We start from the raw sequence: 57,671 nt of genomic DNA, 5'->3' as shown, positions 1-57,671 counted from the left end.
GCCGTCGGGATTGATGTTTCCGGAGGCTGCGAGCCCGATGCCGCCGCCGATCGCGCCGGCGACGTCAGTGAGGATGTCTCCGAACAGGTTATCAGTGACGATCACGTCGAAGCGCGCCGGATCCTGCACCATGTGGATCGTCGCGGCGTCGACGTGCATGTAGTCGACCGCGATCTCCGGGTACTCGGCCGCGACCGTCTGCACGATGCGCTGCCACATCGAGCCGGCGAAGACGAGCACGTTGGTCTTGTGCACCCAGGTGAGCTTCTTGCGGGGGCGGGCCTGCGCCGCCTCGAACGCGTAGCGCACCACGCGCTCCACGCCGAAGGCCGAGTTGACCGACACCTCGGTCGCGACCTCGTTCGGGGTGCCGGGGCGCAGCGTGCCGCCGTTGCCGGCGTACGGGCCCTCGGTGCCCTCGCGCACCATGAGGAAGTCCACGGCACCCGGATCGCGCAGTGCCGATTCGACGCCGGGGAACAGCGTGCACGGGCGTACGTTCGCGTAGTGCTCAAAGTCAAAGCGGAGCTTGAGCAGCAGGCCGCGCTCGATGTTCGCGTGCTTGAGGCGCGGGTCGCCCGGCACCCCGCCGACCGCGCCGAACAGGATCGCGTCGTGCTCGGCAATCTGCTGCTGCTCGTCCTCGGGCAGGGTGTCCCCCGTCGCGAGGAACCGCTCGGCGCCGAGCGCAAACTCGGTGCGCTCGAGCGCCACGTCGCCGCCCGCGAGCACCGCGTCAAGCACGAGGTTCGCCTGCTCAATCACCTCCGGGCCGATGCCGTCGCCGGGAATGACTGCGAGCTTGATGGTGCGGGTCACTGAGCGCTCCTCTTCGTGCCTGGACAGAACTGCCTCAAGCATACTTCGGCGGGGCCCCCGGCCGCGCGTCCGCGCGAACTCCCCCGGTCTCGCGCACGCTCCCCCGTTCCCACCTGTTCCCGCGCACGCTCCCGAGTTCCCGCCCGTTCCCGCGCACGCTCCCCCGAGCTCATGCAGGAGATTCGAACTCAGGCGGACGAAACCCGGGAAATCCACACGCGCGAGCTCGGATCTCCTGCGCGAGTTCGGATCTCCTGCGCGAGCTCGGATCTCCTGCGCGAGTTCGGATCTCCTGCGCGAACTCGGGCTCGCGGGGCGGGGCCAGCGCGGGGCGGGGCCAGCGCGGGGCGCGGCTCGCTGCGCGGTGCCAGCGCGGCGTACACACGCGCGGCCCGCAGAAACGAAGAAAGCCTCACCCGAAGGTGAGGCTTTCTATCCGGTGACCCCAGCGGGATTCGAACCCGCGTTACCGCCGTGAGAGGGCAGCGTACTAGGCCGCTATACGATGGGGCCGGATGTGATGCTGGCCTCGGGGCTTCCCCCGCTGCCGTGGCAACTCATATATTCTGACATGCGGGCAGCCCCGCGGCAAATTCGGCCGAGAATCCCGGGTGTGTCACGCGGAATCCCGCGGTTTTTGGCGGGCGGCTCACGCGTCGGCCAGACTCGGCTTGAGCCGGCTCCGCGCCCACCCGGCGAGCGCGATGAGGGTCACGACGGTCACGACGACCGGGATCAGCGCGCCGCCCGCTGCCGCACCCCAGCCCCAGCTCGCGCCGAGCACGGCCCCCACGAGCACGGACACGACCGGGCCGTCGATGGTCCAGAGGAACACGTTGACGCTCGCGAGGTCGCCGGCCGGGGTGGGCACGGGCGCGAGCAAGCGCAGCGGGATCGACCCCTTGAGCGCCGCGGCGATCCGGAGCAGCACGACCGAGGCCGCGAGGACCGGCCCGGTGGCGAGCGCGAGCAGCGGCATGCCCGCGCCGGCTCCCGCACCGGCGAGCAGCACGCCGAGGCACACCGCGAGCCCCGCAGCGAGCGCCGGGACCGCGCTGTGGCGCAGGATCAGCCCTCCGGGTCCGAGCGGCAGCAGGGGCGGCGAGCCGGCGCCGGAAGCCGCCGTGACGATCCCGCGGCACCAGGGCTGCAGCGAGAGCGACGCGAGCGCCGTGGCCGCTGCCCCGAGCAGCGCGGCGCCGACGAAGCCCTGCCCCGGGGCGAGCGCGGCGGCCCAGCACGCACCCGCGGCGGCCACCCCCACGAGCGCGGCGAGGCTGCGCCCCGGCGCCCGCGCGAGGCCGAGCAGGTCGCGGCGCACGAGCGTACCGAACACGGTCTCGGCCGGCCGCAGGCGCAGCCGCCTCCCGCTCCGCACGGGCGTACCGAGCCGCGCGAGCGCCGCGTTCGGGTCCCCCGTCACCGCGAGGGTGCTCGCGGCGTCCCAGTTGACCGCCTGCGCGCGCAGCAGCTCGCGCGGCAGCCGGGCCGCAAACGGGAGCGCCCCGGCGAGAGCGACGACCGCGGCCGCGAGTGGGATCGCCATCGTGGCCCAGACACCCGGCACGAACACGGCGACCACTTCGAACCCCCCGGGTCCGCCAGCGAGAGACACCGCGGCACCGGTTTCGAGGAGCCGGGCCGCCGCAGACCACGGGTCCCAGAGCGCTCCGAGGCTGAGCTGCGCCGCCGCGAGGCCCGCGAGCACCGCCGCGACGACCGCGCGGGTGCGTGGTCCCCGCTGCCCGAGCAGCAGCGCCCCCACCACGAGCACGCCGAGGCCAGCCCCCGCGGCGACGGTGGCCACCGCGAGCTCCCACGGCAGCGGCCCGACGAGCGCGAACACGGTGGCCACCATGCCGCCGAGGAGCGCCCCACCTGCCGCGCCGCCGCCGAACCAGCGGAGCACCGGAGGCGCGAGGAGTCGCCATCGCGGGATCGCGGTGGGAAACAGCAGGTCAAGCTGCGGCAGGCCCGCGCGCGCCGGGCCGCCGCGCCCGCCGAGCAGCACCACGCCGGCGACCAGAAGCGTGAGCACCGCGGCGAACTGCGCCGGGAACGACAGCGCGGAGTCCGGCAGCACCGGGACGGCGGCCAGGATCGCCGTGCGCACGAACGGGGCGACCACGATGATGAGCAGCATCACGGCGACGTAGATCCGGTACGACACTTCACCGGCGGAGAGCCGGTCACCGCGCGCGCGACGCACCGCACGCACGGCGCGGAGCGCCGCCGCTCCCCCGCGGCTCCGGGTCTTGCCGCCCCCGCGGGCCACGCCGCCGCTGCGGGTCATGCTGCCCCCGCGGGACCCACCACGAGCTCGGCGTCGGCGACGCGCGCCACGAGGGCCGCATCGTGCGAGGCGAACGCCACGGCGACGCCCGCCGCGCGCGCGGCCAGCAGCGCCTCCGCGACGATGCCGCGCCGATCAGGGTCGAGGCGCTGCTCGGGCTCGTCGAGCAGCAGCACCGAGCACGGCCGCGCAAGCGTCATCGCGAGCGAGACGAGCTGCCGCTGGCCACTCGACAGCTCGTGCGGGAATCGCTCCGCGAGCGCGGCAATACCGAAGCGCTCAAGCGCGCCGTCGCCGAGGCCAGCCCACACGGGCAGGTCGTCCGCGCCCGTCGCACCGCCCCCCGGGTCCACGCGCCGCTCCCCCGACCACGCGGCGGTGATCAGGGTCTCGTGGTCGCGCAGTGTGAGGTCCGGGTACAGCGTCGGCGGCTCAATCACTGCCGCGACGTGGCGCCGCACCGCGTCGTCGCGCTCGTCGAGCGGCCGCCCGAAGAGGGTCGCCGCGCCCGCGGTTGGCCGGAGCCGACCCGCGAGCACTCGCAGCAGCGTGGTTTTGCCCGCGCCGTTGGGTCCGCGCACGGCGACGCACGCGCCCGGCGTCAGCGCGATCGAGGTCTCTGGCAGCAGCTCGGCACCGTCGATCTCCACGGCAACGGCCACGGCCGCGAGCACCGCCGCGGGAACCTCCGGCGCCGGGTCCTGGCCGCGCGCGATCACTTCGCTGACCGGACCAGCTTCGCCGCCGCGCGGCGCTTCAGCCACTTGTCGATGATGAGGGCCATGATGATCCAGCCGCCGAGCGCGGTGATCACCCAGAGAATGATGGGCGCGAGCACCCACGAGTCGACGCCGCTGATCTCGATGCCGTCGGGAAACAGCGTGGCGACCCACAGTGCGAGCAGGGTGGCCACGAGCCCCACGCCGCCCGCGAGCGGCGCCGCGTAGCGCTGCGCCATGTTCATCACGAACGGGCCGAGGATTGCCTGCGCCAGCACAAACACGCCGAGCGCGATGAAGAAGCCCGCGAGGTGCAGGGTGACTCCCGGCAGCGTGAAATGAATCACGAGCAGGCCGATCGCGCTGAGCACCAACTGCGACAACAGCTGAAACAGAAACCGCATGGAACTCCTTAGTCCGGGTGCGGCCCGTGCCGCGCGCACTCAGCGTATCGCAGCGGCACGGCGACCCGCTATTGCGTCGGAGGGCGCTCCCGGAACCACTTCGCGGGGAGGTCCGGGCCGTCCCAGACCTTGATGATGCCCCAGGCGACCGCCGCGATCGGCACCGCGAGCACCGCGCCGAGCACGCCGCTCAGCACCGTGCCGACGGTCAACGCGAGCAGGATCACGAGCGAGTGGAGCTTCAGCGCGCGGCCCATGAGCACCGGCTGCAGGAAGTTCCCCTCAAGCTGGTTCACGAGCACCACGACACCGACGACCAGCACGGCGCTGAGCGGCCCGTTTGCCACGAGCGCGACGAGCGCGGCGAGAATGCCGGCGACGGTGGCGCCGACGAGCGGAATGAACGCGAGCACGAAGACGAGCACCGAGAGCGGGAGCGCGAGCGGCACCTGCAGGATCATGAGGCCGATCCAGATCCCGATCGCGTCTACCGCAGCCACGGCCGCGGTGCCGCGCACGTACGAGCCGAGCGTCGCGACGGTCTTGTCGCCCGCGCGTTCGGCGCGCGCGAGGCCACGCCCCTCAAACGGGCGCAGCAGGAAGCGCCAGATCTGCGGCCCGTCCTTGAGGAAGAAGAACAGCACGACGATCATGAGCACGAGGCCCGTCACGAAGCCGGTAACCGCACCGACGCCCGCGAGTGCGCCGGACCCAAACTGCGAGCTCGTGAGGAAGTCGACCACGGCGTCCTGCCACTCCGAGATCTGCTCCGAGCTCGGCGCGAACGGCAGCGACTGCACCCACTCGAGCACCTGGCTAAACCCGTCTTGAGCCTGGCTTGCGAGTTCGTCCCACTCGTCGCGCACGGCCCACACGATGAGCCAGCCGACCCCGGTGAGCAGCAGCGCGATCGCGAGCAGCACGAGCACCGTGGCGAGCGCGGGAGGCACGTTGCGCGCCCGCAGCCAGCGCATCACCGGCGAGAACGTGCTCGCCAGGATGAGCGCGAGCAGGATCGGGATCACGACCGTGCTGAGCGAGCGCAGCCCGAGCACCACGAGCGCGGTGAGGGCGAGCACGATGATGACCTGCAGCGAGCGGGTCGCGAGCAGGCCGAAGCCGTCGCGCCAGAGCCCTGAGCGCGCGCGGCGCGGCGATGCCCCCGCGGTCTCGGCGTCGCCCGCCGCGTCTCCGGCGGCAGGGGCGTCACCCCCGGTGCTGCGTTCGAGCAGCGCGACGCGAATCGCGAGCTCCTGTCTGGCGCGTCGTCCGAACACGTGTGCCTCCCCGATCCTCGCCCTGCTTGTCCGGAGTCTACGCGCGCACTGCGCGCTCCGCGATGAACTCGCGCAACCGCGCCGCATCGTTGCCCATCTCGGTGACGTGCTGCGGCAGGTCGAGCAGGCCGGCGAGGTGCTCGGGCATGCCGGGCCGCTCCCCGGTCGCCTCGAACACGATGTCCGGGAACTTCTCGGGCTTCGCCGTCTCGAGCACCAGCATGGGAATGCCCGGCTCGGTGTGCTCGCGCGCCACCTTCACGCCGTCGGCGGTGTGCGGGTCAATAACGATCCCGCTCGTCGCGTGCACGTCCCGAATCGTTGCCACGCGATCGGCGTGCGTGCTCGTGCCGCTCTGGAACCCGAACTCAGTCTCGAGCCGGTGCAGCTCGGCCGTGAGGTCGATCGTGCCGGTCTCCGCGAGCTCGGCCCACGCCGCGGCGAGGCGCGCCGGATCGCGGTCGAGCAGGTCGAAGATGAAGCGCTCGATGTTCGACGCCTTCGAGATGTCCATGGACGGGCTCGACGTCGCGTAGGTGTCGGCCGCGGCGCGCGGCGTGTAGACGCCGGTGCGGAAGAAGTCGTCGAGCACGTTGTTCTCGTTCGCGGCGAGCACGAGGCGGCGGATCGGGAGGCCCATGGTGCGCGCGAGGTGGCCGGAGAGGATGTTGCCGAAGTTGCCCGACGGCACCGTGAACGACACCTCGAAGGCGGCGCGATCCGCGGCTGCGACCCCGTCTGTGGCGCGGAGCCACGCCCAGAAGTAGTAGACCATCTGCGCGCTGATCCGCCCCAGGTTGATCGAGTTCACCGTGCCGAGCGTGTGCGCCCGCTTGAAATCGAGGTCGCCGGAGAGCTCCTTGACGAGATTCTGGCAGTCGTCGAAGACCCCCTCGACGGCGATGTTGTGAATGTTCTCGTCGGTGAGCGAGTACATCTGCGCGCGCTGGAAGTCGCTCATGCGGCCCTGCGGCGACAGCATAAAGACGGCGATCCCGTCCTTGCCGCGCAGCGCGTACTCGGCGGCCGAACCGGTGTCGCCCGAGGTGGCACCGATGATGTTCAGCGTGCGGTCGGCGCGGGCGAGCACGTATTCGAGCGCCTGGCCGAGGAACTGCATCGCCATGTCCTTGAACGCGAGCGTGGGCCCCTCGGAGAGGCCGACGAGCGTGATCGCGTCGTCAAGGCGCGTGAGCGGCACGATCTCGGCCGCCACGAACTTGTCGGCGGCGTAGGCCGCGCGGCACATCTCCGCGAGGTCGTCGCGCGGGATATCGGTCGCGTACAGGCTGAGGATCTCCGTCGCGAGCTCCGGGTAGCTGAGACCGCGCAGGGCCTCGATGCGCTCTGCGCTCAGCTGCGGCACGGTCTCCGGCACCACGAGGCCGCCGTCAGTGGCGAGCCCCTCCAGCAGAATCGCGCTGTACGGTGCCGGCGCCATGCCGCCGCGGGTCGAAATGTACTTCAACTTTGCTCCTCGTCGTTGGTGCCGCCACCATTCTATTCAGCTGCGTATGCCGACACCGCCCGGCACCGCCCGGCACCGCCACGAAACCGGCCGTGCCCGCCGCCCTGCACCCATCGGACGGCGACCCCATCCGGGGGGCCGGGTGCGGACACAGCGCGCTAGCTACCAGCTGACCGGGAGCGCCTTGCCCTCCTCATAGCCGGCCGCCGACTGGAGCCCCACGCGAGCCCGCGTGTGGAACTCCGCAAGGTCGGTGGCGCCGGCGTAGGTGAACGACGAGCGCACGCCCGAGGTGATCATGTCGACGAGGTCTTCCACGCTGGGGCGCTGCGGGTCGAGCAGAATCTTCGACGACGAGATCCCCTCGGCGAACAGCTCCTTGCGCGCGAGCTCGTATGGGTCGAGGCCGCCAAAGCGCCCGTGCACGGCCTTCGCCGAGGCCATGCCCCACGATTCCTTGTACTGCTGCCCGTCGGCGTCGGTGAGGAGCTCGCCCGGCGACTCGGCGGTTCCTGCGAACCAGGATCCGATCATCACGGAGGCGGCGCCCGCAGCGAGGGCGAGGGCGACATCTCGGGGATAGCGCACCCCGCCGTCGGCCCAGACGTGCGCACCGAGGTCGCGCGCGGCCGCCGCGGCCTCGAGCACCGCCGAGAACTGCGGCCGCCCCACGGCGGTCATCATGCGGGTCGTGCACATCGCGCCGGGCCCCACACCCACCTTGAGGATGGTCGCACCGGCGTCAACCAGGTCGTGCACCCCGTCCGCGGTCACAATGTTGCCCGCGACGATCGGCCGCCCGAGACCGAGCGCCCCGATCGTGCGGAGCGCGCGCAGCATTCCCTCCTGGTGCCCGTGCGCCGTGTCGACCACGAGCACGTCGGCACCGGCGGCAACGAGCGCGCGCGCTTTCGCCGCCACGTCCCCGTTGATCCCCACGGCGGCGGCGACCGCGAGCCGGCCGTCACCGTCCACGGCCGGACTGTAGATGGTGCGCCGGAGCGCCGAGCGCCGCGTGAGCGTGCCGACCAGCGCGTCGCCGTCGATCACGCCCACGGCCTCGGCCGCCTCGGCATCGCTCGCGGCGGCCCCCGCGGTCGCGGCCACCACGGCGTCGAACGCGAGCCGCGGGTCTGCGAGCTCGCCGAGCGCGAGCAGGGCGGTCGTCCCGTGCACGAGGTCGCCAACTCTTGCATCTGCGGGCACCGCGGCCAGGCGCTCGGCCGACAGGATGCCGCGCAGGCTCGCGGCCGGGACCCGGCCGGCGGCCACATCGGCGGCGCTGCGATCGGCGATCACGACGATCTGGCCGGGCGCGCGCGGGATGAGGCGCAGCGCCGCGGCTGCGGTCGCCTCGGAGCCGAGCACGAGCGGCGAGTCCACGGCGACCGGCTGCGCCTTGACCCAGCGAATTGCCTCCTCGGTCTCGGCGAGGCTGAGGTCCTGCGGCAGCACCGCGAGCCCACCGCGGCGGGCGAGCACGGCCGCGAGGCGCGGGCCCGTCACCGAGTTCATGTTGGCGGCGACCAGCGGCAGCGTGGCCGGAGTGCCGTCCCCCGGGCGCAGCTGCACGTCGAGGCGGCTCGTCACGGCTGAACGCCGTGGGACGAGGAACACGTCGGCGTAGGTGAGGTCGACGGTGGGCTGACTCCCGAGAAACTCCATGCCCCCAACGCTAGGCCATGAAATCTCGCGATGCACTGAACGGTCTGGGTACACTGGAGGCGGTGTCACACCACTGTGGTGCCCGCTGTGATTTTTCTGCGCCGCACCCGGCCGAGAACTCCGCCGCCCCGATCCCCCTTTCAAGGAGCGTGTCTCGTCATGTCTGACCCCACCCAGCCCACCCCGGATCCCTCGCAGCCGAACGCGGCGCCCGAGGCTGAGCAGCCGACCACCGCGCTCCCCGCCTCCGAGCAGGCGCCCGCGCAGCCCGCCCCGGCGTTCCCCGAGGCACCCGCCGCCCCGCAGGCGGCCCCCGCATACCCGCTGGCTCCCGCCTACGCCGCGGCGCCCCCGGCCCCGCCGCTCGACGGCCAGCCGGCCGGCGCACCGTACCAGGGCGCCCCCTACCAGGGCGCGCCGCAGCAGGCCCCGCTGAACACGCTCTCAGTGATCGCCCTCGTCGGCGGCATCCTGTTCAACATCGTCGGCATCATCTGCGGCCACATCGCGCTGTCGCAGATCAAGCGCACCGGCGAACGCGGCCGCGGCCTGGCCCTCGCCGGCACGATCATCGGCTACGTGAGCCTCGCAATCTCCGTGATCGCCACGATCAGCCTGATCGTCTTCGCGGGCGCGGCGGCCTCGATCGCGAGCGATTCGATCTCGCAGTCGCAGAGCTCGCTCGAGGAGCTCGAGTCGAGCCTGCCCGACACGAGCGACCTCGATTCAGACGACAGCGGACTGCTCCCCGAGAGCGAGACCGCCGATCTGCCCCGCTCGGCAGAGTTCTGCGCGGCGCTCGAGGATCTCACCGCGCTCGCTGAAGAGTCGACCAGCGCGGAGTCGATGGACGCGATGCTCGCCGCCTACACGAAGCTCGGCTCGATCGACAGCCCCAACCGCGCCGTTTACGAAGAGTTCGCGAAGCTCGCGGCCGATCCCACGTCCGTGACCCCGGACGAGGAGCTGATGAGCGGCTTCACCACGGCAATGTTCGAGGACGCGATGGCCTGCATGTAGTCTCCGCAGCACCGCACACAGAGCCCCGCGCGAGTTTTTCGCGCGGGGCTCTGTGTGTCTGTGCACGGCTCCCGCTAACGTAGATGCCAGAGACTTCAGTGAAGGGGAGACGAATGTTCAAGGGGTTCAAGGAGTTCCTGCTCCGCGGGAACGTAGTAGATCTGGCCGTGGCGGTCGTCATTGGCGCCGCGTTCAACGCGGTGGTGCAGAAGGTCGTCGACTCGCTGATCAACCCGATCATCGGCATGGTGTTTAAGGCCGACTCGCTCGACGACGCCCTCGTGGTTGGGCTGCCGGGCGGCGGCGCGATCGCGTTTGGCGCACTCATCGGCGCGGTGCTCAACTTCCTGATCGTCGCCGCGGTCGTGTACTTCGTGTTCGTGCTGCCGATGAACAAGCTGCGCGACGCGACGCTCAAGGTCGCCGGCGAGCCCGAGAGCGAGCCCACGGCGGAGACCGAGCAGGAGCTGCTCGCCGAGATCCGTGATCTGCTGCGCGCGCAGGCGGCTCCCCCGGAGGCGGCTGCCGCTGCCCCGGCAGCGACGCCCGCGGCCGACCCCGGCACGGACACCCCGGGCGCACACCGCCACTAGCGCGACCCAGAACCGGCCGAGGCCCCGGACGCAGTGCGTCCGGGGCCTCAGGTGTTTCATCCGGTGCGCCGCACCGGGGCGTGGGCAGAGGCTCCGGGCGTCCCGCGGGAGACGCCCGGAGTCTGACGCCTAGACCTCGCGGTCGTTCAGGCGCGCGAGGAACAGCGCTTCGGTGAGCACCGACTTCTTGAACGAGGCGATGTGCAGCGACTCGTTGGGGCTGTGCGCGCGGCCGTCCGGATCCTCGACGCCCGTGACGAGAATCTGCGCCGCGGGGAACTCCTCAACGAGCTCGGCGATGAAGGGGATGGAGCCCCCCACGCCGATGTCTACGGGTTCGCGCTCCCACGCATCGGCCATTGCCCCGCGCACCTCGGCGACGGCCCAGCCGCTCGTGTCCACGAGGAACGCCTGACCGAAGTCGGGGTCCTCGAAACTGAGCTGCGCGCCGAACGGCGCGTGGTCGCGCAGGTGCTGCTGAATCGCGGCGTACGCGGCGGCCGGATCCTGCCCCGGCGCGATCCGGGCGCTCACGCGCACGCGGACGCTGGGGATCAGCGTGTTCGATGCGTTCGCAACGTCGGGTGCGTCGATGCCGGTGATGGTGATTGCCGGCTGCGCCCACTGCCGCGAGAGGATCTCGCCGCGGCCGATCGAGGTCACGCCGTCGAGCAGGCCCGCCTCCTCGCGGAGCCGCTCCTCCCCGTACTCGGGGAGGTCGAGGTCCGCGGTCACGAGGCCCGGCACCGCGACGGCGCCGTCTGCGTCCCACAGCGCGTCGAGCGTGCGCACGGCCGCGAGCATCCCGTCTGGCACGGCCCCGCCGAACATCCCGGAGTGCGACGCGTGGTCGAGAGTCGCGATGCGCAGGTTGAACGCGACCGCGCCGCGCAGCGCCACCGTGAGCGCCGGTGTCTCGGAGTCCCAGTTGCTCGAGTCGGCAACGATGATCGCATCGGCGGCGAGCAGATCGCGGTTCTCGCGCAGGAAGTTGCCGAACGACTGCGAGGCCCACTCCTCCTCGCCCTCGATGAACAGAGCGATGCCGAGGTCGAGCTCGCGCCCCTCGGCTTCGGCCGCCGCCGCGAACGCGCGGATTGCCGCGAGGTGCGACATCACGCCGGCCTTGTCATCCGCGGCGCCGCGCCCGTACAGGCGACCGTTGCGCTCGGTCGGCTCGAAGGGCGGGGTATCCCAGTCTTCATCCTTGCCGGGCGGCTGCACGTCGTGGTGCGCGTAGAGCAGCACCGTCGGCTTGCCCGGCTTCGGCTCGCGCCGCGCCACCACCGCTGGCTGACCGAGCTCAGTGCCGCCTGCAATTGGCGCGCGGCGAATATCGACAACGTCGAAGACGCCCGTCTCGCGCAGCAGCGCGGCGATCGCCTCGGCGCTGTGCGCAACGTGGGCCGCGTCGAACGCCGGCCACGACACCGAGGGGATGCGGACAAGATCCGCGAGGTCCCCCATGGTGCGCTCAAACTGCGCGGCGACCGTCGCGCGGATCCCGGACTCGATGGCGCTCTGATCCTGACTCATGTGCGTGATCCTTCCCCGGGGACGGCGCGCGCCGCTCCCCCTCGTACTGTGGTCTCAGACTATCGCCGGTGGCGCGGCGATGACCGTGGCCGTCGCCGCGAGCGGGTCCGACGCAGCGAGCACCGTCGCGACAAGGGCGTCGTCACCGGGCCGCTGCGGGTCGAGCCAGGCGTCGTGGCTTTCGCGGGCGAGGATCAGCGGCATGCGCCCGTGCACGGTGGCCGCCTCGGCCAGCGCGTCGCGCGTCACCATCGCGTAGCTCAGCAGCGTCTCGCCACCCGGTTGCGCCACGGGGGTGACGATCGCCGCCACCCCGAACAGCTCGTCGCCGGGGAGCGCGAAGGTGTGCCCCTTCTCCACGTACCAGTTCGCCGGGATGATCGCGCGGCGCTGCAGCGGGTCGCGCCACTTGCGCGTGAGCGTGTCTGCGCGGGCATTGAACGCCGAGAACTTCGCGGGCGCGCCACCCACGTGCAGCCACCACCACGCGAGGTCCACGCGGGGCGCGCCGAAGCCCGCGTGGATGAGCGGGTTGAGGTTGCGCGCGTTGCGGCCGGTGATGCGGGCCGTGCTGTGCTGCTCGCGCGCCCACTCGGCGAGCACCGCCCGGCTCTCGGGCTCGTGCATTGCGGGCAGATCAAAGGTGAGTTCGAGGTCGTGAGGGCCACCCCCGAGGCCGTAGCTGGCGCACATAGGCTCACTCTAGGGCGTGGCGGGGCCGAGCGGGAGTACGATTACCGCATGACCCTCAGCATCGAAACCGAGCTTGCCCCGCAGGGGCCCGCAACGGCGATCGAGCTGAGCGACGCGCAGGTCACGGCCCTGGGCGGCGGCGGCCGCGCAGCGGTGCGCGTCACCATCGGCTCACGCACGGCACGACTGCGACTCGCGCGCATGGGCGGGCGCAACCTCATCGGGCTCTCGAAGGCCGCGCGCGCCGAGCTCGGCGTGGACATCGGCGATACGGTCACCGCACAGATTGAGCTGGACGCCGCCGAGCGCACGGTCGATGTGCCGCAGGAGCTTGCCGACGCCCTCGTCGCGCATCCCGGGCTGCGCGACGCGTTCGACGCGCTCTCGTTTACGCGGCGGAAGGAGCTCGCCCGCGGAATCGCCGAGGCGAAGCGACCAGAAACCCGCGAGCGCCGGATCGCGGCGGCGATCGCGGAGCTGCGGCCCGAGCCTCGCGCGTAGAATCGCTGAGCCGGGTCGCGCTCGAAACGCTCCCGCGCCCCGAGGTTCCCGCAGCTCCCCGAGTTTCCCGAGCCTCCTGAGACCACGAGCCACGTGAGCCCCTTGAGGGACTCGGGCCAAGTTTGGACTACGTCCACATATCTCGATAGTATCGGTGCATGCACGTTTTTACCCGGCCCCGCCGCGCACGGCGCGGGGCACCCAGTCGATCCCTCAGTCTCGGATTCATCGCGATCGGCGCCGTAGCGATGGCCGCCGCTGCGTTCGCGCCGGCGCCGGCAGCGCACGCGGCCCCGCAGCCGGTCACCGCGCCGGCCGACACCGCCGAGGTCTGGCTCGACCTTGAGGGCGACGCCGCGGCCGCTGCGGCCGTAACGCTCTCGGTGCAGCAGGGCGCCGGCTGGCTCGACGCCGCAGCAGCGCGCACCCCGGCCGGAATCGGAGCCAGCTTCCCCGCGAGCGCTGGCGCGCTCGACGCGCGGTTCACGACCGACCGCGCGGTCACGGCCGACCTCGCGATCACGTTCGCGGCAGCGGACGGCACCATCATCGAGGACGCCGTGCACCGCGCCGTGCGCCTCGACCCGGCGGACGCCGGCATGGACGGGTGGATCACGCTCGAGACGGTGCTCGGGGGCGGGAGCGACGGCGGTACCGACGGCTCCAGCGAGGGCGGATCTGACGGGGCGAGCGATGGCGGATCCGGCACGGATTCCGACACGGATTCCGGCACGGCAGCCCCAGCGGCGACCAACGGGGGCACCCTGTCGCAGACCGGCGGGGCAGCGCCCGTGGCACTCATCGTCGGCGCACTCGCGCTGTTCGGCGCCGGCGCCGCGCTCGCCATCAGCGCGCGCCGCCGCACCAGCGGCGGCCAGAACTCGGGGGTTGACGCATGATCCGGAATCGGACCAGCGGCCCGGCGCGCCGCGCCACGTCGCTGATCGCCGGCGTCACCACCGCGGCGCTCGCACTGCTCATCGCACCGTCCCCCGCGTTCGCCATGCCGGCCGACGCGCTCGAGAACGCCTCGACGATCACGGCGGCGAGCACCCCGGGTTTCGCGCCCACCCCGCGCAGCGTCCCCGCCGTCGAGTCGACGCTCGGCCGCGGCGACGCCCTGAGCACGGATCCGGCCACCCGAGTTGCCGTCGCCGGGCTCGGCTCAGAGCAGCGCGCCGCCCTGGTGCGCGTCACGGTCACTCAGCCAGACGCCGCCGTCACGGTCTTCACGGGGGCGGCCGACACGGCTGGCACGCCGGTGCTCGCCGCGGCCGCCGGCACGACCGCCTCGGCCACAACGCTGCTCCCGGCAAGCGCCGGCAACGTCTCGCTCTGGGCAGACCAGGCAGTCCCCGTGCGCGTCGAGCTGCTCGCCGCGTTCAGCGGTAGCGTCGACGCGCCCGGCTCGACCATCGCGCTCGAGTCCCCGGCGACTCGCGCCGACACCGGGGCGGGCCTCGGCGGCTCCGCGCTCACCGCGGACCCGCTGTGGTTCGGACTTACCGGCGAGGGCGGCGTCCCGGCGACGCAGGTGCGCAGCGTCTACGTCTCGCTCGACGTGACCCTCGACGCTGCCGCCGAGCTTGAGTTCGGCCCCGAGCAGCGCTTCCCGCTGCCGGCTGGGCGCTCGGTGGTCACCACCGTCGTTGAGCCGGACGCCCGCGGCGGCGTGCTCGCGAGCCTCGCCGGGGGCGCCAGCGGCGCGCTCCGCGCCGACGTGCTCGGCTGGGTGCCCGAGGCGCCCAGCGATCTCTCGCGCTCGAACAGCACTGGCAGCTACGTGGCAAGCACCGAGGTGGGAGAGGCCACCGCCCAGCTCCGCGCGGGGGCCAAGGCGACCCGGCTGCAGCTGAGCGACCAGGAGGACATCGGCTACGAACTCGCGCTCGTCTCGGCCCAGCCGAGCACGCGGACGACGCCGGCGGCCGAGACCAGCACGCTTGAGTGGGCGGCCACGCCGCGCGGCCGCGCGCAGGGAATCGCGGTCGACGCGACAGCCGGTGCCGCCCCGCAGCTCGCCCTCGTTCCGGTGCGCAGCGAGCACGCCCAGCTCACCATCCGCCGTGGCGCGGCGGATGTGCGCGTGTTTCCGCTCGGCGGATTCCTCTCGGAGCCGGTCGCCCAGCCGACCGAGGAGCAGCCGACGGTGCAGATCACTGCCCCGCGCGACCTCGACTCCGTCAACATCAGCGAGACCGGTGCTTTCACACTCGAGGGCACCGTCACCGCCGGTTCAAACTCGATCGATCGGATCGAGATCAGCTCGCCCAGCGCGCCGGGCGACGGCTTCATCGGCACCGCCGAGCTCAACTACGGCTCCGACGAGGTCACCTGGTCGTTCACGGCGGCCGCCCCGGAGGACGGCGACTTCGACTACATCGCCAGCGTGTTCGACCGCGGCGAGCCACAGCGCGCCGCGGCGGAGGACCGCGTCACGCTGACCGTCAGCACCGCAGACGAGGACGACACCGTCGTCACGCACGAGGCGCAGGTGCTCAACACCGATCCGGCACGCCCAGACTTCGTGCAGCTCGACGAGCACCGGATCTCGTTCACCACACCCCCGGCGCTCGAGCCCGGCGACATCGTGCTGAGCGATGCCACCCCCGGCACCCCCGAGGGATTCCTCGGCCGCGTCACAGCGATCAACCTCGTTGACGGGGCCTGGCTGGTCGACACCAGCACCGTGAGCCTCGCCGAGCTGATCTACCAGGCAGACGTCGACGGCACCTTCGAGTTCACCGACGGCGTGGGCGTGGAGGTCGAGGACCTCCCGGCAGCCTCCGGCGACGGGGCGGAGCTCATGACCGCGAGCTACGCGGTCGCCGACGAGGACGGCAACTTTGGACCGGATATCCCGGCCGACTCGTTCGAGTCGGCGCCGGGCGTGGGCGGCACCAACGCCGAGCTGTTCACGGGCGACGACGTCGACCTGGAGCTCGACCCCGCGGACTACGACGTGGACCCGAGCCAGTTCGAGCTCGAGTGCCGGCTCCCCGGTGCCGACGGCCAGGAACCCACGGGCGAGGAGATTGGCGACGACGGCGAGTGGCTCAGCCCCGTCGCCGGCACCCCGGTCCCCTCGCCGGCTGACTGCGCGGAGGCGCAGCAGCTCCGCGCCGAGCTGCACCGCAGCTGGTCGTTCGGGGTGGACGCAAACCTGCTCATCGCCTACGAGAACGGCAAGTTCAACTTCCGCAACCAGACGGGCGACGACGAGGAGCAGCAGGAGCAGGCGAAGCGGTCGAAGCTCGCAACGAAGGCCGCGATCGCGATCCAGGCCTCCGGCCAGGTCTCCGTCTCGCTCGACATTGTGCTCGACGTCTCGTTCAAGTTCAAGTGGAAGGTGATTCCGACGGGGGTGAACGTGAACGACTTCACGGTCCAGTTCACCACCGATCTCAAGGCGCAGGCGGCCGCTCAGATCTACTTCGAGATGAAGTACCGCTTCAACTTCAGGCAACAGATCGCGGCCGTCGGGCTGCCCACGGTCTCGTTCTTCGTCGGCCCGGTCCCGATCGTGATCACGAACGCGCTGAAGATCAGCGTGGGCGTCTCGGCCGAGATGAAGGCGCAGGCCGAGGTGCCACTGATCGGGGTCTCGCGCACCGACCAGTTCGGCTTCAGATACTCGTCGGAGCTGGGGCTGCGCCGCATCAAGAACGATCCGAAGACCGTCTACCCGAGCCCGATCTTCACGCCGCTCGGCGAGGCGACCACGCTCTCGCTCGCCGGACTCGTCGCGGTGGGCCCCGAGGTCACCTACGACAGCAAGATCTACGGATTCGCGGGGCCGGAGCTCACGCTCTTCGCGCGCGCCGGGGTCCAGGGCGAGGCGGCCGCGCACCCGAGCGACCTGCGGCAGATCGAGGCGAAGGTGGCGGTGTTCGCCGACCTCGGGCTGATCGGCGAGGCGAAGCTGAAGCTGATCCGCTGGAAGATCCTCGAGTTCACGGTGTTCAACCTGAACTGGCGGCTGACGCTGTTCAGCAAGGAGTGGGAGTTCCGGATCTAGCGGCTCGCGGGGCGCGGGCGGTGGGGTCGGGCGCGGGCTAGGCGGCGCGGGGTGCCGCGCGGCCGGCGCGTGCCGCCCACCGCCCGTCGGCTCGCGACACCCTGATGGGGTGCTCGAACGCCCGCGAGATCACCTCGGTGGTCACCACCTCAGCGACCGGGCCGGCCGCGACGATCTCGCCGTGCGCGATCACCACGGCGTGCGTGGTGCTCTCCGGGAGCTCCTCGAGGTGGTGGGTCACGAGGATCGTGGTGAGCTCCGGATCGGTCTCCGCGAGGGCGTCCACGGTCTCGAGAAACTGCTCGCGCGCGGCGACATCGAGCCCGGTCGTCGGCTCGTCGAGCAGCAGCAGGCGCGGCGCCGCGACGAGCGCGCGAGCGATGAGCGCGCGCCCGCGCTCCCCCTGCGACATGGTGGGCCATCGCGCGTCGCGGCGGTGCCCCAGGCCTACTCGATCGATCGCGGCGTCGGCGCTGGCCAGGTCCGCGGCAGTGGGCTCCCAGCGCATCGCAAGCTCGATCGTGGCGGTGAGCCCCGTGAGCACCACCTCGCGCATCGTGAGCGCCGAGCCGAGCGGGTGCCGCGGGTTCACGTGCCCGATCTCGTGCCGCAGCGCCTGCATGTCGACCCTGCCGAGGCGGTGCCCCAGCACGTGCGCCGTCCCCGAGCTCGGGTGCGTCTGCGCCCCGCAGAACCCGAGAATCGTGCTCTTGCCCGCGCCGTTTGGCCCGAGCAGCGCCCAGCGCTCCCCCGCGCGCACCGTGAGGGTGATCCCGCGCAGAATCTCGACGCCGCTGCGGCGAAAGTCGACGTCGCTGAGTTCGATGACGGTGTCGGTCATGTGAGAGCCTCCGTGAGCGATCGCAGGTGGGCGCGGCTGAGGCTCGCGGCGCGGTCGGCGTCGCGGTCGGTGACCGCCGCGACGAGTTCCTCGTGGGCCGCGTGATCGGAGTCGCTGCCGAAGTCTGCGCGGATCCGGAGCATCTCGATCATCGCCTTGCGCACCCGCGGGGTGAAGCCGTCGAAGAGTTCGAGCAGGATCTCGTTGTGCGCCGCGGCGACGATGCTGCGGTGCAGCGCGGTGTCCGCGTCAACGTGCGCGGCGATCTCGGTCCGGCGCTCGCCGCGGCCCGCGAGCGCGCGCCGGATCGCGCGGAGGTCGGCGGGCGTGCGGCGCGCTGCGGCGAGCGCGGCGGCCTCGGTCTCAATCGCGGCACGCGCCTCGAGCACGGCGACAATCCCCGAGCGCAGCAGCACGGCGTCCCAGTCTTCGCGGGCGTCGAGCGCGGTGACGAAAACGCCGGCCCCCTGGCGGGAGGCGAGCACGCCGCGACCGGCGAGCTGCCGAATTGCCTCGCGCACGGTGGAGCGGCCGACGCCGAGCTGCGGCGCGAGTGTGGTCTCTCCCGGGAGCTTCTGTCCGAGGGCCCACTCACCGGCGCGGATCCGGGCGAGCAGGAGCTCGGCAGCCTGGTCCGCGAGCGGGGCGCGGCGAAGCGGTTCCATCGGTCCTCCGGGGTCAGTGGCGCGTCGAGGCGCCCAACGGCGCCGTCCTAAAATCGTACCACTCCTCAACTTGTCTGAGGAGTTGTGCTACGGTTGCCCCATGCAGTCGCGCGCCCTCCTCCTTCGTCGCCACGGCGGGGCCTGATCGACCGGCTCCCCGCCGTGGAGTCGAGCGCGCCGGTCACCGCAGACTCACCGCCCAGGAGGCACGCAATGACCAGCACCGCACCGCACCCCCGTCCCGCCAGCCACGATCCCGCCGTCCCCGGGGCCGGGTTCTCGGGCATCAGCACCCCGGCCGGCCCGATCCCCGCCGGCGCGCCGCACTGGAACCGGCAGCGCGGCTCCCAGATGCCGTCGCACCGCTACCGTGACGCGTACGCCCGGGTGGATATCCCTCTCACCGAGCGCGCGTGGCCGAGCGCCCGCCTCACGCGGGCGCCGCTCTGGGTGCCCGTCGACCTGCGCGACGGCAACCAAGCGCTCGCCGAGCCCATGGACCCCGCGCGCAAGCGCCGCTTCTTCGAGCTCATGGTCGCCATGGGCTACACGGAGATCGAGGTGGGCTATCCCTCGGCCTCGCAGACCGACTACGACTTCGTGCGTCTCATCGCCGAGACCGACCTCGCGCCGGAGCACGTCACGATCGTCGTGTTCACTCCCGCGCGGCGCGACCTCATCGAGCGCACGGTCGCGTCGCTCCGCGGGATCCGCAATCCCGTGGTGATCCACATGTACACGGCCACAGCCCCCACCTGGCGCGACACCGTGCTCGGGAAAGACCGGGCGGCGCTCACCGAGCTGATCCTCGCCGGCGGCCGCGACGTACTCGAGTTCGCGGGCGACGCCCCGAACGTGCGCTTCGAATACTCCCCCGAGGTGTTCAACCTCACGGAGCCCGACTACGCGCTGGAGGTGTGCGACGCGATGACCGCGCTGTGGGACGCGACGCCGGATCGGCCCGTGATCCTCAACCTGCCGGCGACCGTCGAGATCGCGACCCCCAACGTGTACGCCGACCAGATCGAGTACATGCACCGCAACCTCGCCAGGCGCGACAGCGTGATCCTCTCCGTGCACCCGCACAACGACCGCGGCACGGGAATCGCCTGCGCCGAGCTCGCGGTGCTCGCCGGAGCGCAGCGCGTCGAGGGCTGCATCTTTGGCAACGGCGAGCGCACCGGCAACGTGGACCTCGCCACGCTCGCGCTCAACCTTCACGCGCAGGGCATCGACCCGATGATCGACTTCTCCGACATCGACGAGATCCGCCGCACGGTTGAGCACGCGAACCGGATCGAGCTGCACCCGCGGCACCCGTACGTGGGCGACCTCGTGCACACCGCGTTCAGCGGCACCCACCAGGACGCGATCAAGAAGGGCTTCGCCGAGCACCGGGCGCGCGCGGCTGCGAGCGGCGTGGCCGAGTCTGAGCTCGAGTGGCGGGTGCCGTACCTGCCGGTGGACCCCGCAGACCTGGGGCGCAGCTACGACGCGGTGATCCGGGTGAACTCGCAATCGGGAAAGGGCGGGATCGCGTACCTGCTACAGGAGGCGTACGGCGTGGAGCTGCCGCGGCGGTTCCAGATCGAGCTCGCGCGGCGCGTGCAGGCGCACACCGACGCGCACGGCGCCGAGGTCGACGCCGCCGAGCTGTGGGCGCTGTTCGAGCGGGAGTTTCTGGGCTCCGGCGGTGGCGCGGCCGGAGCGGGCGAGGCCGGTGCGGGCGAGGCGGCCGGTGCGATCGTCACGCTCGACGCGCACGAGACCGCGGGCGGGGGTGCGGGTGGCGGCGCGAGCGGCGCTGCGGAAAGTGATGCCCGCACCCGGGTGACGGTCAGCGTCGCCGGTGTGGCAAGCACGCACGAGTTCGCGGCGGGCGGCCCGGTGGCGGCGCTCGTCGCCGCGCTGCACGAGCGCGGGATCCGGATCGAGGTGCTGGGTCTCCACCAGACGAGCGTCGGATCCGGAGCCGCGAGCACCGCGCTCACGCTCATCGAGTACCGCGACGCCGCCGGCACCGCGCGCTGGGCGGCGGGCGCCTCGACCTCCGTGCTCTCGGCCAGCCTCGCCGCGGTGATCCGCGCGGCAAACGCGGCGCGCCCGTAGCCAGCGCCAGCGCCAGGGCGGCGCTCACGCAGGAGATCCGAACTCAGGCGGGGCGAAATCGCACGATTCCTCCTGCGCGAGCTCGGATCTCCCGCGCGAATTGCCGCGGGCGGCGCGGGGGTGCTAGCCGCGGGTGAGCGTGCCGAGCTCCGCACCGTCGGCGTCGAGCACCGTGAGCGTGTCGCCGTCGACGGTTGCGCTGCCCGCGAGCGACAGCCAGGTGTCAACGCCCTCGCAGAACTTGCGCGTGGTGGCGAACTGCCCGAACTCGAAGCTCTGCTCGGCCACCTCGCCGGAGCCCACCATACGGTTACAGCCGTCGGTACCGGCGAACGCGCCGTCCTCGGAGATCTCCAGGCTGGGGGCGTTCTCGCCGGTGCCCGACCAGGTGCCGGTGAACGCGGGAGCCGCGGAGCACCCGGAGAGCACGAGGAGCGCGGCGGCGGCAAGCGTGGTGGTGAGCATCGGTAGGCGGCGCATTCTGACTCTTCTCTCCCGGAAACGCGGGGCTTGTCTCGGCAGGATCTCTGCTCTGAGCAGTGTATCGAGGAGCGCGGCGGCGGGACGCTCGCGGCGGGCCCTTCCGCTTCCCGTCCGGGCTGCGTAGCCTGGGGCCATGGCACTGCACGTGAAACTCGTCGTCGACTGCGTGGATCCGCACGCGCAGGCAGACTTTTGGGCCGCCGCGCTTGAGTACCTCGTAGAGGATCCGACGCCGCTCGTCGCCGAGCTCCTCCGCACCGAGCAGCTCCCCGCGTCGGCCGTGGTCACGCACCTCGGCAGCGAGCGCTTCGCCACGCTCGCGGCGGTGCGCCACCCGGACGACGAGTTCAACGCGTTCACCGGCGCCGGGCTGGGCCGCCGGATCCTGTTCCAGTCCGTGCCCGAGCCGAAGCAGGGCAAGAACCGCCTGCATCTCGACGTGCACGACGGCAGCGGCGACCCCGGGGCCCTCGCCGACCGCCTGGAGGCGTTTGGCGCCACGCGGCTCACGTTCGTCGACGAGGGACCCGCGGGCCGCTGGTGGGTGATGCGGGACCCCGAGGGAAACGAGTTCTGCGCGATCGGCTGACCGGCCGCCCGTTCCGGGAGTGCGGCGTTCACTCGGCGGCGGCTCGCATCCCGCGCCACACGATGTCGAGCCCTGCCCGCACCCGCGCGCGCGTCTCCGGGGCGTCGAGACTCTCCCCGCGCACCACGATCTGGTAGTACGCGATCCCGGCGATGCTGTCGAACGCGGCGGCCACGTCGAGCTCGGCGCGGAGCACCCCGAGGCGCACCCCCGCCGCGAGCGCGCGCTCGACCGGGCCGCGGCGCAGCCGCACGTGAGAGTCCCAGTAGGTGCGCTGCAGCTCCCGATCCGCCATCACGAGCCGGATCCGCTGCCGGAAGCGCGCCTCGGAGTAGTTGCCCAGCACGACCGTGTGGGGCTCCCCGAGCAGCATCGCCATGATGCCGTCTCGCAGCTGCGCGGGCTCCCCCGACACCGGGACCTCCGCCGGCACGGCGCGGCCCACGTCGAGGGCCGCCGCGATGAGCGACGTGAGGCTGGGCCACCGGCGATACAGCCCGGCGCGGCTCACCCCGCTGCCGGCGAGCACCCGGGAGACGGTGACCTCCTGCTCCGCGTCGATGAGCGCGAGCGTGGCCCCGATGAGCTTCGCGTCGAGCTCCTCGTCGCGCGGCCGGCCGGGCCGGCGCGCCGCACCGCTCGCCCGGCCCGCCCCGGCCGGCGCAGGGCCCGCCGGAGCGGACGGCGCGGCTGGCGCGGCTGGCGCGGCCGGGTCGCCGACCGGGGCGGTGCCGACCGGGGCAGTCGCCCCCGCGGTCATCGTCACTGCCCGAGGGCCCGCTCGCGCAGCCGAGCGATGGTGTCGTCGCCGAGTCCGGCGGCACGCAGCGGCGCGAGCGGGTCGCCGTGGCGCTCACGCAGACCGTCGAGCAGGATCCGCATCGAGGACTCCATCCCGCTGTTGAGCAGGCCGCCCATGCCGCCCGATCCGCCGGCGTCGGCCGGGTCGTACGCAATGTCGAGCGCCGCGAACATCGCGCTCATCACGGGCCGCGTGCGGTCAATGATCGCCACCATGTTTGCGCCCGTGCGCGCGTAGTCGGCGACGATCTCGGCGTCGCTCGCTCCGAGCGCGAGCAGCAGCACCGCGGCGAGCACCCCGGTGCGGTCCCGCCCGGCGGCGCAGTGGAACGCTGTGACGCCGGGGGCGTAAGCGATGATGTTCAGCGCGGTGACCAGCTGCGGTGCCGCGGTCTCCACCATGCCCGTGTACATCTCGCCCATGTGGGCGTGATCGAGCTGCGGCGCCTCCTTGGGCATGGTCGCGCCCACGTTCGCGATCAGCGGGACGTGATGGTACGCGAGCGGGTACCCGGCGAGAGGGCCGCGCCCCGTGATCCCCACCTCAAGCGGCGACCGCAGGTCGATGACCGCGGCGAGGCCGTCACGGACGAGACCTGCCGCGGCGGCCTCCGTGATCGTCGCGAGGTCGTCGGCGCGGATCGCGAGCCCCGGGCGGAGGCGGCCACCGGCGATCGCGACGCCGCCCAGGTCGCGCAGGTTGGCCGGAGCGCTGAGCGCGAGCTGAACAGCCGGGACGCTCGGTGCGGACGCCGCGGGCGCGGTGGCGGGTGCCGGGACGGTGGTGAGTGTGGCGTGTGTCATGTGATCTTCCTTCGGATGAGGGCGCTGCCCTGGTCGATCGCCGTGACCAGCACGACGATGCAGATGATGATGGCGCTGAGGTGGCCGTAGTCGTACATGCGCATCGCGGTCGTGAGTTCGAGACCGATGCCGCCGGCGCCGACGAGGCCGAGGATCGTGGCGCCCCGCACGTTGCCCTCGAAGAGCAGGAGCAAGTACGACACGAGCAGCGGCGCGGCCTGCGGCAGCACCCCGTACTGGATTACCTGACGCTTGGAGGCGCCGACCGCCTGCATGGCGACGATCGGCCCCTCGTCGACGGACTCCATTGCTTCCGCGAAGATCTTGCCGATCGAACCGATCGAGCCGAGGGTCATGGCGAGGATGCCGGCGAACGGGCCGAGGCCGACGGCGGAGACGAACATGAGCGCGAAGACCAGGTCCGGCACCGAGCGGATGATGTTCATCACCCAGCGCGCGGGGTAGTAGAGCCACCTCGGCGCGATGTTCGAGGCCGCCGCGAACGCGACGAACAGCGAGAGCACGGCGCCGAGCACGGTACCGACGATCGCCATCTGGAACGTCTCGATGAGCAGCTCGACGATCTTGCCAAACTTCGAGAAGTCCGGCGGGAACAGGCGGGAGACGAACTCCCCCATGTTCACGGTGCCCTCGCCGAGCTTCGCAAAGTTGAACTGGGCGCCGTTGAACGACCACACGAGCACGAGCAGCGCCACCGGGATCCCCAGCAGGAAGCGCGACCGGGGCACCGAGACCGCGCGTTCGAGGCGGGCCCGCTCGGCGGGGTCGAGGGCGGGCGGGGCCGCCGCGCCTGGCCGGGCCGGGCGCGCGGCGGGTTCGCCCGCGCGCACGCGATCAGGCGTCGTGGTGGGCATGCGCCGCCTCCCCCGCCGCGTCAGGATCCTCGTCCGCGCTCTCGTACAGCACCGCGAGGTCTCCGGCCGAGAGCGACGAGGTGCGCCCGGACACGAGCATCTCGCCGCCGCGCAGGCCGACGATCCGGTCGCTGTACTCGCGCGCCAGCGGGAGCACGTGCAGGCTGACGAGCACCGGGATGCCGTCTTCCACCGCGATCTCGCGCAGCAGCTCCAGGACCGAGCCGGCGAGCTTCGGATCGAGCGATGCGACGGGCTCGTCGGCGAGGATGATCCGCGGCCGCTGCATGAGCGCCCGCGCGATCGCGACGCGCTGCTGCTGCCCCCCGCTGAGCGACCGCGCCGGATCCTTCGCCTTGTGCGCGATCCCCACCCGGTCGAGCAGCGCAAGCGCCCGCTGCCGGTGCGCGGTGGAGAATCCCCCCACCAGGTTGATCGCGCCCGCCCCGTGCAGGGCGCCGGTGAGCACGTTGGTGAGCACGCTCAGGCGCGGGATCAGGTTGAACTGCTGAAACACCTGCCCCACCTCGGAGCGCAGGCCGCGCAGCTCGCCGCGGCCCAGGTTCGTGAGGTCGTGCCCGGCGACGCGCACCGATCCGGCGCTCACCGGGGCGAACCCCGTGAGGCTCTTCATCAGCGTCGACTTACCCGAGCCCGAGGCGCCAAGCAGCGCGACTATCTCCCCGGGGAACAGGTCGAGGTCGACCGCGTCGAGCACCGGGCGCTCATCGTAGGCCACGCGGAGACCGCGCACCGAGACGAGCGGGAGGGCCGTGCGCAGCTCAGCGGTGCTTATGCGCGGGGCGGTATTCACGGGCGGCGCGACTGGGGCAACCGGCTGGGCGACGACGCTCACTTGAGATCCTCAAGCTTCACGCCCGCCACCTCGGCGATGTCGGCGAACGACTCGAACACCGACGGCTTCGGCGCAATCTCAACGTCAAGGCCGATGAACGAGCTGTAGGCGGCGAGCGCCTCCGCGTTCTCCTCGGCGAACACCTTCGGGATCGCTTCCTCAAGCTGCGTGCGCGTGGCGTCGTCGAGGGACTGCCGCGCGAGCACGGTGCCCATCACGTCCATCGCCGGGCTCTCGCCGATCCCGCGCCACTCGCCCGCCGCGAACGGGAACATCGGAGCGCCCATCTCGGTGAGCATGATCGCGGTGCAGGCCGCGTCGACCTGCCCCTGCTCAAGCGCGGCGAAGCTGCCCTCGTGCCCGCCGGCAAAGATCGCCTCGTAGTCGGTGCCCTGCTCAAGGCCGGCCTCGTGCAGCATGTAGACCGGCATGAAGTAGCCGGAGCTCGACGCCTGATCGGCGAACGCGACCGTCTTGCCGCGCAGGTCCTCAAGGGTGGTGACCGGGGAGCCGTCGAGCACCACGCAGGTGGACACCGGCTCCTCGCTCCCCTTCCACGCGAGCAGCGCGTCGACCTCGCCGGTGTTCACGGCGAGCGCCGACGGGAAGCCGCTCATGATGCCGATGTCGACGTGGTCGGCGCGGATCGCCTCGACCACGCTCAGGTAGTCGGGCACGTCCGTGACCTCGACCTGGCGCCCGGTCTCAGCCTCCAGGAGCTCAACGAGCGCGTCGATCGGGTTCGCCTGCGTGGGATCGTCGGACACGGGCAGTGTGGCGATCGTGATGGGCGCGGTCGGGTCGACGACCGCGGCGGCGCTGTCGCCGGAAGCCGCGGTGTCTGCGGCCTGGCAGCCGGTGAGGGCGAGAGCGGCGATGCCGAGCATGCCAGCGACGGGGAGAGTGAGGCGGCGCATGGTGACCTTTCGAAGCGAGCGGTGGATCCCGGAATTTCGAGATCACCTGTATTCAAGCTCCGGAAGGTGTCCGGGAATTACGAGACCGCCGTACCGCGAACCGAACGCCCAGCGAACAGTGGGTGAACGCGGGCGCCGGCGGCAACGCACACGGCGCGCGGCGCCGGCCGGGCGTGAGACACGGGCCGGGCGCGGGCCGGCGGCGACGCCCTAGGCGTCCAGGTAGAAGGTGCTCTCCGGATCCTCAAGCACCCGCAGCGCCGCGGTCGCGTGCGCGCGCACCGCGGCGTCGCCGCTGCGCGTGGCCCGCTCCAGCAGCTGTTCAGATGCTTCCCCGAGCGCACCGAGCGCTCGCGCAAGGCTGCGCTGCACCTCGAACGACCCGCGGCCGAGCTCGGCGCCGAGCCTCGTGGCGAGCTCCTCCTCAGCCCCGTACGGGACGAGCACCACGGCGGCACGCCACGCGGTGCGCGCGACCTCGTCGTCTGCATCGTGGAGCAGCGCGTCGGTGACGTGCGGCCACGCGGCGGGGTCGCCAATCTTTGAGAGCGTGTGCAGCGCCTGGCTGCGCGCCAGCGGGACCGGCGAACTGAGCTGCGCGAGGACGAGGGGCAGCGCCGCGTCGGCCGGGTGCCGGTTGATCGCCCAGGTCAGCATCTCGCGCACCTGAAAATCTGGCTCCACCTCGCACCGGGCGACCAGGATCGCGAGGTCGCCGGGCTTCGGTGAGGTGCCCGCCCGCATCGCCGTCTGCAGGCGGTGCTGCGGATCGTCGGCGGCGAGCGCGAGTGCGAGTGCGGTGTCCGGCTGGGCGGGATCGTGCGGGTCCACGTGAGGTCCTCTCTTTAGAACCCACCGTAGCCGCTCCGCCCGCCACGGGCGCGCGACGGGGCGTGGCCCGCGGATCGCTTGAACCGCGGGCCACGGGCGGCCTAGGAGAGGTCGGTCACCACGACGCGCGCGATCTTCGGATCCTTCAGCGAGGCGTAGCCCTCGTTGATCTCCGAGAGCGAGATCTCCTTCGACACCAGCGAGTCGAGCTCGAAGCGTCCCTCAAGGTAGAGCTTCGCGAACAGCGGGATGTCGCGCTTGGCGGTGGTCGAGCCCATGTAGACGCCCTCGATCCGGCGCCGGTTGGTGAGCATATCGATCGACGACACCGGGATCGTGGCGCTCGGATCCAGCACACCGATGAGGAAGAGCCCGCCGCCCGGGGCGACCATCTTGAGACCCTGCTCGGTGACCGGGCCCACTCCCACGAAGTCGAACACGGCGTCGGCGCCGTTCCCCGTGATCGCGAGCACTTCGGCGACCGGATCGCTCGTCTTCGAGTTGATGACGTGCGTTGCGCCGAACTCCTTGGCGCGGTCCAGCTTGTCGTCGGCGATGTCGATCGCGATGATCGTGGCGGCCCCCGCCGTGATTGCGCCGTTGATGGCGTTGAGCCCCACGCCGCCGAGCCCGATCACCACGACGGTGTCGGAGGGCTGCACGTTGGCGGTGTTGAGCACCGCGCCCGCGCCGGTGACCACGCCGCAGCCGAGCAGCGCGGCCTGCGGCCACGGCATCTCCTCGGGCACTGCGGCGAGCTGGTTCTCGTGCACGAGCACCTGCTGCGCAAACCCGCCCAGCCCCATTCCCTGCGCGACCGGCGCGCCGTTCTCGGTGAGGCGCGGTGCCTCACCCTCCGCGCGCACCGTTGCGCCCGGGTTGAGGCAGAGGCTGACCTTGCCCTGCAGGCACTTGTCGCACGCGCCGCAGTACTGCACGAGGCAGCCGACCACGTGGTCGCCGACCGCGAACTGCGTGACGTCCGGGCCGAGCTGCGTCACGACGCCCGCGACCTCGTGGCCGAGCAGCATGGGCGGCGTGTAGCCGAGATCGTGGTTCGCGGCGAGTTCGTCAGAGTGGCACAGACCCGATGCCTTGACCTCGACCAGCACCTCGCGACCCACCGGGGCCGCAATGTCCACGTCCGCGATCTCAAACCCCTTGCCAAACTCGCGGACCAGTGATGCCTTCATGGTGTTCTCCTCTTATTCAATCCCCGTCGGTGGATCCGACGCTGGACAGTGACCCGCCGTAGAGCCAGGGCGGAAGCAGCGCAAACAGGTGCAGCGCGAGCGACTCCTCGTCGGTCGCGGCGGGATCGTTGAGCCAGTCGGCGAGGATCCCCGTCACCGCGTACGCGAAATAGCTCGCGACGAGCTCGGCCGCGATCCCCGGCGGCAGCGTTGCGGCGATCGAGATGTGCCGCAGCAGCGCGGCGCGAATCTCCGCGGCGGTGCCGCGCTGCGCGTCGGAGGTGCCGCCCAGCGCGAACACGGCGCGGTAGAGCTGCCGGTTCGCGCTGAAGTGCGCCACGAGGCGTCGGTTCGCCTGCAGCATCGCCTCGCTCGCGTTGGCACCGCGCTCGACCTCGGCCGCCGCGGCGATCTCATGGAATCGGGTCTGCTGCAGGTGCAGCGCGAAATCGCGCAGATCGGCGAAGTGTACGTAGAAGACGGAGCGACTCACCCCCGCCTCGCGGGTGAGCCCCGCAACAGAAAACGCCGCGCCGCTCGCGCCGAGCGCCTCCGCCGCGGCGTAGAGCTTCGCGTGGATTGCGGCGCTGCGGGGGTCGCTGGGCGTCACGGGTGCGGGCGGGCCGGCCGGGGCCGCCGGGGCTACGCCGGCCGAGCGGGCCGGGGTGCCCGGGGCCGCGCCACCTGATTTCGCCCGTGCGGATCCGGTGGGAGCTGAGATGCGTGCCGGATCTGCCATGCCATCAGGATACCTCTTTCATGGACAGGTGTCCATGAAGTGCGGGGGCGAGGTGCGTGCGGCGAGCACCCTAGGTCAATGCTCCGGAACACGGATCCGTCTCAGGTACCGCCAGGGGATTACACCAGGACGGCTGATTTAGCCCCAAAGCAAGTGGGCAGGGAGACGCGGCCCGTTGCAGTCTGCGCCTCCCCAAAGCATCGTGTCGGAATCTCGGCTCGAGCATAGATACCGACCAGCGTTGCTCGAGCACGGAGCCAGTGAACGACAGCACTGCGAACCCAAAGACACCGCAGAGACGCAACGGCTCACCCGTGTTTCGAATGTCAACGCAGGAGCATTGAGGCCAGCAGGGTCGCGCGACTCTATGAGCACACGAGTCACAACCTCGACAACACATCACAGGGCAGGCACAGTTCTGACTTTTCCCCGATGCCGCGATTTCCCGAGCAGAGAGCCAAACACCCCCACACGGGCAGCCGCGCAACACTCAGCATCACTCATCACTCTTCACTCAGGGACGCGAGCGCCGCCGAACTCTCTACCTGCTCGATTCTCATTGCATTGCATTGTCCGCTGACACCGCCCCAGGCCAGACCTCAATCGAGGCGACCACCAGATGCCCCCAGAAACAGTTCAGTAGCTATCTCCGAGAGCGAGCTTGCCACGCCTAAGATCCGACTCAGCCCAATTCCCCGAGACTTTGCGCACCGCTGAGCAGCGTCGAAGCGTCGCCCTTCCAGGACACCGCGAGCACGTCGCGAGCCCGACTCGCGGCGACGTAGAGCAGCGAGCGCTCGCGCAACAGGAGGTCGTTCGCTTCTTCCACGGCGAGCCTGTCGGTCAGCCAAGCCAGGGGCATAGAACTCAGAGACACGTCGAAGAGCAGCACGTGTGAGAACTCCATCCCCTTCGCGGTATTCATGGTGAGCACCACGGGTCGCGACTCGTTCCGTTTCGCGGCGGTCAACAGCACCGTTTCGACGCCCCGCTCGTCCATTCGCTGCCGAACGAGCTGCGCAGTCTTGTTCGTACGCACGAGAATCGCGACCGTCCCCGGATCGACACCCTGCTCATCCCACTCACGGAGCAGCTCCGCGGCCTGATCGTATTGCGCCGCATCGGTCGGCGCGGGACGCAGGACCGGCCGCGGGCCCAGCCTCGCGGAGCGATAGCCGTCGAGCCCTTCCTCCCCGGACTCGCTGTCTTGGTACTCCGCACCATCGAGCACCCCGAGCGCAAACCGGAGATTCTGCTCGGTTGTTCGATAGTTCAAAGTGAGGCGGCGCGAGCGTCCGACGATCCGGATCCCGTAGCGCGACAGGATCACCTGGTGGCCATAGATCCGCTGGTGGCTGTCCTCTGCAATGAACAAATCGTTCGGCCCCACGGGGACGATCGCGCGCAGCAGTTTCCAGTGCGACGGGGTGAGGTCCTGTCCCTCGTCCACCAGTACATGATCGGCGAGGCCCGATCCGTCACCGGCGACCGCACGTTCGCGCTCCAACCACGCGGCACCGATTTCGGCGACCTCGGCAAAGCTCAGCCGGCCCAGAGCTCGCGCGGTGTCCCGATAGTGCTGCACGATTGACCACACCTGAGCACGTTTTTTCCGGTCCAGTGCCACCCCGCGGCCCGGCCGGCGCACCGTGAGATACGCTTCCCGCGTGGTCAGCCGCTGCGGCAGGATCACCTGCAGATACTCTGCTTCGAAGAACGTCGGATGCAGGATTTCAGGGGGCAGCTCGGTGTCCACGTCTTGCACGGCTTCTTTCCACCCGTCACTGTTCGGACGGTAGGTCGCCCCGCGGTCCACACGGTGTCCAAGCACCTGCTGGGCGATATCACCGAAGTCGCCCATTGCGCGGTCGCGCACCGACGCGGCGAGGGCATCGATACCGCGCACCTGGACGCCCGCCTCTCCCAGCCGGTCCGTGAGGCTCACCTCGGGGTTCAACCGTTCGAGGTCCCGGCTCAGATTCGCGGCGAGAGCGCGGGTGAAGGTCGTGAGCAGGATCCGAGCTTGGGGATTTTGCTGCTGCAGATGATTCGCGCGGTGCAGGAGTACCACGGTCTTGCCCGTCCCAGCCCCGCCAGAAAGCCGGAAAGCCCCGTTGTAGGGCCGGGTCGCGTACTTTCGCTGCTCGGGGTGGAGGAACACACGCCACGCCGAGAAATCTTGCCCCTCGATGGCGCGGCGCAGCTCGTCGGCCCCGTCGATAGGGTTGAACTGCATCTGTGACGCCGGGTGGGCGAGCGAACGTACCAGTTCCTCGTCCTCGGTGCGTTCCGCGCCGTCGGCGGTGTTCTCAGGCTCAGCGTCCGCGCCAAAACCGAGATCCTGGCGGATTTTGTGTACCGCGTCGCCGACAGCGAGGCCGAGCAGCGCAGCGGACTGCCACTCGTTCTCCATCGTGTCCGCCAGCTGCAGGATGTCCTCGGCGGTCGCCGCAGCCATGAGCTGGGCTGCAAGCTGAGGCGTCAATCCCAGCTCGTCGACCAGGTCAGACTCCCGGTATTCACGCTCGACCAGCACCGGCGGAGCCGGAGCCCTTGTCGGTTCCGCAGGGTGTCCTGGCGTTGCGCGGTCCTGCGGAGCACGCAACGCCGGCTTCGGCGCACCCACGTCAATCAGCTCCGCGACGCCGTTGACGGGGTTCACGCGCAGCACGCGACTTTTCGCCCGCGCAATCGCCTCGTCGTGCTCCCACGTGCCCGCGTACACGTAGGTCTTCTCGGCTTCCCCGGTTTCGAGCAGGTACAGCACCGCGCGAAGTCCCAGGTCCACCCGCCCAGTACGGGCACGTTTATCTGCAGCCTGCACCATCTTTTCGATGTGTAGCCCGACGCTGGTGTCGTCTTCGGTGAGCTTCGTGAGAAAGCTGAGGATCTTCGCCCGCGCATCTTTCTCATGGTGCTGGTCCCGGACCTTGGTCATCACGATATTTGGCACTAGCGTTCCGTCCCTTCACACGCGGTCACAATGTCGTCAGGGTCGAGTCCGACCACCACCCATCCCAGGCTCACCAGTTCCTCGCGGTCTTCAGCAGAAAACTCTCCCGCGCAGACCTGCCGCTCGGGCCACGCGAGCAGCACAGGAATCCCGTCGCCCAGCTCGGCACCCACATCCGGCGTGGGGATGGTGCCGATCGCTGCGAGCGCGCGCAACAGCTGGCGCTCCGTCGTTTCTAGAGCATGCAGCTCAGCGAATTCCTCAGTCAGCAGGGGACGCCACTCGGGCGAGACCTCCCCGGTGGCTGGATCCGACGCCAAGTGATCCGAATGAGGCTGCCCGGCGACCGCGTCATCACGACGGGCGGCCAGCGCCGAGTACACCCCGATAACGGGTTGATGACTACCGTGGGTCACCCCGAGGACATTACTCAGGCGCAGCCACAAGCGCCACGAGTCGTCGAACTGGGCGGATCCAAGCGCGGCGTGCCGGTCGTCAAGTACCAGTGCCGAGGCGGTGCGGTTGGGGCTTCCCGATTGCAGCGTGCTGACGAACACCAGGGCCTCACGCCGCAGCTGCCAACCGACGGGTGCACCCTTGTGTGCCCGGAAGGCTTCCTGATCCGCAAGGCTCTCGAGCGCCGCAGAGCTCGAGTCCCCGGACACGGTGACGATTTCGCAACCACCGGAGGCAAGCAGGAGAGCGGCCAGGCCGGCCGCAACACGCTCCCACTTCCCGAGTGCCGCTCCCGGGTCTTGCACCCAGTCCATGAGCTGGTCGATGGGGTTCGCGGTGATGTGGTCCAGGGACCCGAGCGAAATCCCCAGAGTGCCCGTCACCTCGGTCGCGGCCTCCGCGGCGAACCAGTCGACGGGAGGCTCCGGGGTCCCGCTGTTCGCCCGTTCCAGGTCCTGCCAGCTGATCCCGAGGACCAGGTACCCCGCGTCGCGGAGCGCACGCCGCTTGAGTGCGTCGTCTGCAAGGCGATTGTGCGCCTGTGATGCGTGGTAGGCGAGCCCGTCGGTGAAGATCGCGATGCTGCGCGCGGAACCGCCCATGGCTTGCAGGACAAAGTCCGGACGCGAGCCGGCGACATCGACCTGTGGCTGGAGCTCCCACACAAAGGAACTCCCCGGCATGCTCACCTGAATGCGGTTGCCGCGGTCCCCAGCGATTTCCTTGACCGCGCCGCCCAAGGAGCGTGCGCGGTCCATGAAGACCTTTCGAAAGAGCTGCTCGAGCACGGATTCAGAGGACACGAGACCGGGATCACGGGCGGTCCAATCCCAGGGCACCACCGTCTCGGAACGGTCGTCCGCAATGCGGATCTGCAGCAGCGTCAGCAGGCTTCGCTCGGCGCTCGCCCGCGACACGAGTTTGTCCGCACCACCGGGCGCGTACGGCAGAATGCACAGGTGACACGCGGCGCGGTGTTCGGTGCGGCACGGGCAGGCCCGGATCACGCGCAGCGCGCTCTCGAGGATCTCGCGCACGCGCTCGGGGCGCGCCAGCTCCGCCAGGTATCCCGTACCGCCGGGCACGGAATCGTGCAGCAGCAGCGAGGGGATACTCTCCCCTCCGCTCTCCGGAACCGGGTCGGGGGCGGTGAGTACGCGAAGGTGGTCGGGGTCACCGCCGAGGGATTCTCGGAGCCCCAGCATGAGGGCGGCCACCAGGCTCGGGAGCGCGAGGCTGTCGCCCAGCGTGATGCTCGTGGGAAGCCGGAGGAGCACGCCCTGGGTGCGCAGTGTCCGGCTCAGGGCGATCTGCACTGCGTGTTCTTCGGTGGAGTCTCGGTGCGGGCACCACGGCCGGTGTTCCCGCCTACTGTTCTTCCGGGAGGAGGTATCGAGCTTGCCGCACGAGCGGCACACCCGAAACAGCGGTGCCGCGGTTTCCTCACCGGCGAGCATTCGCTGGGTGCTGAACCCTCCGAGCTTGCCCAGGTTGAGCCAGCGAACCGTCAGCCCGCGTAGGTATTTCACGCCAAATCCGGTCTCTGGGAGATACCACTCACGAAGCACCTCGGCGTCGTCGATGTCGGCGAGCACCGGCACCGAAAACTGCACGCGGGTGCGCTCGTCTCGGCGATCGCTGATGGTGGCTTCGTCTCGGCGCACCTCCGCAGAGACCTGCGTGAGCTCCACCACGTTCAGGCGCTGCGCCGAATCCGCAATCCCGCGAGCCCCGCAGCGCGGGCACTGCGCACCGAGTTCGGTGAGCAGGTGTTCGTGCGCGTACCCGCAGGCGGGGCAGAAGCTCCACTCGCTGATTGCCTCGCCGTCAACGCCGAGGTCGACCGCATCGATCTCGATCTCCATGCCCTGCGCGTAGAAGGTTGCCCCGGGCGCGAGCTCCTGAATTGCAACGGCGGCACCGCGGTCATAGTTCACACCCTCGTGCTGGAACTCCCGCGTCTCGGGGTCCACCCAGGAGAGCGCCACGTCCAGACGAACCGTGTCGTCCAGCAGGGTGTAATTGGGTAGTAGCCCGAAACGCTCGAGTGCGCTCACCCAGTGTTCGAGACGCTGGGCTTGGATGAGGCGCAGAATCATCCGGAGCGCAGCATTTGCCGAGCGCAGCGCCGATATGTCGTCCAGGGTCTTCGCGGGGCGGTCCGCTGCGTCTTCGAGCTCGCCCAGAGACGCCTGGATCTCGTCCCTCCGGAACCGGAGCCGGTCGCGCTCCGCTCCCCAACGCTCACCCGCACCACGCACCTCGCGGGCAAGCTCGCTACTCCCTGGCCCGCCCTGGGGGGTTGCCCAGCCGCGCAAACGCTCCTCCGCCTCAGGCTGCAGGTCCGCAAACTGAGCGAGGAACCGGTCGAGGTGCTCCGCGGCGCCGGTCTCCGCAGCAATCACAAGGTCGCCGAGAAAGCTGCCGGGGGCGACGGAACGCAGCACGTCCGGGGCGTGCTGCGGCGCACGCTCGAGTGCGGCCGCGCGTGCGTCGATCACCGACGCCAGGTACTGCCGCTGCAAGATCTCCTCCGCGTTGAGATACGCGGCCGGGGGGCGCACCTGCCCGTTGATCACGCTCAGCGGGTCGTGCACCTTCGGCAGTTGTTCCCCGCGGCCCGTCACGAAGGCGAGCGAGAGCGAGTTCCCGGTGAGTCGCCCCGCGCGTCCGACGCGCTGGAGGTAGGAGGCAACCGACCGTGGCAGGCCAGCCAGCATGACCGTGGAGAGATCACCGATGTCAATGCCCATCTCGAGCGTCGGGGTCGCGACCAGCACATTGGGCGCGTCCGGTTCCGCATCCGCCGCCTTAAACGCGTCTTCGTATCCAAGACGCACACGGTCCTCGAGGAGGCTGGTGTGCTCGCGTGCGACCACGCGCCGAATGTCACCGTCGATGTACAGTCGCCGATAGTAGTTGTCCGCCCCAGCGCTCGCTTCCAGCGTGCCCGGGCAGCGCGCCACCTGGCACGGGCCGTCCAGGAGCTGACCGAACACCTGCCGTGTGACCGTCACCTGGGTGCGGCAGAGTGAGCAAACCAGCAGATGACCGGTCGCGGTCCACGCAGCGGTGTCGATCGGCTCGACCACGATCTGATCTGGATTCAGCAGGTACGCGGTGGCGCCGGTCCCCCCGATGCTGGCCGCTTCGATCAGGCGCTGCTTCGCGAGCTCCGCGAGGAGCAGCTTTGAGAGCGTCGCGCCATCACCGGGGGTGACACGGAGCACCTTCTTCGCCCACAGCGCGAACCAGCTCTGGGAGGAGGTCACCACATCGAGGTGGGTGCGCTGGCTGTCCGAGCCCTCCCGGGCGCTCCCGCCGACGCGGGGAAAGCCCGGTGCCTCACGCCCCTTCGGAAACGCCGGCATGCCCTCTCCACGTGGCCGGCCGCCCCAGACCTGCCACCGCGAACCGTCGTGTTGGATATAACTATCGAACCAGGGGTGCGCGATCGCGCCCCGCTCGCGCATTCGTTCGAGCACGCCGCGCACCCAGCGCACCACGGTCTCGCTGCGGAGCTGCGGCGGTTCGTCGTCGTCCAGCGTCGCGGAGCGGGTGAAGCCCTCGAGCACGGTACGCGCGACAGCCTCGAGCGAGGTCGGTGGGCCCGCGTCGACCTGCGCCGCGACGCTACCCGTCATTTCCAGGGTGCGCCCAACCCGGGACTGCAGCCCGAACTCCATCGCGAGGTCGAAGAGCAGGCGCTTCTTCACCAGCCGCATTGTCGCGGGCGGGACGCGCCGCAGCGTCTCCTGCGCCCAGAACGGCCGGAAGGCCTCCCGCTCGGGAAGCTCGGGCGCGAGCAGCCGATACCGCCGAAACGCATCATCCCCGGCCTGGGCGAGGAGCTGGTCGAGTACGGTCTCCAGCGTCGCGGCGTCCGTCCCGATCGCGTCACGAATCGCGTTGCGCAAGCTGAACACGTGTGAGCGACTCTGCACGAATCCAGCGCGGTGCGCCGCATCCTGCACGCTGTCGGTGAAGACGAGCGCCTTCTTCTCGGCACTGTCGAGCGCGGCGTCCCCAAACACCGTGGTCACCGCGACCGACAGCGTGGTCGCGATCGCACTGCCGAGGAAGCGAACGCCGTCGATTTTGCCGCAGGAGGGGCACTCGTCGTCCCGCGAACGATCGTCCGCGTGTTCTCCGCCGAGTGCGAGCACCGGCAGTACGTTGCCCTGCTGCACGTCGGGTCCGTTCAGGTCCGGTGTCTCGGCGAGCAGCTTCCGCTCCGCCGGCCAGAACCACCGCAGCCCCTCGACCTCCTCGGGTGCGAGACTCGTGTCCGCCGGGTGTGCATAGTCCGCCTCCTGCGGGGCAAACAACAGAGCGCGGAATCGCCCGTCCCCACCGAGGTGGTTCTTACGGATCGCCGTGTCGTCAGTGTCGAGATCTGTACCGGTAGGGGCCAGCTGCACGCCCCACCCGCTGCGCCCGCAGTGTCGGCAGTAGAGCGCCGGAAACTGCGGTCTCCCCTCGGCTTCAAACGGGTCAATGACCTCGGTCTCCTCGGCCGGGCCGTCATCGTCCCACACAAAGCGGGGCTCGGGTGCCGCGAAGCGGTTCACGCGGGTCAGCGCCCGGGTCCACAGGTGCAGATCCACCGAGAGCGCCGCCCGCCCGGCGGCGGCCCGCACCTGGCTGAGCGCGGCGAGCACGTGGCTCACGAAGCCCTGTGCGAGTTCGTCCCGGTCGTCTTCCCCCGTCAGGTCTCCGAGCTGTCGCGACAGCAGTCGGTCCGCGAGGTCTTGCACCGCGACCGACTGCTCCGCGTCTTCGGCAAGCTGCCGCACGATCGAGTGACCGCGGCTCAGTACTGCGCCGAACTCGGCGGACCCGTTCTCGGCATCGGCATCAAGCAGACGCGCGTGCTCCGCTGTCCAACCCGCGTAGAGGGTGCCCCACACCAGCGTCCCCAGCCCGTCAAGCGACGGACTCGCCGCGATGGCCTCGGCCGCTTTATTCAGTTTTCGCACGTCCGCGACCGTCAGGGGCCGCTCCCGCAGTCCGTGCGCGGCGATCTGGGTGGCACCGTCGCCGGCCCACTCCGAGACCGAGGTGCGTGTCTCCGTGACCACCGCGTCTGCGGCAAAGGTCTCACCGAACACCGTGTGAGCAAAATCGAGCATCGCCGCGGGGTCGCCCTTATCGCCGAGCGTCGCCGAGGTGGCCACGGGTGTGAGCAGCCCCAGCGGTCGGGCTCGCGCCGCACCGTCAATATCGGGGTCCGCATCAGGCCAGTGCCGCTTGAGCGCGAGCCCGAGCCGCCGCAGCAGCATCGCTACATCTGTGCCCTGAGCCCCGTCGTAGGTGTGAAATTCGTCGAGCACCAGGTAGCGCAAGCTCGTCGCGCTCTGCACCCAGAGCTGCTGGTCCTGGGTCCGCAGCAGCAGCTGGTCGAGCATCTTGTAGTTGGTGAGCAGGATATCCGGGGCCTCCTCGCGGATCACCGCCCGGTCGGTGATCAAGCCGGCCTCGCTCACCCGAGAGCGCTCCGGGCCCGCCTGCCCGGTGAACAGGGCGGCACGGATCCCCCCGAGTGCGGCCGAGCCCGTGATGAGCTCCGTCAAACGCCGCGCCTGGTCGTTTGCCAGCGCGTTCATGGGGTACAGGATCAGCGCCTTCATGCCGCGCTCGCCCGCACGTTTGGCGCGCAGCACGTGGTCCAGGATCGGCGCGAGGAAGGCCTCCGTCTTGCCCGATCCTGTCCCCGTGGTGACCAGGGTCGGCAGCGGCCGCGGCTTCTCGGCGCTGAGGTTCGCGCTGCTCAGCCGAGCAAACGCCTGCGCCTGATGCCCATACGGCGGGTGCCCCTCGTACCACTCCAGCTCCTCGCGCCAGCCGTCCGCGGCAGGCTGGAACGGGGTGCGCAGCCGCACGTACGGGCCCCGGAAAATCCCCCGCTCCGGGTGGGTGAGGAAGCGTTCAAGCTCCTCCCGTTCTGGCCGACTCGACAGCGCGAATGCCGTGCCCAGGTAGTGGATCAGCCCCGCACGGATCCCGTCAGCCTGGGTGCTGGGCAGCAGCGCGCTCACGAGCGTTCCTCCAGGACCCGCTCAAAGTGCGCGTACGCCTGCCGCATGTCGGCCTCCCGGTCCAGGGTAATAAACGGGAGCTCGTAGACGTACGTGTAGCCGCTCGCGTTCGTCTCGGTCCGCTCCATCTCCGTGATTGCGTCGCCGCGCTTCTTCCAGATTGCGAGCACCCCCTTGGGGACCAATCGCCCATTTGCGTCGTAGAAATACGCGTTGCGGTCGTAGCCATACAGCACCGGGAACTGGGTGCGGTAGATGGTGCAGAGTTCGTCGGCCGTGACTCCTAATCGCAGGGCGACAATGGCGTCAATCTCGACGAGAGCCTGGTATCGATCAGAATCGCGACGCAATGGTGTATCCATGCCCCAAGGTCCAGTTCTCGAAAGCAAAGACTGACGTCCCAAGTATTCGATACCGCCAGCCCAATCAGTGCAGGTTGAGCCGCGTTTCAGTGCACCGTGCAATGCACCGTACTCCTGCGTCAGCGAGTTCAGCAAAGACGCCCGGAGGCTCAGCTCCAGACCCAGCGGTGCGCCCGTTGGATGCGCAAGCCGCATAATCGTCTTCGCAGTGATCGTAGATTTCGGGGCAGATCGAATCAGGAAGTCGTTAAGTAGGCTGCTCAGGCTCCCAGAAAGCTCAAGAAGCTCTGCATGCTTTCCCGCTTTGAAACCGAGCGCGGTTACCGCGTTAATCTGTGCAGCACCCGGCGGGATGATCGCTGGAATCAGGGTACGCTCGCCAGTGTTTGCCGCCATGTTTCGCCAGGCGATCCGGTAGTGGTCGCGCGCCGGCACCCGGTCGTCGCCCCAGTGGGTGTACGCCGCGTCGTAGCGTTGCCGTTCGGCAGCTGGCTTGTAGGCCGTCACCGGGAGCGCATCCGGGGCCAAGGTTTCGAGATCGACCGCTGACCAGTCAGAGTTATTCCGCATGGTCGAGTTCGGAGCCTTATAGAACGGATTCCCGACAAACAGGTGGGGGCCCTGCAAAATCGCTTCGTCCCAGGAATCGGCTGGGCCCCAGCGCTTCTCAAAGAACCCGGCCTTAAAATCTGTGGTTTCGTTCCACCCCTGCGAGGTCTCTAAAGGAAGCTGCCCGAGTCGAGGGGCTTTCGAGAGTTTATCGAGAACCTGAGCGGTGGCCTCATTTACGGCGTACACCATGCGTGTGTTTGCTGGCGGCACGGTTGCTCCCTCAAGAATCGCGTGCCACGTCCTAAGCGTGTCCTCGGTCACTCGAATAATCCGGTTCCTATGCGGCGACTGGTCCCAGTTCCCGCTGCCGTCTTTGAGGCCTGGCTCTGCACCTTCGCCGGAGTGGGCATAGGAGCGCGTAACGGTTTCCGGGTGATACAACGAGGTGGCCATGTCGAACCCGACTACGGATTCGGCCCCGTAGATATGCACTCCATATGAAACAAGGTGGTGAATCTCAAACAGGCTGAGTTCGTTGATGAATTGCCAGTGCCGTCGTAGTTTCCGATAGGTTGAACCGCGCAGCAGCCCAGCGTTCTCGTCCGTGAAGTGGGTCTCCGGGTGGATGAGCCCAACGATTCCCGATGTCGCATTGTTACGCCAGGTCTGCTCCATGAAGCAGCGATAGAGATCCGGTCGAAGCCCCGACAGCATCGGGAATCTGGTGACGTGGGAAACGGATTCTCGGGTCCCGATGACGCCAGTGAGATCATCCAGGAACGCACGCTCGGCGGCACCCTCTGCGAGCGTCTGCTGCTTTCGAGACGTCGCTTCTTCCATAGCAGGTTTGGGATTCAAAGCCCACCACACATCGTGTTCGGCGAGCGAAGCTGTCTCGTCGAAGTCCGGCCGCACCCAGGGCGGGTTGCCCACCTGCAGGTCGAAGCCGCCGCGGGCGAACACGGTCGCGAAGTCGAGCTCCCAGTGGAAGAAGCCCTGCTGCGCCGCGATCCGCTCGGTGACGGCGAGCCACGGGTGCTCCCGCAGCGCCTGCGGAATTGATGAGGCGGCTGCGAACGCGAGGTCGTCAATCTCCAGGTCGTTCAATTCTTCCCAGCCGCTGGCCTCCGTGGCGAGGGTGGTTTGGCCGTGTTTGGCCGCGGCACCGCTGATCTCAGTGTGTTCGCCGAGCAGGGCCCGCAGACCGGCCAGCCACTCGTCCATGCTCGGGGGCGAGACCCGGTCGGTGAGGGTGTCCGTGAGCGGCCAGAACCAGAGCGCGTTCCACGCATCCATAACCCGGCGCAGCCGCTGATACGCCCCGGCCGGCTCGCCCAGCTTGCGCTCGATCTCTTCCCGGGTCACGGCGCGTGCGCCGTCTACCCTGGCTTGCTCGGCCTGCCCCCAGAGCGGGATCGCGCGGCGCACCTCGTCCTCGGCGATCTCGAGCCGGCGCAGCGACAGCTGCCAGAGCTTTTCGACGCGAGAGCTGAGGTTGCGCAGCTGCTTCAGCTGCTTCGGCGTGGGCTTCACCGCGGTGGAACGCTGCCACGCGGCAAGCGCCTTGGCGGCGTCCGGGGCCAGCACTTTCGCCTCCTTCGCGCCAGCTGCGCTCCCCCAGCCGGCCGCCGGGAGGAGGAAGTGGTGCACGGCCCCGGAGGTCCCGCTGCTGAGTCGGCCGGAGGCCAGGTTCTCGGCGAGCTCGGCCACTGGCACGTCTCGGGGGACGGCCTTCAGCCAGCTCTTGGTCTCGATCTGTTGCATCGAGTAGACTGCCCGCCGCGCACCGATCAGCGAGTTGCCACGCTTCAGGTGGAGCCCGAACCAGGGGGCGTTCAGCCCCGCGACCATCGTGTCGAGCCAGAGCGAGATCTCGGCGAGCTCGACCGCGGTCGAGTTCAGGTCCACGCCGTACACCTGGTGCAGCGCGAGCGAGGCCTTCACGCGCTGCAGCTCCTGCGGGTAGTTGTCGGGGTCGACTCGCTGCCCCGTCTCCTCCTGCTTGCGGCTCAGGTACTCCGCGGCGAGCTGGCGCACCGCCTCAATGGCGAATGCGCCGGAGCCCAGCGCGGGCTCGCAGATACGCAGCGTGAGGATATCGTCGGCAGCCGTCGTCTGGCCGTCCTGATCGAGGAGCTCAGCGAGCGCCTGCGACACGGTGAAACGGGTGAGTACCTCGGGCGTGTAGTAGGACGCCGACTGCTGACGCTCCCGCCCCGCGAGCCGGTAGACGAAGCTGCCGACCGGGTGCAGCACGGGACGCTCCTCACCCGTGTCAGGCTCCCGCTCGCGGACAAAGTCATTCGGCTCGATATCGTGGGACCTGGCCACGGGCACCACCCACGATCCCTTGCCGGAGTCCCCGCCCTTTGCCACCTCGTAGAGATCCGTCTCGGCGAAGAACCCGGAGTACGACATGAGGCCCTCGTAGACGGATCCCAGCTGGTTGATCCCGAGGTTTGCGTAGCTAATGTAGCCGCGGTCGCTGCCCGATTTCTGCTTCGTGAGGAGCAGATTCGTGAGCACGCGCTGCAGCTGGCTGTCACCCAGTCCGACCTCGTCGATCAATGCGACCGCGGCCGGGCGAAAGAGGTCTGCGCGGAGGCTGTGGAAGGTCAGGCCCTCGTCGCTCGTCGCGTCCTCGTCGGTCTCGGGGTGGTACCCCTGTTCGACCAGCCGGAACAGCAGGCCAAGCGATTCGTACAGGTGGGTGCCCTGTGCGGCACCGTGGCTGAGCTCAACCTGCAGCAGCTCGCGGAGCCGGTCGAGACTGTAGCCCTCTTCGTAGGTGCTCGCCTGCGCCGGGAGTACGCCCAGCTCCGGGGAGGCCTCGGCAAACAGCAGGAACAGGATTCGATACAGGTAGCGCAGGGTTTGGGTGGCGAGCACCGGTGCCTGGTCTGCCGGGAGCGGTGCCAGTCCGAGCTCCCGCCGGCGCGCGACAACCTCGTTCGCGAGAATCTCGATCGACTCACGCACGCCGTCCCGGAGGTCCTGGGACACCCCGACGGTGTGCTTGATCGACTCTTCGAGTACGCGGGCCCACCAGGTCTCGCCGTCCGCCCGCGGGAGCAGTGCTTCCGCGCTCACGCAGGCGATGAGGCGGTCGAGCTCGCCCGCGCGCTTCGTCTCGTTGCGGTCGAGTGCCAGCTGCAGATCAATCCCGAGGTAGCGCCCCTCCGCCCAGCGCTCGCGCTCCGCCAGCAGCATGCGGCCGCCCGCAAACACCAGCGCGAACGCCGGGGCGTCGTCGGCGACGAACAGGTGGGAGAGCAGCCGGGAGACCGACTCGATCGGGTGGTTCTCGTCATCTTCCGGGTGGTACGGCTCCCGAAGGGTCGGCTCGTGCTTTTCGAGCAGTTCATCGACGGCGGCCACGGGCCGCGCCTCGATCAGCGCGAGTGCGGGGAGTTCTTCGCCCGCGGGACTCAGCAACCGCAGCGGCCCCGAGACACGTTCGCTCGCTCCGCCGCCGGCGTAGCCCAGTGCCATGCGAAGCGGCTCGTAGACCGACTCCACCACCGCCTGCGCCCCGGCCCCCTCCTCAAGCAGCGCGAGCTCCCGCACCAGCCGCTCGCGGACACCGAGCACCGACTGGCGCACGGAGGCGAGCCCCTCGTCGGCGTGGCCATCCCATTCTTTGCGGCGTGACAGCACCTCGGCACCGAACGACTGCGACTTAGCGTCCGTCGTGAAGAAGTGCTCGCTGATCCAGTCCTCACCGATAATGAACGCGTCAGACACTTAGATCTCCTCCCCGGCGGGGCCCGCCGGAACCACAACCAGCAGGGGGCGCACGAGTGTTTGGCGCGGACGCATCGACTCGGCGAGTTCCTGTTCCTCGGCGACGGTGACGCGTCGGCTGCGCAAGCCGTGCAGCTGAGTAAGCGTGGCCGCGGTGTCCTGCCACGCGTCGACACGAGCCGACCACTCGCTGACCCGCGCATTCACGTCGTCGGCCGCTGCGCGCGCGAGGACCCCCATGTGCTGGCCCGCGCTGTGCACGGCGGGCGCGATCAGTCGCTGAATCGCAGGAGACGGGGCGGTGGTGCCACGGTTGACGAGCGGCCCGTCAAGCCCGCAGGCGGCGAGTGCGGCGCGCGCGTTCTCGTACACCTGGATCATGCCGTAGGTCGACGCGTCGGGATCGTGGTACTCGACGGTCATGAAAGAGGCGGCAACGGTGCGGCCGCGGCCGTCAGTCAGGGTGCCCACGAGCAGCACGGTGACGGCGTCCACATCAGCCTGCACGGAGAACACCTCGTTGCGGCCCAGGCGTCCGAGCGCGCGGTCTGCCGCCCAGTCGAGCACCGGGTGCAGTGGCCCGAGGAAGTGCGCCTCAGGCCAGAGCGAGTGCTCCGCCGGGTTGTGGATCGCCTCGAGCAGCACAGCGCGTGCGCGACGCTCCGTCACCGCCAGCTGGAGTTTCTCGCGCACCCGTCGTTCGCTGAGGTAGCTCTGTGGCAGGACGCTGAGCCGCTGCATCAGATCTGGACGCGGGGCCAGCGAGACCGTGCCGTGCGCAAGTTGCTCCGTCCAGCTAACACCCCCGCCACCATCGCTTTGCGCACGCGTTCCGGGATCCGCGTACACCTCGATCAGCGCCTCACGGAGGAAATCGACGCGTGCCCCGAACAGGCCGGTCTCAGCCGCAGCGCCACCGTCCAGCGGCAATGTAAGCGTCTCCGCGTCTTCCCCCGGTTCGACGCGCGTTGCTCCCGTTTCGTGAGCGACAGCACCGCCACCGGCCGCAAGGCGCGCCAGAAGCCCGGCAACGCTGTCTTGGCTCGCAATCGACTCGTCGATCGTCGGCACGATGTCTTCGACGTCGGTTCCGCGGGCGAGCTCCCGCATGATTGCGTCTTCCTCGGCCGCAACACTGTGCTTACCCAATAGCCATGCTGCGTCCCGAAGGGCTTTATGAGACTCATGCTCTCGTTTAACAAGTCGTTTGAACACGCGCAGGTCACCCGAGAAATGCTCATTACTGAGTTTAAGTAGCACCGTGGTGATTTGGGGGCGATGCCGCTGCCCATACCGGTCGATCCGACCATTGCGCTGCTGGATCCGAATCAGGCTCCACGGAATATCGAAGTGGACCAGTTCGTGGCACTGCGAGTGCAGGTTGACGCCCTCCGAGGCCACGTCTCCGGTGATCAAGACCCGGATCTCCGACGATTGCTGTTTGAAGCTCTCGACAATCTCCTGTTGCTCGACGTCACTCAGCCCGCCGTGCAGCACCGCGACCTGCCCGTCTTTGAGCTTCAGCTCCGTTTGCACGCGCTCGCGCAGCCATTTCAGAGTCGCGACGCGTTCGGAGAAGACCACCACGCGCTCCGGCGAGGTGCGCCCAATCTTGATCTGCTTCAGGTAGCGCAGCAGCTCAGCGAGTTTTGCTGAGGGCTCGGCGAGCGCGCGCTCCGCGAGGGATTCCAGCCGGTCCAGGGCGGCGCGCTCCCGACGCTGTTCGTGGGAGAGGGTCTCCCCCAAGCGCTTCCGCCGCTCCACGACCGTCTCCAGGAGCGCAACCGGGGAGGACAGAAACGCCTTGGCCAGGGTCCAGGGGAACAGCCCCGAGTTCTCCCCAGAGTACGGGGACCCTGTTTCGCCCGGGTAGAGCCAAACACTCGCTAGCTCCTCCGCCACCGCATTCTCCGCTGGCGACGCGGGCACGAGCAGGTGCTGCGGTTTGAGTCGCTCTGCCCAGTCCGCCCCCACTTCCCGGGCGACCTCGGGGCTGTACCGGTGGCGGCGAATGATGAGTCGCCGGGCTTCCTCCTCGATGATCTCGCCCTCCGGGGTCACCGCGGTGGGCTCGAGCAGACGAATGAGTTCGGCGAAGGACTCCGCTTTCCCGTTGTGTGGGGTCGCTGAGGCGAGGATCAGCGCCTCGGTGTTGGGCGCGAGCGTCTTCGCGAGCCGGTTATTGAGCGTCTTCCCGGTGATGTTGTGCGACTCATCAATCACCACAGCGTCCCACCGCTGCTTCGCGAGGTGCGAACGGTACTTTTCCTGTTTCAGGGTGTCGATGGAAATGATCGCCCGCTTGAACATACTGAACGGGTTGCGCGTGGCCGGTAACTGCTGCCGCACGCGCTGGATCCCTACCGAGTCGAGCCGCACAAAAGGCAGCGCAAACCGGGTCCACATCTCGTGCTGCATCTGCTCGAGCACGTGCCGAGGCGTGACGATCAGAATGCGCTCGCCGCGCCCCCGGCGCACGAGTTCCGAGAGAATCATTCCGATCTCAATGGTCTTGCCCAACCCCACGGCGTCGGCGAGCAGAATGCGGGGCCGCAGCATTTCCGGGCTCAGCGCTTGGCGCACCGCCGCCCGCTGATACCCGAGCGAATCCGTCAGCATCTGGGTTGACACCGTCAACGCGTCAGAGCCCAGCGGTACCGGGGTCTTCCGGAGCGTCGCTTCCAACCACAGCTTCGCGCGCCGGTACCCGGGGGAATCATCCGCGACCACCCGCGCCTCAGCAGGCTCCAGCGGCTCGATCCGATCAAGCCCCGAATAGAACGACGCGGTGGTGTCCCGCACGAGCTCAGACAGTCCTTGAACATGAACCAACTGCCCAGCAGCGCTCGGCTCCACGGCGGTGACCAACCACTCCATGTCTCGAACGACCACAATCGAGCCGGGTGCAACCGGACGCTTTGCCGCGTTCGAGTCAACCGGTGAATTCTGCGTCATAGTGCAGGAGTCCTTTCCGCGGGCCATCACCTGCCAAACTATCGAGGTTTCGCGCGCGAAGAAAACAAAACCCTAACCGCAGAGCAAAACCATCAGCCGAAGAGCCTCGGGGAGGCGCTCTCGCACTCGCCGAGGCGCGAACACTGGCCGGTGGCCCCTCCTACCGGAGTCCTGGCGCAGATTCCATGGAACCTCGCCGCGTTCCCGCACAACGCCGGGTCTAGACGCTGAGCAACAACCCTACGGGCCCATAGTCACGCGGCTCTGGGCCAGAGGTGTGGCCAGTCGAACGGGCCAGCATACAAACCCAGCAAGTGACGTGCGGCGAGGGTTCCCTACGCGAGCGAGAGGAAGAGCTTCTCGAGCTCGTCGGGCTTGGCCGAGCCCTCGGCGTCCGGGTCGGCGAGGCACTCCTGCATGGCGTTCGAGATCACGAGGTACCCCGCGCGGTCGAGCGCCTTGGTGACCGCCGAGAGCTGCTGCACCACGTCGCGGCAGTGCGCCTCACCCTCGACCGCGGCGATGACCGCCGCGAGCTGGCCGTGCGCACGGCGCAGGCGATTCGCGATCTTGCGCTTCGTCTCGGCCGAGTCCGGGGTCGCAGCGGGGGTCGCTCCGAGAACCGCAGCAGCGGTGGGACCGGCATCAGGCACCGACGCAGACTCGATCGCCAACGCCGCCGCGTCCCCCGCGCGTGCACTGTGAGCAGCCCCGGGGGCTGCGGAGATCTGACCAGACATTTCCGACCCGCTTTCACTGATGACTTGACGTCCACTATACCCCCTAGGGTATAGTCGGTCACGGAACCACAGATACCCCTTGGGGTATTCGGTGGCCCTGCCCACGACACCGTCTCGCAAAGGAGACCACGAATGTGCCAAGCCGTAGTGTGCCGCACCTGTAACAAGACCACCTGGTCGGGGTGCGGCCAGCACATCGATTCCGTGCGGCGGAGCGTCCCCGCAGCGGAGTGGTGCGACGGGTCGCACACCCCCGCCCAGCTGGAAGCCGCCTCCGCTGGGCGCGGGCCGGGCTTCCTCGCACGGCTCTTCGCGCGCTAGGCCACCGACCCGCTCGGCGCCCGCGCCCGGCAGCGGCCAGCCAGCGACCACCGCACCAGTTCCCCCAGGACTCCACCAGAGAAAGGTCCCACCATGGCAACCACAAACCTCACGCTTGACACGTTCCCCACGACGGTCGATTCCGACGGCATCACGCTCGTCGACTTCTGGGCCGAGTGGTGCGGGCCCTGCCGTTCGTTCGGCCCCGTATTCGAGCGCGCCTCTGAGGAGCACACGGACATCACCTTCGGCAAGGTCGACACCGAGGCGGAGCAGCAGCTCGCCTCGCTCTTCCAGATCACCTCAATCCCCACCCTCATGGTGTTCCGCGACGGCGTGCTCGTCTACTCGCAGCCCGGCGCACTCGCCGCACCCCAGCTCGAGCAGCTCGTCCAGGGTGCCCGCGAGCTCGACATGGACGACGTGCGCGCCCAGCTCGCCGCACAGAAGGCCGAGCAGGAGGCCCAGAACGCCGAGCAGGAGAGCCTGCCGGCCACGAAGTAGCCGCACCCGCGGGTGATCCGTGCCCCCGCACCAGTTGGCGCACGGAACACCCGCGAGGCACGGAGCGCAGCCAGTGAGGCGCGGCTCCCCCAAGACGCGTGGGTTGCGCCGGGCAGGGCGCCACCCACGAAGCTCGCGCGGTACCTACCGGATCAGGTGTTCCTGGCGCAAGCCCCTCCCCAGCGCGCCGGGGCGGGAGTAGTGTCGCAGGCACACCGAGCGAGGTTCGCTTGGCCGAAAGGAGCTTGAATCATGAGTTTCATCGCTTTCCTTATCCTCGGCCTGATCGCGGGAGCGATCGCAAAGGCCATCATGCCCGGCGAGAACGGGGGCGGCTGGTTCACCACACTGCTCCTCGGAGTGATCGGGGCGATGCTGGGCGGGTGGCTCGGAGGCATGATCTTCGGCGCCGACATGGCCGCCTTCTGGTCGCTGTCTACCTGGCTGCTCGCAATCGGCGGCTCGATCATCGTGCTCCTGATCTTCGGCCTGTTCTCCGGAAACCGCCGCAGCAGCGCGCACTAGCGCCCCGGGCACCCGCGGCGCCCGCACGCACGGGCACCGCACACTGGCGCGGCATCGGACCCCGGTGCCGCGCCAGCGGCGGTTCGAGCACCGGCCACCGGCCCACGGCCCGCGGTCACGGCCCAGCTACAGCACGTCCGGGTTGTTCTTCGCGAACGCCTCGGCCTCGTCCTCGGTAATCACCACGAGGCCGCGCGACGCGTGCGAGCGTGCGGCGAGCACGCGCAACCAGGTGAGGTTGAGTTCCGGCGATTTGCTCCCCCCGAAGCGGAAGGCGATCGGCACCGCCGGCGACAGCCACAGCGATACTCGCCCGCTCCCCTCGTCGGGGGTGCGACTCCAACTCAGGAAGAACCCCTCCTGGCGGCCGAGCTTCTGCCCCACCACCACTTTGAGATGCGCCAGCAGGCGATCCTCAAACTCGTACTCGTTCGGTCCGTGCACCAGATACCCCATGGCCCGATCCTGGCACAGACCGCGCGCCCGTGGGGGAAAGTTTGGCGGCTACCTCACCCGGATCGCGCCGGGCTGCACGCTCACGCTGATCCGGGTCACCTCACCGAGCTCGTCTCCGTCAATCTCGAACGCACGCGGCTCATCGAGCTCCACCTCCAGCGACGCGAACCGCCCGTGCGAGGTGGTCGCGCTGCTCGCGGCCGCCTCACCGCCGGTGAGCGCTCGCTTGAGCCCGTTGTCCCACACCATGTTCCGCAGCGTGTCCGCCCACCCGACAATGCCGTCGGCACGGAGCACGAGCAGGTCGAGCGATCCGTCGGCGGGATCGGCATCCGGAAGCAGCGTGATCCCGCCCTGCAGCATGCCGCAGTTGCCCACGATGAGGGTGTGCGCGCGCTCGGGCTCCGCCGCACCCCCGTCGCGGCCGACCCGCAGCTCGATCACCTCGCTCGCCGAGAGCGCCCGGCCCAGCGACTCCACATAGGCGAGCCACCCGGCGCGGCTCTTCAAGTCCTCGTTTGTCTCGGTGATCATGTGGGCGTCGATCCCAAACCCGGCCATCACCGTGAACGCGTGCCGCTCGGTGCCACCATCGGCGGCGACGGTCTCGACCCAGCCAATGTCGAGCGGCTCCGCCGCCCCCGTAAACGCGCGCTCACACGCCGCGCGCAGGCTCGTCAGCGGCACCCCGAGATTGCGGGCGAGGAGGTTTCCAGTGCCGAGCGGGATCACGCCCAGCTCAGCGACTGCCGAGCCCGACGCTCCCGCAACGGCGAGTTCCTCGGCCACCGCACGCACGGTGCCGTCGCCACCGGCCGCGAGCACGAGAGTGGCGCCCGCGTCGAGCGCGGCGCGCGTGGCGGCCCGCCCGGGATCATCCGGGCTCGTCTCGTGCCAGGTCAGCGCGTCGGCGAACTCCTGCGGCACGGCCGCCTCAAGCGCCTCACGCTCGGTCTTCGACGGATTCCACACGATTGCCGCGATTGGCTCAGCTGGTGCGCTCACTCGGGTCCCCTCCCCTGGCTGACTGCTGCGAGCAGTCTAGCCCGCGGCGCCCGGCCCGCCCGCGACGCCGGGTGACGGCTAGCCGCGCCCCGTGAACCGATCCATCGAGGAGTACACGCGGAACACACGCCCGCCCACCGCGTCCCACACTCGCGTGGGCAGCACGCCGCGGAGCGCCATCGCGAGCTTGACCGTCCACGGCCGCATCACGAGCGGGATCCCCGAGAGCATGCCGTCCCAGGCCGCGCGCACCGCCCGCTCGGGAGTCATGATCGGAGTGAGGATCGGGCCGCGCGCCCCGGCGAACATGCCCGTGGAGATGTAGCTCGGGCAGAATGTGGTGACGGCGATGTGCCGCTGTCCGTCGCGCTCGAGCTCAAGCCGCAGCGACTCGCTCCACCCGATCATCGCCCACTTCGAGGCCGCGTACACGCTCATTCGTGGATTCGGCAGCGTGCCGGCGGCCGACGCGATGTTGAGGATCCGTTTGGGCCGCGTGCGGTCCGCGATCATCGCGGGGAGCACCTCGCGGGTGAGCCACATTGGGGCGAGCGTGTTGATCCGCATGGTGAGCTCGATATCCGTCTCGGGGTCGTGCTCCCAGAACAGGGCGCCGCGCACAATGCCGGCGTTGTTGACGACCACGTCTGGATCGCCAAGCTCGGCACGGGTCTCCGCGAGCGCGCGGACCACGTCTTCCCGCTGCGACACGTCGACGGTGAACGCGCGCACCCGCGGCGTTGAACCTGCGGTGCCGCCCACGTCGTGGGCGCCCGCCGAGCCGTCAAGCTCGGCGGCGAGTGCCTCGGCGCGCTCGGTTTCGAGATCCCAGAGTGCGATCGCGGCGGCGCCCTCGCGCGCAGCTCGGCGCGCGTAGAGCTCGCCCATTCCACGCGCGGCGCCGGTGATGAGCACGGTGGCGCCGGGGATCACGCGGCGCGGGAGTCGCTTCGTTGCCATGGCCTCACGCTACCCGTTCGAGGCCGCTGACGGGGAAGAATCGAGCACAGGATTGCCGGGGGCCGGCTCCGGTGCCGGCTCCGTCGCACCGCCGGCCGCCGCGGCGTTCGCGGCGGCTGGGGCGCCCAGGAGCTTTCCGGGGTTCATGATGCCCGCCGGGTCGAGCTCGGCCTTGACGGCCCGCAGCGCGCGAACGCCGAGCGGGCCGATCTCGGCCGGGAGCAGGGCCGCGTGCTCGGTCCCCACGGCGTGGTGGTGGGTGATCGTGGCGCCCCGGGCGAGGATCGCGGCGTTGGCCGCTGCCTTGACGCGCTCGTACTGCGCGATCGGGTCTGCCTCAGCGGCGGCGATGAACGTGTAGTAGAGCGAGGCACCGTCTCGGTACATGTGCGAGATGTGCCCCTGCACCGCGCTGGGCGCCCCCGCACTGCCAGCTGCGGTTCCGGCGTTCGCCCCCGAGCCTGAGCCGGCGGCGCCGGATCCTGTGGTAGCAGGGCCTGCGGCGAGCGCCCCGCGGATCGCTTCGGCGACGGCGCGGTGCGTTTCGGGGAGCTCCGACCAGGTGGCCGCGGTCTCGAGCGTGTCGACCATCACGCCGACGGCGAGCAGTTCGTCGCGCAACCGCGGCGCTCCGAACCTGCCGGCGTCCCACGCGGCCGCCGGCCGCTCGGTGGTGGGCACGCCACCGTGGCTGCGGAGGATCCGGGCGGCCCGGCTGCGGCGGCGGCGCACCTCGCCGTCGGTGCCCTCCCAGACGCCGAGCAGCAGGGCCGGGGTGTCGATCCCGCGGAGCCCGAGCCAGCGGCGCAGCGTGCGCGTGGCCCCGCTGTCTGACTGGGCGAGCGTGAGCTCGGTCTCTTCCTCGTCGCTGAGGCGGCACACCTCGGGCAGATCGCCCCGGCCACCGTCCTGCGCGAGCGCGCGCACGGCTGCGGCCCCGGCGTCGAACGACGGGAACGCCCACGAGCCGTACGCTTTGCGCGTGGGCGCACGACGGATCGCGACCGTGACGCGGGTGATCACGCCGAACGCGCCCTCACTGCCGATCACGAGCTGACGCAGGTCTGGGCCGGCGGCGGAGGCGGGCGCGCGGCCGCCGAGGTCGAGCCGGCCACTCGGGGTTTCGATTCGGATCCCGGTGATGAGCTCGGCGATTGCCCCGTAGCCGGTGGACGCCTGCCCCGCGGAGCGCGTGGCAGCGTAGCCGCCGAGGGTGGCCTGCTGGTGCGACTGGGGCAGGTGCCCCAGCGTGAAGCCGCGGGCGGCGAGCGCCCGCTCGAGTGCCGGGCCGCGGATGCCCGCCTCGAACGTGGCGGTGCGGTCGGTCTCGTCGAGCGCGATGAGCGCGTCGAGACGCCCGAGGTCGAGGGCGATCACCGCCGCGTGTCCGCCGCGCAGTGGTGCGACGCCGCCAACGACGCTCGTGCCCCCGCCGAACGGCACCACGGCGATGTCGTGCGCGGCGCAGACGCCGAGGATCGCGGCGACCGCCGCCTCCGTGTCCGGGGTGACGACCGCGTCCGGGGCGGCGAGCGGCCGCCCGGCGCGCTGGCGCAGCAGGTCGGGGGTGTGCTTGCCCGCAGCGTGACGCAGCCGATCACTGGCGCGCTGCGACACCGCCGCGTGCCCGGCGGCGCCCGCGAGCGCTTCGAGGGCGGCAGCGGTGAGCTCGGGCTCGGGCAGCTCGACCTCGTCGAGCGCGGCGGGCGCGACCGGCTCGCCGATCTCGGCGCCCAGCCGCGCGCGCAGCACTCGCGCGGCACCCTCGGGCAGCCCTGCGCCCGCCGCGGCCCAGCCCCACCAGGGGGCCTGGGGAACACTCTCGGTAATATCAGCAGCCATACGTTACAGTGTGACACATGGGCCAACATCGTAACAGTGCAACCGCTCAGGCCACCGGATCAGCGCCGAGCCGGGAGTCCGGGCTGAGCGGGGGGCCTGTGCCGAACGAGGAATCCGTGCGCAGCCGGGGATCCGCGCCGAGCGCGCGCGATGAGGCGCTCCTCGACGCGGTCGCAGCGGGGCTGCGGCGCTACGGCCCGCGCAAGCTCACCGCGCAGGACGTCGCCGATGCCGCCGGAGTCTCGCGCATGACCTTCTATCGCGCGCTCGGCAGCATGGACAACGCCGTGCTGCTCGCGCTGACGCGGGAGTTCACCGCCGCGGTGGCGCGGATCCGCGCGGCCCTTCCCGGGCCCGCACACGCATCCGGAGCCACCCGACTCGCCGAGTTCCTCGGGGCCGGCGCACTCGCCTTCGCGGAGTCCGAGCTGGTCTCCGCGGTCTTCACGCAGCAGCCGGAGCTGATCGAACCGTACCTGAGCGGGCGGCTGGGGCGCAGCCAGGAGATCGTGCTCGACGCGATCTCCGAGTTGCTCGACGCGGGCCGCGCCGACGGCTCGATTCCCGAGCAGGCGCCCAGCGCGCTCACGCTCCTGCTCCTCGTGCGGGGCGTCGCGCTCGGCGCGCCCCTCACCCGGGGCACGACGGCGACAGCGAACCCTGCAACGGACCCCGCCGCGGAATCGAGCGCCCTCGACCGGGGCTTCGCCCGCGCGTGCGCGGAGCTCACCGATCTGGTGGCGGCCGCGTTCGGGGCCGAGCGCGTGCCGACCGCCGCGCGGGCGCACCTCACACACGCATAGACGAAGCGACGGGCCACGGTTGGCCCGGGACGGGAACGGCATGACGCAGACGCGACGCGGGGACCTGAACGAGGCGAGTCGAGCACACTCGCTCGCCCACCTCGCCGAGCACGAGGTCGACGTGCTCGTGATCGGCGGCGGGGTCACCGGCGCGGGCGTCGCACTCGACGCGGCCACCCGCGGACTCAGCGTCGCACTCTGCGAGGCGGCCGATCTCGCGAGCGGCACGAGCGGCTTCAGCTCGAAACTGGTGCACGGAGGGCTGCGCTACCTCGCCCGCGGCGACCTCCCGCTCGCGTGGGAGTCGGCGGTGGAGCGTGCCGCGCTCATGCGCCGGATCGCCCCACACCTGGTACGGCCACGCGCCTTCCTGGTGCCGCGCTTCGGCGGCGGCGCGAGCGGCGCCGCGGCCGATGCGCTGTCAGAAACGGGGATCCGGATCGCCGACCTGCTCCGCGTCGCGAGCGGCCTCCCCGCGAGCGTGCTCCCCCGGCCCCGCCGCGTCGACCCGCGCGGCGCGCGGCTGCTCGCGCCGGCGCTGCGACAGGAGGGACTCCGTGGCGGCATCGTCTACTGGGACGGGGCGCTCGAGGACGACGTGCGGCTGGTCGTCGCCCTCGCCCGCACGGCCGCCCGGCACGGGGCACACGTGCTCACCGGCTGCCGGGTACTCAGCGCGAGCGAGCGCGGGGCCGTGATCGACGCGGGGCCGGCACCCGGATCCGACACGAGCGCGGCCGCCCCCCGCACCGAGCTGCGGATCCGTGCCAGGGTGGTCATCAACGCCGCCGGTGTGTGGGCTGGCGACTTCGCCCCGGGGCTCCCCATGACGCCCAGCCGCGGAACGCACCTCGTCATCTCGTCCGCGACCCTCGGCCACCCGCGCGCGGTGATGACCGCCCCGGTTCCGGGGCACTTCGGACGCTACGTGTTCGTGCTCCCGCAGTCGAACGGCCTGTGCTACCTGGGCCTCACCGACGAGCCCGCTCCCGGCGCAGACGGCTACGCACCAGCGATCCCCGATACCGACGTTGATTTCTTGCTCCGCGTGGCAAACGCCGCGCTCGACACCCCGCTCACGCGCGCGGACGTGCTGAGCAGCTTCGCGGGCCTCAGACCGCTACTCGGCGCGGGCACCGACTCGGCGAACGCCTCGCGCCGCCACCTGCTGCGCGACCGCCCCGGCGAGCCAATCACGATCACCGGGGGCAAACTCACGGCGTACCGGCGCATGGCCGAGGAGGCCGTCGACGCGGCGGTGCGCCGGCTCGGGGGCGATCCCCGCGCACGGGCGGCGGTGACGGCGCGCGTGCCGCTGCTCGGCTCGCCCGGCTCCGGGAACTTCCCCGGAGCCGGGAATGCCGGGCAAGTGCAGTGGCCCGGGGCGGACCCCGGGGGGACCATCGCCGCACGCCTCACCGCGCGCTACGGGTGGGAAGCCGCGCGGGTGGCCGCGCTCGCCGCGGCCGATCCGATCCTCACGGAGGAACTCGCGCCCGGCGCTGGCGTCACTGGCGCGGAGGTGCGTTTCGCGGTGCTCGCGGAGGGCGCGCGCACGCCAGAAGATGTGCTGCACCGACGCACCCGCCTGGCGTTCGATCCGGAGCGCTCCAGTGCGGCTGCCCCAGCGGTCGCCGCGCTCCTCGCGCGGGACAGCCCACGCGCTCAGGGGCGCGGTGACCGATCCGACGGAGCCGACGGGGCCAGCTGACCCAGCCCCCCCCCCCCCCCCCGGCCCCGGCCACGTCGCTGACCCGCTACGATTCCTGCAGGCCTCACGCCCGCTCCCCGCCCACCATCGACCCGCTCTTCGAGAGCAACGGAGCTCCCATGACCGACACCCCGCAGCCGCGCCGCGCGCCGCAGCGCGCCGCCGCCGAGCCCGCCCTCACCCGAAACACCCCGCTCCTCCTCGTGAGTCCCGTGTCCGGCGGCGGCAGGGGCCTGCGCGCGCTCCCCGCCGTGCACGCGGCGCTCGAAGCCGCTGGCCTCTCGCCCGTCGTGCACCACAGCGCCAGCCTCGCCGACGCCGCGGACCGCGTGCGCCGAGCCGGGCCGGATGCGCTCGTGATCGCGCTCGGCGGGGACGGCCTCATCGGGGCAGCAGCCGGGGCCGTGGCGAAGACCGGCGCGCTGCTCCTCCCGCTCCCCGGCGGGCGCGGCAACGACACATCGCGCCGCTTCGGGCTCGGGCTCGACCCGGTCGCCGCGGCCGCCGCCGTCGCCACGTACCGCGAACACCGCATCGATCTCGCCTGGGTGACGACCGCGGACGGCCCCGCAGCGGGCGGGCGCGGCTTCCTCGGCGTGTGCGCCACCGGCTTGGACGGCGTCGCCAACGAGCTCGGCAACGGGATCCGGCTCAAGCTCGGCCCGCTCACCTACATCGCCGGCGCTCTGCTCGCGCTGTTCCGATTCACGGGCGCGAACTACACGGTCACGAGCGGCGGCGCCACCCGGCGCGGGCGCGCCTGGCTCGTGGCGATTTCGAACCACGGCCAGTACGGCGGCGGGGTGCGCATCAGCCCCGACTCCCGGATCGACGACGGCACGCTCGAGGTGGTCGGCCTCTGGGGTGGGGGCTTCGTGCGGCTCGCCGCCGTGCTCATCTCCGCGTTCCGCGGCGCGCACCTCAGATTTACGGGGGTGCGGGTCGAGTCCGCGCGCACCGTGACGATCGACGCTGATCACCCGCTCGGCGTCTTCGTGGACGGCGAGCGGGTGGGGACGCTCCCCGCTACGGTCACGGTGCGGCCCGGAGCGCTGCGTGTGCTCGCCGGGCCGCGGGCGGAGGCGCTCGGCGGCGCTTGAGGGTTTGGGTGCCCGCGCGTCTGAGCGCCTGAGCGCCTGAGCGCCCGAGCGCCTGGACGCCTGAGCACCTGGACGCCCGAGCGCCTGGACGCCTGAGCACCTGGACGCCTGAGCACCTGAGCACCTGAGCGCCGGGGCCGCCGAGACTGGCCGGTCAACTCCCGTCCAACACCGCCTGGATGGTGCGCGCCCCCTCCGGGAAGGCAGCGGGGTGCGGGCCCGCGAAGCTCAGCCGCACGAACGGCCCGGTCGGCTCCGCGGGGATCCACTCGTCCCCCGCTGCGACCGCCACCCCCCGGACCTCACACGCGCGCACAAACTCCGGAAGATCGACACCCGTGGGGAGCCCGGCCCAGAGGTTCAAGCCCCCCTTGGGCACGGCCTCCAGATGGAGGCCCGGGGCGTGTTCTCGAATCGCGGCGACGAGGAGATCGCGGCGACCGACCAGCTCCGTCCGGATCCTGGTGAGGTGGGACCGCCATGCGGGCTGGGACACCACATCGAGCGCCACCGCCTGGAGCACCGCACTGACGTAGAGCGACTGCGCCTGCACGTCCGCGAGAATCCGGTCCCGCGCGGGACCGCGAGCAATGAGTCCGGCGACGCGAACAGCCGGCGAGACGCTCTTGGTGAGCGAACGCACGTAGACCACATGGCCCTGGTCATCGTGAGCCGCAAGCGGGTGCGGCGCGGTGGTGATCCCGAAGTCGTGTGCCCAGTCATCCTCAATCAAGAACGCCCCGTGCGCGCGCACGGTGTCGAGGATTGCGGCACCCCGCTCAGGCGACCACTGCCCACCCAAGGGGTTCGAAAAGTTCGGTTGCGCGTAGAGGGCACGCGCCCCGGTCTCTGTGAACGCGCGATCAAGCTCTGCCGGGTCGGGTCCGGCGGGGCCACTCGGGATCGGGACGAGCCGCACCCCGACCTGAGCCGCAGCGAGCATCGCACCCCAGTAGCTGGGTGATTCAATGAGAAGCGGCTGACCGGCCCCGACGAGGGCCCGAAACACCGAGCCCAACCCGCTCTGGCTCCCGGGAAGCACGATCGCGTCGCTCGTGTCAGGAGCGGTGACCCCGGGCGCAGTTGCCGAGCCGAGCTCGGCGGCGAACCACGCTCTCAGCTCGGGCAGCCCGGCACTCGGCGCGCAACCGACGGCGGCGGCGGCCCGACCAGCGCGCCCGAACGCGGCACGCACGAGACGCTCCGGGAGCAGCGCAGGGTCCGGGTACCCGGAGTGCAGCGAAAGCACCTCTCCGAGCACGGTCCGAAGCGCTGCCACACGGTGTGGGATCCGAGAATCGGGAGCACCGAGCGCGGCCGTTTGCCAACCAAAGTCGTGCGGACGCGTGGTTCGCGTCGCTCGAACGAATGTGCCGACCCCCGGCCGTGACTCAATCAAGCCCTGGGCGGTGAGCGCACGAAGTGCGCGCTGCACCGTGACCGGACTCGCTTCGAACTCCGCAACGAGCGCGCGACTCGGAGGAAGCTGTGCACCGGGCGTCGGCTTCGGCGCACTCGGCTGGGCCGATCTACTCCTGTTCGCGGCGGTAGTCGTGTGCGCGGTGGGGTACGCGGAGGGCGGCCTCCTCGCTCGCGAACTCGGTGCCTGGCAGACCATCTCCTGGGCGCTCGTCGCGGCCGCGCCGCTCATGTTCGCCCTCTCCGCATTCGCGCTCACGGAGCACCCGCCCACGGCAACGCTCGCAGAGTGGGGCGCATTCGGGTATCTCGCGGTGGTCAGCATGTTTCTCGGCTTCTTCGCGTGGTACCGGGGCCTCGCGCTCGGCCCAATGGCGCAGGTGAGCCAGGTGCAACTCGCCCAGCCGGTCCTCAGCCTGGCGTGGGCCGCGCTGCTCCTGCACGAGAGGCTCGGGTGGGCGACCATGCTGGGTGGGGTCGTCGTGATCGGGTGCGCACTGTTCGCCGTGCGTGCGC

Annotated in this window: 41 protein-coding genes, 1 tRNA gene and 2 pseudogenes (2 of these 44 running past the window's edge); 13 read left to right on the top strand and 31 right to left on the bottom strand. The window is 70.4% G+C overall.

From position 1 onward, the window contains the following. The 8 genes from EV139_RS03085 to guaB1 all read right to left on the bottom strand — a co-directional run. Positions 1-819, bottom strand: partial view of a 3-isopropylmalate dehydrogenase gene (locus EV139_RS03085; RefSeq protein ID WP_130452819.1) — the 5' portion only. Its footprint begins 240 nt before the window's first position; 819 of the gene's 1,059 nt are visible here — the first part of the coding sequence; it begins with the start codon at positions 817-819; its stop codon lies beyond the left edge, outside the window. Positions 820-1,259: 440 nt separating this feature from the next. After that, positions 1,260-1,332: transfer RNA gene (locus EV139_RS03080), tRNA-Glu, on the bottom strand. 136 nt (positions 1,333-1,468) lie between these two features. Continuing rightward, positions 1,469-3,112, bottom strand: a complete 1,644-nt coding sequence (locus EV139_RS03075) for a hypothetical protein (RefSeq protein ID WP_130452818.1) — start codon at positions 3,110-3,112, stop codon at positions 1,469-1,471. Then, positions 3,109-3,876 carry an ABC transporter ATP-binding protein gene (locus tag EV139_RS03070; protein WP_241988949.1) on the bottom strand — a complete coding sequence of 256 codons (768 nt, stop codon included), beginning with the start codon at positions 3,874-3,876 and terminating at the stop codon, positions 3,109-3,111. Before EV139_RS03070 ends, EV139_RS03075 begins: the two co-directional genes overlap by 4 nt. Next, positions 3,828-4,235: a phage holin family protein gene (locus tag EV139_RS03065; RefSeq protein WP_130452817.1), complete on the bottom strand. Its 408-nt coding sequence runs from the start codon at positions 4,233-4,235 to the stop codon at positions 3,828-3,830. The genes EV139_RS03070 and EV139_RS03065 overlap by 49 nt, the downstream gene beginning before the upstream one ends. Positions 4,236-4,303: 68 nt before the next feature. Then, on the bottom strand, positions 4,304-5,512 hold the full coding sequence (locus EV139_RS03060; protein ID WP_130452816.1) for an AI-2E family transporter: 1,209 nt from the start codon (positions 5,510-5,512) through the stop codon (positions 4,304-4,306). Positions 5,513-5,549: 37 nt separating this feature from the next. Then, a complete protein-coding gene (thrC, locus tag EV139_RS03055) occupies positions 5,550-6,980 on the bottom strand; it encodes a threonine synthase (RefSeq protein ID WP_130452815.1) in 1,431 nt (476 codons plus the stop codon). A 162-nt stretch (positions 6,981-7,142) separates the two neighbouring features. After that, positions 7,143-8,645, bottom strand: a complete 1,503-nt coding sequence (guaB1, locus tag EV139_RS03050; protein WP_130452814.1) for a GMP reductase — start codon at positions 8,643-8,645, stop codon at positions 7,143-7,145. Between the two features lie 159 nt (positions 8,646-8,804). On the opposite strand from guaB1, the gene EV139_RS03045 reads away from it, so the two are divergent. Both EV139_RS03045 and mscL read left to right on the top strand, forming a co-directional pair. After that, entirely contained in the window at positions 8,805-9,665 is an 861-nt protein-coding gene (locus tag EV139_RS03045) for a DUF4190 domain-containing protein (protein WP_130452813.1), read from the top strand. Positions 9,666-9,778: 113 nt separating this feature from the next. Beyond that, a complete protein-coding gene (mscL, locus tag EV139_RS03040; protein ID WP_130452812.1) occupies positions 9,779-10,258 on the top strand; it encodes a large conductance mechanosensitive channel protein MscL in 480 nt (159 codons plus the stop codon). A gap of 129 nt (positions 10,259-10,387) precedes the next feature. On the opposite strand, the gene EV139_RS03035 is transcribed toward mscL, so the two are convergent. Together EV139_RS03035 and EV139_RS03030 are read right to left on the bottom strand one after the other, a co-directional pair. Continuing rightward, positions 10,388-11,794, bottom strand: coding sequence for a dipeptidase (locus EV139_RS03035; RefSeq protein ID WP_130452811.1), 1,407 nt, complete (start codon positions 11,792-11,794; stop codon positions 10,388-10,390). A 54-nt stretch (positions 11,795-11,848) separates the two neighbouring features. Next, positions 11,849-12,487: an SOS response-associated peptidase family protein gene (locus EV139_RS03030; protein ID WP_130452810.1), complete on the bottom strand. Its 639-nt coding sequence runs from the start codon at positions 12,485-12,487 to the stop codon at positions 11,849-11,851. A gap of 48 nt (positions 12,488-12,535) precedes the next feature. Here EV139_RS03030 and EV139_RS03025 point away from each other — a divergent pair, with 48 nt between their 5' ends. The 3 genes from EV139_RS03025 (at position 12,536) to EV139_RS03015 (ending at position 17,006) form a co-directional block, all read left to right on the top strand. Then, complete coding sequence (locus EV139_RS03025; RefSeq protein ID WP_130452809.1) at positions 12,536-12,988, top strand: YdeI/OmpD-associated family protein; 453 nt, start codon at positions 12,536-12,538, stop codon at positions 12,986-12,988. A 158-nt stretch (positions 12,989-13,146) separates the two neighbouring features. Continuing rightward, the gene (locus EV139_RS03020; RefSeq protein ID WP_130452808.1) at positions 13,147-13,887 is read left to right on the top strand and encodes a hypothetical protein; all 741 of its coding nucleotides are present in this window, start codon (positions 13,147-13,149) and stop codon (positions 13,885-13,887) included. Next, positions 13,884-17,006 carry a hypothetical protein gene (locus EV139_RS03015; protein ID WP_130452807.1) on the top strand — a complete coding sequence of 1,041 codons (3,123 nt, stop codon included), beginning with the start codon at positions 13,884-13,886 and terminating at the stop codon, positions 17,004-17,006. The genes EV139_RS03020 and EV139_RS03015 overlap by 4 nt, the downstream gene beginning before the upstream one ends. A 37-nt stretch (positions 17,007-17,043) precedes the next feature. On the opposite strand, the gene EV139_RS03010 is transcribed toward EV139_RS03015, so the two are convergent. Together EV139_RS03010 and EV139_RS03005 are read right to left on the bottom strand one after the other, a co-directional pair. Next, entirely contained in the window at positions 17,044-17,847 is an 804-nt protein-coding gene (locus tag EV139_RS03010; RefSeq protein ID WP_130452806.1) for an ABC transporter ATP-binding protein, read from the bottom strand. After that, positions 17,844-18,512 (bottom strand): FadR/GntR family transcriptional regulator, encoded by a 669-nt coding sequence (locus EV139_RS03005; protein ID WP_130452805.1) that lies wholly within the window; start codon positions 18,510-18,512, stop codon positions 17,844-17,846. Before EV139_RS03005 ends, EV139_RS03010 begins: the two co-directional genes overlap by 4 nt. A gap of 351 nt (positions 18,513-18,863) precedes the next feature. Here EV139_RS03005 and EV139_RS03000 point away from each other — a divergent pair, with 351 nt between their 5' ends. Beyond that, a complete protein-coding gene (locus EV139_RS03000; RefSeq protein WP_241988953.1) occupies positions 18,864-20,621 on the top strand; it encodes a 2-isopropylmalate synthase in 1,758 nt (585 codons plus the stop codon). Positions 20,622-20,744: 123 nt separating this feature from the next. On the opposite strand, the gene EV139_RS02995 is transcribed toward EV139_RS03000, so the two are convergent. Next, a complete protein-coding gene (locus tag EV139_RS02995) occupies positions 20,745-21,101 on the bottom strand; it encodes an META domain-containing protein (RefSeq protein ID WP_237465816.1) in 357 nt (118 codons plus the stop codon). A 136-nt stretch (positions 21,102-21,237) separates the two neighbouring features. On the opposite strand from EV139_RS02995, the gene EV139_RS02990 reads away from it, so the two are divergent. Continuing rightward, entirely contained in the window at positions 21,238-21,693 is a 456-nt protein-coding gene (locus EV139_RS02990) for a VOC family protein (protein WP_130452803.1), read from the top strand. Between the two features lie 28 nt (positions 21,694-21,721). On the opposite strand, the gene EV139_RS02985 is transcribed toward EV139_RS02990, so the two are convergent. The 13 genes from EV139_RS02985 to EV139_RS16055 all read right to left on the bottom strand — a co-directional run bounded on the left by EV139_RS02985 (position 21,722) and on the right by EV139_RS16055 (position 46,422). Further along, a complete protein-coding gene (locus tag EV139_RS02985; protein WP_198677424.1) occupies positions 21,722-22,453 on the bottom strand; it encodes a TetR/AcrR family transcriptional regulator C-terminal ligand-binding domain-containing protein in 732 nt (243 codons plus the stop codon). 2 nt (positions 22,454-22,455) lie between these two features. Continuing rightward, a complete protein-coding gene (locus EV139_RS02980) occupies positions 22,456-23,298 on the bottom strand; it encodes a tyrosine-protein phosphatase (RefSeq protein ID WP_130452802.1) in 843 nt (280 codons plus the stop codon). Then, positions 23,295-24,173 carry a phosphonate ABC transporter, permease protein PhnE gene (gene phnE / locus EV139_RS02975; RefSeq protein WP_130452801.1) on the bottom strand — a complete coding sequence of 293 codons (879 nt, stop codon included), beginning with the start codon at positions 24,171-24,173 and terminating at the stop codon, positions 23,295-23,297. Before phnE ends, EV139_RS02980 begins: the two co-directional genes overlap by 4 nt. Beyond that, on the bottom strand, positions 24,154-25,029 hold the full coding sequence (locus EV139_RS02970; protein ID WP_241988948.1) for a phosphonate ABC transporter ATP-binding protein: 876 nt from the start codon (positions 25,027-25,029) through the stop codon (positions 24,154-24,156). Before EV139_RS02970 ends, phnE begins: the two co-directional genes overlap by 20 nt. Beyond that, complete coding sequence (phnD, locus tag EV139_RS02965) at positions 25,026-25,946, bottom strand: phosphate/phosphite/phosphonate ABC transporter substrate-binding protein (protein ID WP_130452800.1); 921 nt, start codon at positions 25,944-25,946, stop codon at positions 25,026-25,028. The genes EV139_RS02970 and phnD overlap by 4 nt, the downstream gene beginning before the upstream one ends. A gap of 210 nt (positions 25,947-26,156) precedes the next feature. Beyond that, positions 26,157-26,777: a HEAT repeat domain-containing protein gene (locus tag EV139_RS02960; RefSeq protein ID WP_241988947.1), complete on the bottom strand. Its 621-nt coding sequence runs from the start codon at positions 26,775-26,777 to the stop codon at positions 26,157-26,159. Between the two features lie 101 nt (positions 26,778-26,878). Then, complete coding sequence (locus EV139_RS02955; RefSeq protein WP_130452799.1) at positions 26,879-27,970, bottom strand: zinc-binding dehydrogenase; 1,092 nt, start codon at positions 27,968-27,970, stop codon at positions 26,879-26,881. 16 nt (positions 27,971-27,986) lie between these two features. After that, positions 27,987-28,709, bottom strand: coding sequence for a TetR/AcrR family transcriptional regulator (locus EV139_RS02950; RefSeq protein WP_130452798.1), 723 nt, complete (start codon positions 28,707-28,709; stop codon positions 27,987-27,989). 682 nt (positions 28,710-29,391) lie between these two features. Then, on the bottom strand, positions 29,392-31,662 hold the full coding sequence (locus EV139_RS02945) for a UvrD-helicase domain-containing protein (protein ID WP_198677423.1): 2,271 nt from the start codon (positions 31,660-31,662) through the stop codon (positions 29,392-29,394). Further along, complete coding sequence (locus tag EV139_RS02940) at positions 31,662-38,156, bottom strand: DEAD/DEAH box helicase (protein WP_130452797.1); 6,495 nt, start codon at positions 38,154-38,156, stop codon at positions 31,662-31,664. Before EV139_RS02940 ends, EV139_RS02945 begins: the two co-directional genes overlap by 1 nt. Continuing rightward, positions 38,153-42,814 carry an Eco57I restriction-modification methylase domain-containing protein gene (locus EV139_RS02935; RefSeq protein WP_237465817.1) on the bottom strand — a complete coding sequence of 1,554 codons (4,662 nt, stop codon included), beginning with the start codon at positions 42,812-42,814 and terminating at the stop codon, positions 38,153-38,155. Before EV139_RS02935 ends, EV139_RS02940 begins: the two co-directional genes overlap by 4 nt. Then, entirely contained in the window at positions 42,815-45,769 is a 2,955-nt protein-coding gene (locus EV139_RS02930; protein WP_237465819.1) for a DEAD/DEAH box helicase, read from the bottom strand. Positions 45,770-46,104: 335 nt separating this feature from the next. Then, positions 46,105-46,422 (bottom strand): metal-sensitive transcriptional regulator, encoded by a 318-nt coding sequence (locus EV139_RS16055; RefSeq protein WP_420029132.1) that lies wholly within the window; start codon positions 46,420-46,422, stop codon positions 46,105-46,107. A 501-nt stretch (positions 46,423-46,923) separates the two neighbouring features. Here EV139_RS16055 and trxA point away from each other — a divergent pair. Then, a complete protein-coding gene (gene trxA / locus EV139_RS02915; RefSeq protein ID WP_130452794.1) occupies positions 46,924-47,334 on the top strand; it encodes a thioredoxin in 411 nt (136 codons plus the stop codon). 252 nt (positions 47,335-47,586) lie between these two features. Beyond that, positions 47,587-47,859: a GlsB/YeaQ/YmgE family stress response membrane protein gene (locus EV139_RS02910; protein ID WP_130452793.1), complete on the top strand. Its 273-nt coding sequence runs from the start codon at positions 47,587-47,589 to the stop codon at positions 47,857-47,859. 126 nt (positions 47,860-47,985) lie between these two features. Here EV139_RS02910 and EV139_RS02905 read toward each other — a convergent pair whose 3' ends face one another. The 4 genes from EV139_RS02905 to EV139_RS02890 all read right to left on the bottom strand — a co-directional run bounded on the left by EV139_RS02905 (position 47,986) and on the right by EV139_RS02890 (position 52,122). Beyond that, positions 47,986-48,315 carry a DUF7882 family protein gene (locus tag EV139_RS02905; protein WP_130452792.1) on the bottom strand — a complete coding sequence of 110 codons (330 nt, stop codon included), beginning with the start codon at positions 48,313-48,315 and terminating at the stop codon, positions 47,986-47,988. A 48-nt stretch (positions 48,316-48,363) separates the two neighbouring features. Then, positions 48,364-49,320: a diacylglycerol/lipid kinase family protein gene (locus EV139_RS02900; RefSeq protein WP_241988946.1), complete on the bottom strand. Its 957-nt coding sequence runs from the start codon at positions 49,318-49,320 to the stop codon at positions 48,364-48,366. Positions 49,321-49,398: 78 nt separating this feature from the next. Next, positions 49,399-50,280, bottom strand: coding sequence for an SDR family NAD(P)-dependent oxidoreductase (locus EV139_RS02895; protein ID WP_130452791.1), 882 nt, complete (start codon positions 50,278-50,280; stop codon positions 49,399-49,401). A gap of 9 nt (positions 50,281-50,289) precedes the next feature. Next, positions 50,290-52,122 carry an FAD-binding oxidoreductase gene (locus EV139_RS02890; protein ID WP_130452790.1) on the bottom strand — a complete coding sequence of 611 codons (1,833 nt, stop codon included), beginning with the start codon at positions 52,120-52,122 and terminating at the stop codon, positions 50,290-50,292. A 17-nt stretch (positions 52,123-52,139) separates the two neighbouring features. On the opposite strand from EV139_RS02890, the gene EV139_RS02885 reads away from it, so the two are divergent. The 3 genes from EV139_RS02885 (at position 52,140) to EV139_RS02875 (ending at position 55,736) form a co-directional block, all read left to right on the top strand. After that, complete coding sequence (locus EV139_RS02885; RefSeq protein WP_130452789.1) at positions 52,140-52,925, top strand: TetR/AcrR family transcriptional regulator; 786 nt, start codon at positions 52,140-52,142, stop codon at positions 52,923-52,925. Between the two features lie 40 nt (positions 52,926-52,965). Continuing rightward, positions 52,966-54,636 (top strand): glycerol-3-phosphate dehydrogenase/oxidase, encoded by a 1,671-nt coding sequence (locus EV139_RS02880; RefSeq protein WP_130452788.1) that lies wholly within the window; start codon positions 52,966-52,968, stop codon positions 54,634-54,636. 119 nt (positions 54,637-54,755) lie between these two features. Next, complete coding sequence (locus EV139_RS02875; protein ID WP_130452787.1) at positions 54,756-55,736, top strand: diacylglycerol/lipid kinase family protein; 981 nt, start codon at positions 54,756-54,758, stop codon at positions 55,734-55,736. A gap of 154 nt (positions 55,737-55,890) precedes the next feature. Here the strand turns inward: EV139_RS02875 and EV139_RS16045 are convergent. Beyond that, positions 55,891-57,234: pseudogene (locus EV139_RS16045) on the bottom strand (aminotransferase-like domain-containing protein); the annotation flags it as partial. 4 nt (positions 57,235-57,238) lie between these two features. Between EV139_RS16045 and EV139_RS16040 the strand changes: the two are divergent. After that, positions 57,239-57,671: pseudogene (locus EV139_RS16040) on the top strand (DMT family transporter) (its annotated part continues 20 nt past the right edge of the window); the annotation flags it as partial.

It is taken from the genome of Leucobacter luti, from assembly GCF_004217175.1.
In the GTDB taxonomy this organism is placed as follows: Bacteria; Actinomycetota; Actinomycetes; order Actinomycetales; family Microbacteriaceae; genus Leucobacter; species Leucobacter luti.
Note: the sequence above shows the minus strand (reverse complement) of the source record. Positions and strands in the feature narration are given on the sequence as shown.

Coding starts and splice junctions, on each gene's coding strand:
- EV139_RS03025 (WP_130452809.1), top strand. CDS start 12,536: ATGACCCTCAGCATCGAAACCGAGCTTGCCCCGCAGGGGCCCGCAACG.
- EV139_RS02890 (WP_130452790.1), bottom strand. CDS start 52,122: ATGGCTGCTGATATTACCGAGAGTGTTCCCCAGGCCCCCTGGTGGGGC.
- EV139_RS03035 (WP_130452811.1), bottom strand. CDS start 11,794: ATGAGTCAGGATCAGAGCGCCATCGAGTCCGGGATCCGCGCGACGGTC.
- mscL (WP_130452812.1), top strand. CDS start 9,779: ATGTTCAAGGGGTTCAAGGAGTTCCTGCTCCGCGGGAACGTAGTAGAT.
- EV139_RS02905 (WP_130452792.1), bottom strand. CDS start 48,315: ATGGGGTATCTGGTGCACGGACCGAACGAGTACGAGTTTGAGGATCGC.
- EV139_RS03075 (WP_130452818.1), bottom strand. CDS start 3,112: ATGACCCGCAGCGGCGGCGTGGCCCGCGGGGGCGGCAAGACCCGGAGC.
- EV139_RS03030 (WP_130452810.1), bottom strand. CDS start 12,487: ATGTGCGCCAGCTACGGCCTCGGGGGTGGCCCTCACGACCTCGAACTC.
- EV139_RS03005 (WP_130452805.1), bottom strand. CDS start 18,512: ATGGAACCGCTTCGCCGCGCCCCGCTCGCGGACCAGGCTGCCGAGCTC.
- EV139_RS02910 (WP_130452793.1), top strand. CDS start 47,587: ATGAGTTTCATCGCTTTCCTTATCCTCGGCCTGATCGCGGGAGCGATC.
- EV139_RS02880 (WP_130452788.1), top strand. CDS start 52,966: ATGACGCAGACGCGACGCGGGGACCTGAACGAGGCGAGTCGAGCACAC.
- phnE (WP_130452801.1), bottom strand. CDS start 24,173: ATGCCCACCACGACGCCTGATCGCGTGCGCGCGGGCGAACCCGCCGCG.
- EV139_RS03045 (WP_130452813.1), top strand. CDS start 8,805: ATGTCTGACCCCACCCAGCCCACCCCGGATCCCTCGCAGCCGAACGCG.
- guaB1 (WP_130452814.1), bottom strand. CDS start 8,645: ATGGAGTTTCTCGGGAGTCAGCCCACCGTCGACCTCACCTACGCCGAC.
- EV139_RS03015 (WP_130452807.1), top strand. CDS start 13,884: ATGATCCGGAATCGGACCAGCGGCCCGGCGCGCCGCGCCACGTCGCTG.
- EV139_RS03020 (WP_130452808.1), top strand. CDS start 13,147: ATGCACGTTTTTACCCGGCCCCGCCGCGCACGGCGCGGGGCACCCAGT.
- phnD (WP_130452800.1), bottom strand. CDS start 25,946: ATGCGCCGCCTCACTCTCCCCGTCGCTGGCATGCTCGGCATCGCCGCT.
- EV139_RS03000 (WP_241988953.1), top strand. CDS start 18,864: ATGCCGTCGCACCGCTACCGTGACGCGTACGCCCGGGTGGATATCCCT.
- EV139_RS02955 (WP_130452799.1), bottom strand. CDS start 27,970: ATGAAGGCATCACTGGTCCGCGAGTTTGGCAAGGGGTTTGAGATCGCG.
- EV139_RS02980 (WP_130452802.1), bottom strand. CDS start 23,298: ATGACACACGCCACACTCACCACCGTCCCGGCACCCGCCACCGCGCCC.
- EV139_RS02930 (WP_237465819.1), bottom strand. CDS start 45,769: ATGACGCAGAATTCACCGGTTGACTCGAACGCGGCAAAGCGTCCGGTT.
- EV139_RS02875 (WP_130452787.1), top strand. CDS start 54,756: ATGACCGACACCCCGCAGCCGCGCCGCGCGCCGCAGCGCGCCGCCGCC.
- EV139_RS02885 (WP_130452789.1), top strand. CDS start 52,140: ATGGGCCAACATCGTAACAGTGCAACCGCTCAGGCCACCGGATCAGCG.
- EV139_RS02995 (WP_237465816.1), bottom strand. CDS start 21,101: ATGCGCCGCCTACCGATGCTCACCACCACGCTTGCCGCCGCCGCGCTC.
- EV139_RS02895 (WP_130452791.1), bottom strand. CDS start 50,280: ATGGCAACGAAGCGACTCCCGCGCCGCGTGATCCCCGGCGCCACCGTG.
- trxA (WP_130452794.1), top strand. CDS start 46,924: ATGGCAACCACAAACCTCACGCTTGACACGTTCCCCACGACGGTCGAT.
- EV139_RS03065 (WP_130452817.1), bottom strand. CDS start 4,235: ATGCGGTTTCTGTTTCAGCTGTTGTCGCAGTTGGTGCTCAGCGCGATC.
- EV139_RS02985 (WP_198677424.1), bottom strand. CDS start 22,453: ATGACCGCGGGGGCGACTGCCCCGGTCGGCACCGCCCCGGTCGGCGAC.
- EV139_RS02990 (WP_130452803.1), top strand. CDS start 21,238: ATGGCACTGCACGTGAAACTCGTCGTCGACTGCGTGGATCCGCACGCG.
- EV139_RS03010 (WP_130452806.1), bottom strand. CDS start 17,847: ATGACCGACACCGTCATCGAACTCAGCGACGTCGACTTTCGCCGCAGC.
- EV139_RS02950 (WP_130452798.1), bottom strand. CDS start 28,709: ATGGCAGATCCGGCACGCATCTCAGCTCCCACCGGATCCGCACGGGCG.